Source organism: Herbidospora sp. RD11066 (assembly GCF_054661255.1).
Map to the genome: position 1 here is coordinate 56,995 of NZ_BAAGDO010000016.1, position 53,602 is coordinate 110,596.

A 53,602-nucleotide genomic window follows, 5' to 3' on the forward strand; every position below is an offset into this window, starting at 1 on the left:
GGCCGGTGGCCTGGGGTGGCTGGCGGTGGTGATGGCGGTCAACACGGTGATCGGCCTCTACTACTACATCGCCTGGACGGCCCGGCTCTTCACCCCCGCCGACACGGTCAGGGCCGCCACGACCAGGCCCGCCTGGATCGCCGTGGCGGTGGCCGGGGTGGTGGCGGTGGCGTTCTCGGTGGCGCCCCAGCTCGTCCTGTCCGCACTGGGGTGAGGGAACGCCCCCACCTTCGCTCACGTTGAGCTAGGGAGGAGGTGGGCTATGCGGAGCAATGGGGCGCGTACCGCCGGGATGCTGGGCGGGTCCGCCGTGCTGATCGTCGTGGTGGCGACCCTGCTCGGGGGGATCACGGGGCTGGTGGCGGGGGTGCCGCTGGCGGTCGTCACCGTCGGGGTGGCCTACTTCTTCTCCGATCGGTTCGCTCTGGCGGCGCTCCGCGCGCGGCCCGTCGGCGAGGTCGAGCACGCCGCGCTCTACGGAATCGTCCGGGAGCTCTGCACCCAGGCCCGGTGGCCGATGCCCCGCCTCTACGTCTCGCCGCTGGCCCAGCCCAACGCCTACGCCACCGGCCGCACGCCCCGCAAATCGGCCGTCATCGTCACCCACGGCCTGCTCGCGCTGCTCGACGAACGGGAGCTGCGCGGCGTGATCGGCCACGAACTGGCCCACGTACACAACCATGACACCCTGCTCGCCTCGGTCGCGGGCGCGCTGGCCACGATGTTCACCACGTCGGGCTATCTCGGCCCGGTCTTCGGGGTGCGGCGCACCGACGACGAGACCCCGGCCACGCTGACCAGGGTCGTCACCGCGGTGCTCCAGCCGATTACGACCCGGCTGGTCAGGCTCGCGCTGCCGCCCGACCGCGAGTTCGCCGCCGACGAGGCATCGGCACGCATGACGGGCGACCCGCTCGCGCTCGCGTCCGCGCTGCGGCGGATCGACGCCAGCAACCGGGCGCGGCCGCTGCCGAGGAACGGGCGGATCGCCAGCGCCAGCCACATGCTGTTCGCCGGGCCGTTCTCGACCCGCCCGACCACCGCCGAGCGGGTCGCCAACCTGGAGCGGCTGCGCTAGCTGCGGCGGTTCGCCGGGTCGGTCTCCCCGGCGTGCAGGGCGAACAGGCCGTCGATGCTGTTCCTGGGCGCGCCCGACCGCTCGGCCTGGCGCTTCTTCGAACTCGCCAGTTCGTGGTGCTGGTCGAGGAGGGTCCGATCCTGCTCGTACGCCATGAACGGCACCGAGTAGCCGCACGAATCGGTGATGCGGTCGCAGCTCACCACGATCACCGACCGGACGGCCGGATGAGAGCCGAAGTTCTTCAGCAACGCCTCGAAGCGGGGGTCGTCCGGGGTCACGACCTGGCCGGTGCCGTACAGGCGGACGATGTTCGGCGGCCCGGAGAAGGCCGCGAACATGATGGTGATGCGGCCGTTGTCGCGCAGGTGGGAGATGGTCTCCACGCCGCTGCCGTCGAGATCGAGGTAGGCGACGGTGGTCTCGTCGAGGACGGCGAAACTGTCGGAGTAGCCCTTCGGGGACACGTTGACATGGCCGCCACTCTCGGGGGCGGTCGCGACGAAGTAGACCGGCTGGGAGGTCACGAACGCCCGCAGCCGGTCGGTGATCACGTCATATTGTTTGCCCATATTCGGACGATAACCCTGGTCATTCGCCCGGCAGCCACCATATCCACAGGTTGGACTTCAAAGTCCACGTGTCGATTTTCCTGATCTCGCCGGTACGGATGTCGATGCTCCGCAGCCCCCCGCCGATGACGGTGGCTTCGGAGGTGTTCCGATACGTCCACAGAAGCAGCCGTTCGGACGTCTCCCAGGCCAGCCTGTTCGCCCGCTCGCCCTTCGGCAGCGTCACCCTGACCGGCGGCCCCACCGAGTCGGTCGACAGGTCGTAGACCCGCACCGCCGACTGGCGGCCCTCGATGAACACCGCGATGCCGCGCCCGTCGTCGGCCAGCGCCAGCGGATAGTTGTCGTCGACGACCTGCGGCACCTCCTGGCTGTTCAACTCGCCGTCGGCGTCGATGGACGTGAACAGCGTCGTGTTCTGGTCGGACACACTGGTGACCATGACCGCGGACCCGTCGCCGCTGAACCCCTGGAGAGCGGTGCCGATCGGCAGCGTGTAGTAGCGCCCCGACGCCACTTCGACGATCTTCGTGAGCAGCTTGCCGTCCGCGTCGATGTAGTCGATCGCCAGGTGCTTCCCGTCGTTCGACAGCAGCGTGTCGACGTCGTTGACCGTGATCCCCTTCGGCAGCTTCGCCGCCGCGCCCTTCAGCGGAGCGACCTTCCCGGTGGTGAGGTCACGGATGACCAGCTTCTTGGTCTTCGCGGTGAAATAGGCGAGCTTCCTGCCGTCACCGCTCAACGCCGGCTGCAGCGCGCTCTCGGTGTCGACGCCCCCCGACGCCGTCACCCGGTGCACCTGCGCGTCGGCGAGCGGCGTGGTGGTGCCATCGCGCCGAGTGATCATCCACTGCCCGCACGGCACCGTGTAATCCTGCTTCGGGCACGACTTCAGCCAGACGTACCGGGCCGGCGCGGAGGCGGCTCCCGTCCGCGCCTCCGCGACCGTCGCCGGCGACATGACCGCGAGCGCCGTTATGGCGGCGGCCACGAATGCGCGAGTCTTCATCTGATTCCTTTCGTCACCGGAGTAGATGCCGGAACCGGTGGGAAAGTTGGCAGCGTTTCGCTATCCGGTATGTGATGGAATCTGGCGAATGGAACGCGCACGCCAGTTATTGGGCGACCTCCTGATCCTCCTCACGCTGGCGGTCATCGCGGGCGGCGTCTTCCTCGGGAGCCATTACGCGATCACGGATGATCTGAAGGTGTATTCCGGCTCGTACGAGCCCCTTCGGGGCGTCATGATGCCCGAGGTCTACGAGCCGGCCCTGACGACCAGCTTCGAGGTGCGCGGCGGCCTGCTGACGCGGCAGCTCCACTCGACGTGGAGCACGACACTGCTGGTGGGGCTGGTCATCTGGGCGGCGATCGGGCGATACGCGTACGCGTTACCCGCGTTCGCGCTGGCTTGTGTCGCCGCGTTCGCCGGGATGCAACTCGGTGAGGGCAACCCGCCTGTGCCGGTGTGGTTCGCGGTGCACGTGGTCGCCACTGTCGCGATGGCGGCGATCCTCGGTTATTCGTCGTGGCGTGAGGCCAGGGAGAGACCCATCTCCTTCGGGTACGTCGCGGCCGGGGTCGGCGTGCTGGTGGCGTTGGGCCTGATCTGACAGCGTTTCAGTAAGGCTGGCGTACCGGAAAAGTCGTATCAACGTAGCGTTTGATGTGTCTTTTTGTCATTCTGACAAAAAGCTACGGTTGCCCCATGGACGACGACTCCTGGGACGCGCCGACCGTGCCGCTGGCGGTCGACCTGGTCATCCTGACCCTGCGAGACGCCCGTCTTCACGTGCTGCTCATCGAGCGCGGCGTCGAGCCGTTCCGTGGCGCCCTCGCTCTACCCGGCGGGTTTCTCAGCCATCTGGAGGAGGATCTGCTCGCTGCCGCCCACCGCGAACTGTCGGAGGAGGCGGGCCTGGCCGACGTCCCCCATCTCGAAACACTCGGCGTCTACGGCGAACCCGGTCGTGATCCACGCGGACGGGTCGTCTCCGTCGCCTACCTCGCGATCTCACCGAGGCTGCCCGACCCGGTCGCCGGGACCGACGCCGCCGGAGCCTCCTGGACTCCGGTCGACGACGTCCTGTCGTCCCGGCTGGAACTGGCCTTCGACCACCGTCGGATCGTCACCGACGGGGTCGAGCGCGCCCGGGGCAAGCTCGAACACTCGGCCCTCGCGACCGCCTTCTGCGGCGAGACCTTCACGATCTCGGAACTACAGGAGGTGTACGAGGCGGTCTGGGGAGTCCGGCTCGATCCGCGCAATTTCTACCGCAAGGTCAAGCACGCCAAGGGGTTCATCGTCCCGGCAGGCCCCATGCGCCGGACGGAGACCGGCCGCCCGGCCCGACTTTTCCGGGCGGGCCCGGTCCAGATGCTCAATCCCCCCATGGTCCGTTCAACGGCGTAGCCACGCCCAAGGAGGAACGCACGAATGACAGACCGTTCCATCGTGATCCTCACGGCGCTCGAAATCGAATACGCGGCCGTACGCAAGCACATCGTCGCCCCCTCGCCCCAGCGCCACCGCGCGGGCACCCGGTTCGATGTCGGGCGCCTTCCCGGCGGCGTGGGACAGGTGGCCCTGGGTCTGGTCGGCGCGGGCAACCACCCGGCGGCCGTACTCGCCGAACGGGCGATCGCCACATACGAACCGGCCGCGCTGCTCTTCGTGGGCGTTGCCGGAGCCCTCTGGCCCGGCACCGCGCTCGGGACCGTCGTCGTGGCCAGTCATGTGTACGCCTACCACGGCGGCACCAGCCAGGACGACGGTTTCAAGGCCCGCCCCCGGGCGTGGGAGATCGACCACGGGCTGAGCCAGCTCGCCCACCACGTGGTCCGCAGCGGTACGTGGGACTCGGAGGTCTACTTCAAGCCCATCGCGGCGGGTGAGGTCGTACAGGACTCCTCGATCTCAGAGCACGCGAAGTGGGTGAAGCAGACCTACAACGATGCGATGGCGATCGAAATGGAGGCGGCCGGCGTCGCCCAGGCCGCCCATTTCAACGGCGGGCTCCCTATGGCCGTGATCCGCGGCCTCAGCGACCATGCCGACGGCACGAAAGTCACCACCGACCGCAAGGGGTGGCAGGCCAAGGCGGTCGCGAACGCGGCGGCGGTCGGCCTGGCCCTGGCCGACGCGATCACCGCCGAGCCGGGCGAAACCCGACGTTCCGGCACTCCCGAGCCCAACGGGCAGAACATCGCCAGGGACAACGCGAGGGTCGGCATCCAGGCGGGCGCCATCTACGGCGGCGTCCACCAGGGGGACCTCCGCTCCTCCGAGCCGGCAGGAGACCTGACGGCCCTCCGCGTCGCGCTGGTCCGGGCACGGCGGTCGGACCGCCTCGACGAGGCGACCTACGCGGCGGCCCAGACGGAGCTCGGGCTGGCTCAGCGGGAGCGGAGCCCGCTGGCGCTCAAGAGACTGCGCGGTCTGGTGATGGACGTGCCGGAGCTGGTGAGCCTGGTCGAGGCGCTCATACGAGGTGACTCGTGAGCAATTACGCGGAGGACTCCGCCATAGTCGGCATCCAGGCGGGGACGGTCCACATAGATAAGTATTACGAACTTCCTCCTAATCCGACGCTTGAGGACAGGTTCGAGCTCGGGCTCAACTACCTCCGAGGCGGCTCGGCGGAGAACGCGAGGGCGGTGATCTGCGCAGCGGTCCTCGACGGGTACGTGACGAGTCGTTCCTGCTTCTACCTGCTACTCGTCCTGCTGAGCGGCCGGACCCTCCAGCAGGTGCCGGAGGAGGAACTCGAGATTCTGCACCGAGCGCGGAAGGACCTGACCGGGCACCCGGAAGACCAGTGGACGCAGGGGATCAAGGCGATCGGCACCGTGGTCACCTCTCTCCAGAAAAAGGGGTTCGACGCTCAGGCCGAGGCGGATCTCGGCGCGCTACCCCCCGAGCAACGAGACGAGATCCTGCGTAATCTCGAAATCTTCCTCAGCGGCCCCACGCTGGAAGCGTTCTGGACGCGCTCTTTCGAGGCGGCCGAGAAAGACCGCTTCGGAGGAAACCGAAAGGAACGGACCTGGAAGTTCTTCCACCCGATGCCCGCCGGACCAAGGGCGAGACCCGTCCGCCCGATGATGATCACGGCTGGCGACAGGCTTGGCCTGACCGCGGCGAGCGGCTTCACCGCACTCGGGCTCGGCTATCTGGTCATCGTCTCGTGGCAGCACACCTGGTCGTCGACGCTGTTCGCCGTCGCCCTGCTTACGGGCGGAGCACATGTCTGTGCCCGTCTCGCGCCGGTGTGGAATTTCCGGGTGATCCGCCTGCGACTCAAAGACGAGGAGTGGTCGAGCCCGGCACAGGACGAGGCCGATGACCGTCGCAGGGGCTTCGCCGGCGAGATCGACCGGCAGTTCAAGCACTATTTCGGCCGGTACGTGCCAGAAAACACCGATCGGGACGCATGGCTGGCCGCCACTAAGGGAATCCGGCAGCACCTCCGTGACGAGGTCGTGGAGGTCTACCGGGAAGAGAGAATCGAAGCGAAGAAGGTCGCCTGGCTGACCAGGCACCTCGTTCACGACGTCAAGACGAACTGGGAGAAGGGCACCCACCGGGCCTATCGGACCGAACTTCACGTCCCGGCGAGAATGAAGGTCACCTGCGTCCTAGCCGTGACGGTGATGAGTGTCGGTGTGGCCTTGGTCGGATGGAACGCCCTTCATCTGCGGCCGGTCAGCGTCATCGCACTGACCGCTCTCCTCGCACTGGTCGCCCGCTTCGCCGTCCCCGCCTGGCTGCGCATCACCTGCGAGCGACTCAGGCACGCAGCGGACGAGGCGGAACACGCAGAGAAGAAGGCCCGCCGCACGGACGCCCTGGAACGCTGGCGGGCCAAACTCATCGATCGCCCCAACGACGTGGACATGGCCGCCTGGCTCGACTGCGACCGCAAGATCCTGATGGCCGACGCGATGCGCCACTACAAACTGGCCGCCTCCGACATCGTCGCCCTGGCTTTCATCGAAGGACACGCCGAAGACTACGATCGCGCCAGCTTCAGAAAGGGCCCATGGCGCTACTCACGGTACGAGGTGCTCGTCTTCCTGCTGACCAACGATGGCGTGCGCCAGATGAAGGCCGAACTCGACTTCCCGAAGGCGACGTTCCACAACCGCAGCCGCATCAACTTCCGCTACGACGCGGTCGCGTCCGTCAGCGCGACCGCGGCCGACGACGGGGACAAGGAGTTCGAACTCACCCTGATGACCGGCCGCACCATCAAGGTCGCCGTAACCGGGCAGAGCCCGCAGACGGGAGACGGCGCCCCCTCGATGTCCCAGATCACCCTCGACACGGCCGGCCTCGGCAACACGCTTCACGTCCTCGAAGGCATCGCCGCCGAGGGCAAGCAGTGGATCCAGAACGAACGCAGAAGAGGGAAGATCAAACTCGACGACTTGACGAACATCTTCGAGTAGAGGTCAGATCAGCGGCTCGCCGCCGTCGACACGGAGCGTCACGCCGGTGAGGAACGGGCTGGTCATCGCGAAGATGACGGCTTTGGCGATGTCCTCGGGGATGCCGATCCGTCGTGCGGGGTTGCGGGCGCGGAGGTCGGCGAAGTAGGCCTCTTTGCCCTCTTCGCCGAGGGAGTCCCAGATACCGGTGTCGATCACTCCGGGGGAGATGGTGTTGACCCGGATGGGGCCCAGTTCGAGGGCCAGCGACCGGGTGAGGAAGTCGACGGCGCCGTTGGTGATGGCGACGCCCAGGTAGCCGATGGCGGGCTTGAACGCGGCCACGCCGGAGAACAGGACGAAGGACCCGCCTTCGGCGATGTGCGGGGCGAAGTGCTTGGCCACCATGACGGGGCCGATGACCTTGGTGTCGAACGAACGCCGGAGCGCTTTTCTGTCGAGCTCGGCGAGCTGGCCTCTCGCTCTCGATGATGCGGTCGAGACGACGTGGTCGACCTGACCTAGCCGCTCCGCCAGCGCGGCAATGCTGTCGTCGTCGGTGATGTCGACGTGCTCGGGTGTGATGCCCTCGTCGTCGTAGGCGGTGCGGAGGGCTTCCTGGTCACGTCCGGCGACAACGACGCGGGCGCCGTGGGCGCGCGCGGCCAGCACGATCGCACGGGCGATCCCGCTACCGCGCCCGATCACCACTACGGTCTGGCCCTCAAGCGACGACGGCATCGTGGCACCACTCCCTGCTCGTTCTGTATTTCGACGCTAACGAGCGGAGGGATGGCCGGGATGGTGCCGGTGACACCTTTGACCGTTCCTCGGGGAAAAGGCTCAGGGCACATGACCGCCTGGAGATCGGCGCTCGTGTGCCCTGAATGTGCCGTGCCCGGCGGGGTCAGCGGTAGTTCTTGAACTGCAGTGCGATGTCCAGGTCCTTGCCCTTGAGCAAGGTGATCACATCCTGCAGGTCGTCCTTCTTCTTGGAGCTCACCCGCAGCTCCTCACCCTGAATCTGCGCCTTGACGCCCTTGGGCCCCTCATCGCGGATCATCTTGGAGATCTTCTTCGCGTTCTCCTGGTCGATCCCCTCCTTGAGGGTGATGACCAGCCGGTATTCCTTACCGGACAGCTTCGGCTCACCCGCGTCGAGGACCTTCAGAGACAGCCCGCGCTTGACCATCTTCTCGCGGAACACGTCGAGGACCGCGTTGGCCCGCTCCTCGCTGTTCGCCTTGATCTCGATGTCCTTCTGGCCGGACCAGGAGATTTCCGCGCCCGTGCCCTTGAAGTCGAAGCGGTGCCCGACCTCTTTGACCGTCTGGTTCAGCGCGTTGTCGACCTCCTGCCGGTCGATCTCAGAGACAACGTCGAAACTGCTATCGGCCATCGGTGTCCGTGTCCTCTCTACGTTCCTACCGACCTTAGCCGCCTCATGACCACTCGCGGCGCCACCTCGATGCCGAGGTCCCGTTCATGTGCTACGAGGGCGGCGAGTTCCGGCCCCCAGGAAGCGGCGGGGAGGATGGCAAAGCCACGCCTGGCGTACCAGGGGGCGTTCCACGGGACGTCTCTGAAGGTGGTCAGGGTGACGTCGCCCAGGGCGCAGACCGCTTCCAGCAGTGCGGTGCCCAGGCCTTTTCCCTCGTGTACGGGATGCACGGCCAGCTGGTCGAGATGCGTTCCGCCGTCGACGACGCCGACCAGGGCGAAACCGGCAGGGGGGTGGCCCGTGACGTACACCCTGCTCGGGTCCTGTACTTCCTCGATCATGGTGGTGCCCGGAGGGAAGACGATGCCCAGAGGGGCGAACTTGGCGTCGGCGCGGCGTTCGAGGGCGGCGAGTTCCGTCAGTTCGGCGGGGTCGGGATGTCGGATCACGGGGTTCATCCTGCGACACGGACGTCTGGGACAAACCGATGTCACGTCTGCGGTCGGAGTCCGCTATTCTCTTACCTGTCGCCGCCGAGAGGCAGCTGACAAGGCAGATTGCCCGAGTGGCCAAAGGGAGCGGACTGTAAATCCGTCGGCTAAGCCTACCCAGGTTCGAACCCTGGATCTGCCACACAAAGCTCTGAGGCCCTTTCGGGGGCCTCTTTGCGTTTCTGGGCACGCAACGCGAGAGGGAAGTACGACCAGTGGCTGAGAAGACCGAGGTCGATTGGGTCTCCCGGTTCGCCGACGACGTCATCGAGGCGGCCGAGCGGCTCGCCCCGGGCAAGACGATCGTCTGCGCCTCGGGGCTGAGCCCGTCGGGGCCGATTCACCTGGGCAACCTGCGTGAGGTGCTCACTCCTCACCTGGTGGCCGACGAGATCCGGCGGCGCGGGCTCGACTGCGTCCACATCCTCTCGGTCGACGACTTCGACCGGTTCCGCAAGGTGCCGGCCGGGGTCGACCCCTCGTGGAGCGAGCACATCGGGAAGCCGCTGACCTCGGTGCCCGCTCCGCCCGGGAGCCCGCATCCCAACTGGGCCGAGCACTTCAAGGCTCCGCTGCTGGACGCGCTCGCCGAGCTCGGCGTCGAGGTCCACATGATCAGCCAGACCGAGAAGTACACCTCGGGGGCCTACCGCGAGCAGATCCTGCTGGCGATGCGCGAGCGCGGGCGGATCAACGCCATCCTCGGCCAATACCGGACCAAGGCCGCGGAGGTTCCGGAAGACGACGAGGGTTCCGGGGCGGCCACGGAAGACGACGGCCTGAGCGTGTCGGGCTACTCGCCCTACAAGCCCTACTGCTCGGTCTGCCTGCGCGACACCACCACGGTGACCGCTTACGACGACGAGACCACCATGCTCACGTACACCTGTGCCTGTGGGCACGGCGAGACGGTGCGCCTGGCCGAACACGACTTCGGCAAGCTGGTGTGGAAGGTCGACTGGCCGATGCGCTGGGCCTACGAGGGCGTGATCTTCGAGCCTTCCGGGGTCGACCACTCCTCGCCCGGGTCGTCGTTCGTCGTCGGCGGCCAGATTGTGCGCGAGGTATTCCAGGGGACGCAGCCGATCGGTCCGATGTACGCCTTCGTCGGCATCAGCGGCATGGCCAAGATGAGCAGTTCGAAGGGCAGCGTCCCGACCCCGTCGGACGCGCTGGAGATCATGGAGGCGCCGCTGCTGCGCTGGCTGTACGCCCGGCGCCGTCCCAACCAGTCTTTCAAGATCGCTTTCGACCAGGAGATCCTCCGCCTGTACGACGAGTGGGACTCCCTCCAGCGCAAGGTCGCCGCCGGGACGGCCGAGCCGCTGGAGGCGGTCGCCAGCGACCGCGCGGTCAGCACCGCGGCCGGTCCGCTGCGGGCCACCGAGCGGCCCCTCGCCTACCGGATGCTCGCGTCGGTCGCCGACATCACGACCGGCCACGACGAGCAGATGCTCCGCATCCTCACCGACCTCGACCCCGGCAACCCGGTGACCTCCCTCGACGAGGTCCGGCCCCGCCTCGACCGGGCCGCCCACTGGACCGCCACCCAGGTGCCCGCCGACCAGCGGACCCAGGTCCGCGACGAGCCCGACACCGAGCTGCTCGAGACGCTCGACGACGCGCAGCGCGAGTCCCTGCGGCTGCTGCTGGCGGGGCTGGACGATGCGTGGTCGCTGGAGGGGCTGACGACGCTGGTCTACAGCGTGCCGAAGGTGATGGCGGGGCTCGACGCCGATGCCAAGCCGACTCCCGAGGTGAAGGTCGCGCAGCGGCAGTTCTTCGTGCTCGTGTACACGCTGCTGGTCGGGCGCGACGCCGGGCCTCGGCTGCCGACGTTGCTGCTGGCTCTGGGGGCCGATCGCATCCGCAAGCTGCTCGGCGGCTGATCAGCTCGGTGCCTTCAGGCCGGCCAGGAGTGTTTCCAGCAACCCCTCGATCGCGGCCTCCCGGCTGACCTCGCGGGAGGCGCGCACCGACGCGATCGCCATCAGCGCCACCCGTACCTCCCGCACGGACACCCCCGCCCTGAGCGCCCCCGCCACTCTGGCGCGTTCGACCAGCGCCTCCAGCATCAGCGCCTGCGCGCGCCGGTCCTCCCCGAACGGCGCGGGGGCGGTGAACAGCGCCTGCACCAGGCCCACCGACCTGATCTGGTGGGCCGCGAAATGGCGGATCACCGTGCTGAGCGCCGTCCACGGGTCGGGTTCCGCGCAGGCGGCGCGCATGTCGGCGCGGCAGGCGGCCACGTGGTCGGCGAGGGCGGCGCCGACCAGGTCGGCGCGCGCCGGGAAGTGCCGGTAGACCGTCGCGACGCCCAGCCCGGCCAGCCGGGCGATCTCCCGGGTCGGTACGTCCAGACCTTCGCGGGCGAAGGCGTCGCGGGCCACGGTGACGATGGTCTGCCGGTTCGCGTGGGCGTCGACTCTGGCTTTCCGAGGCACTCCGGCGGGCCTCCCTCTCACTTCGTCCGGTTCCGGAACAGGTGCTCCGGAAACCTGTTTACCTCAGCGTCGGAGGTCAACATGCTGGCAGTGCAGTTCCATCGGTTCGGTTCCCCGGACGTTCTGGAGATCGGTGAGGCACCCGATCCTCATCCCGGGCCGGGGCAGGTCCGCATCAAGGTGAAGGCCGCGGGGGTATCGCCGGTCGATCTGGCGCTGCGCGCCGGGACCTCCCCGGCGGGGGCGCATCTCGCACTGCCGCACATCCCGGGGGTCGACGCCGCCGGGATCGTGGACGAGATCGGGGTCGGCGCCACCGTCGGCATCGGTGACGAGGTCTTCGGGGTCGTGCCGCTGGCCGGGCTCGGCGGGGCCACTGCCGAATACGCGGTTCTCGACTTCTGGGCCCGCAAGCCGGGCGGGATGCCCTGGACGGAAGCGGGCGGAGCGGGCACCGGGGTGGAGACCGCCACTCGCGCGCTCGATGTCCTCGACGTGCGCGAGGGCATGACCCTTCTCGTCGACGGCGCGGCTGGTGGGGTCGGCGGCATCGTCGTCCAGCTCGCCGCCGCTCGGGGTGTCCGGGTGCTGGGGGCGGCTCGTCCGGAGAGCCATCCGTTCCTGGAATCGCTCGGGGTCCGGGCCGTGACCCTTCAAAGAGTGGACGGAACCGTCGACCGCGCCCTCGACGTCGCAGGAGCGGGGTCGCTGGACCGGCTCATCGAGCTCACCGGGGGAGCGGAGAACGTCGTCACCCTGGCCGACTTCGAGGGGCCGTCCAAAGGAGTGAGGATCTCCATGGGACGGCTCGCGGGCGAGCCGGACGGTCGGCACGGGCTCGCAGTGGCGGCGGCGCTCGTGGAGAAAGGGCTTTTCCGGGTTCCGGTACGCGAGGTCGTCCCGGCCCGGGACGCGGCGGCGGCCCATGAGCTCGCCGCGCGGTCTCCCCGGCAGGGGAAGGTGATTGTCGACCTCGTACACTTGTCATAGTGTCCGGTGTACTAGCACGGTCGGGAGTCGCATGTCTCCGAGCGTCGAACGGTCCGATCCGCCGTATGTCCAGGTCGTCAACCACATCCGGGGGCGGATCCGGTCGGGGGAGCTGAAAGAGGGCGAGACCATCCCCTCGGCCCGGCAGATCGCCAAAGACTGGGGCATCGCCCTGGCCACGGCGACCAAGGTCCTGGCCTCGCTGCGGTCGGAGGGCCTGGTCGAGGCGCTGCCCGGCCGGGGCACGATCGTGTCGACGGTGCGCAGGCACACCTCGCCGCGCGACCGGTTCCAGGCCATCCGCCTGGCCGACGAGACGGCGCGGATCATGGCGGCCGAGACGGCGGCGGCCCCGGAGCAGGTGGCCGACGCCCTCGGGCTGGCGCCGGGTGCGACGGTCATCCGGCGGCACCGGGTCACCATGAAGGCCGGGCGGCCGGTGTCGGCGTCCACCTCGTGGTTCGACGGCGCGCTGGCCGCGACGGCGCCGGAACTGCTGGTCGCCGAGAGGATCACGGCCGGCACCCTCGCGTACGTCGAGCGCCGCACCGGCCGGACCGCCGTGTCGGGACGCGACCAGCAGTGCGCGGACACGGCGGACGACCATGACGCCGAAGACCTGGGCGTTCCGCTCGGCACGACGGTGCTGCGCGGGCGGAACTGGGTCTACGACCAGGAAGGCGCCGTGCTGGAGTACGGCGAATACGTGACCGTGGCGGGCCGCTGGTCCACTTATGAGTACGGGCTCGAAAGGCAAGGAAACTCGTGAAGCTCATCCACTCCGGGAAAGTCCGGGACGTCTACGAAGACCGCGGCGACATCATCCTGGTCGCGTCCGACCGGGTCTCCGTCTACGACGTCATTCTGCCGACGCCGATCCCCGACAAGGGCAAGGTGCTCACCCAGCTGTCGTTGTGGTGGTTCGACCAGCTCAAGGACATCGTGCCGAACCATGTCATCTCGGCCACCGACGTCCCGGCCGAGTTCGAGGGCCGGGCGGTCCGCTGCCGGGCCCTGAAAATGGTCCAGGTCGAGTGCATCGCGCGCGGCTACCTGGCCGGGCTCGGGCTCAAGGAGTACGAGCGCGACCAGGCCGTCTCCGGAATCGCCCTTCCGGCGGGCCTTCTCGAAGGCTCTCAGCTGCCCGAGCCGATCTTCACGCCCACGACCAAGGCGCCGCTCGGCCAGCACGACGAGTTCATCACCTACGACGACGTCGTGACCCAGGAGGGGCGCGAGATCGCCGAGAACCTCCGTGACATCACGCTGCAGGTCTACAAGCGCGGCGCCGAGATCGCCCGCGAGCGCGGCGTGGTCATCGCCGACACCAAGCTCGAGTTCGGCTGGGACGCCGACGGCGTGCTCACCCTCGGCGACGAGGTGCTGACCTCCGACTCCTCCCGGTTCTGGCCCCTCGACGAGTGGGAGCCGGGCCGTCCGCAGTTCGCCTTCGACAAGCAGTTCGTGCGCGACTGGGCCGCCGGAACCGGCTGGGACAAGAAGGCCCCCGCCCCCGAGGTGCCGCAGGAGGTCGTCGACGTCACCCGGGCGCGCTACGTCGAGGCCTACGAGAAGATCACCGGCAGGAGCTTCTAACCGCTTTCGACCAGCTGGGCCGGCACCGGCACTTCGAGGAACTCCAGCAGCGTCGCCACCTCGCGGTCGAGTTCGACCCCGACGGCAGCGATGGCGGGGTTGCCGAAACCGGCGAACTGGCGGCTCGGCTGGTCGATGGCGAAGCGGGCGTAGCCGTCGGCGTGCTGGTAGATGGTCGTCCGCAGCGGCGCGTATTCCATCACGGCCGGGTCGTGGTGGAACATGCGCTGCGCGATGGTGTGGTTGCCCATCAGATATTGGACGCTCCGCCAGTGGTCGCCGGAGAGGGCGAAGATCGCCGAGTTGTCGAGCGTCCAGTAACGGATGAAGTCGTGCGGGGCGTTGCGGTCGGCGGCCCCGAGCACGGTCGACCAGTCGGCCTCCTCCTCGATGAGCTTCTCGAATCCTCCCCGGTCGAATTCCGGGACGGCCTCCTCGTAGCGGCGCCGGAACTCGTCGTAGGACAGACCGGTGTCGACGGTCAGCCGATGCGCCTCGTAGACGACGTCGGCCACGTGTTCTTCCAGGACGGTCATGGTCATCCCCCTTTCCTGTGTCAACGCCCCGCCGAGTCCGGTGAGTCCCATCGGTCAGTTTCGGAGAAGCGGGATCATTCCCGGCGCGGATAGCGTGAGCTGCAGGAAGTCACCGAGACAAAGGACCTGAGATGGCCATCAAGACCGTTCTTCACCCCGTCACCGACCTCGCCGCCGCCAAGGCCGTCTACTCCGCCCTGCTGGGCATGGAGCCGACGACCGACTCGCCCTACTACGTCGGTTACGAGGCCGACGGCCAGCAGATCGGCCTGGTCCCCAACAGCGACATGACCTCGCCGCTCGCCAACTGGCACGTCGACGACATCGAGGCCAAGATCGCCGAAGTCGTCGCCGCCGGGGCCACCCTCAAGTCGGGCCCCAAGAAGGTCGGCGGCACCCGGCTCGTCGCCACCGTCGTCGACCCCGACGGCAACGTGCTCGGCCTGATCCAGGACTGAAAAACGTCGGTGGGGCCGCGTACCCTCGTAGCGGCCGAGAGTCTGGGAGACACCATGAGCGACCACGCCGCCGACAGCCACGACCTGATCAGGGTCCACGGCGCGCGCGTCAACAACCTGAAAGACGTCAGCGTCGAGCTGCCGAAGCGCCGGCTCACGGTGTTCACCGGCGTCTCCGGCTCGGGCAAGAGCTCTCTGGTCTTCGGTACGGTCGCCGCGGAGTCACAGCGGCTGATCAACGAGACCTACAGCGCCTTCGTGCAGGGGTTCATGCCCTCGCTGGCGCGGCCGGAGGTCGACGTCCTCGAAGGTCTGACCACGGCGATCATCGTCGACCAGCAGCGCATGGGCGCCGACCCCCGCTCGACCGTGGGCACGGCGACCGACGCCAACGCGATGCTGCGCATCCTGTTCAGCCGCCTCGGGCAGCCCCACATCGGGTCGCCCAACGCGTTCTCCTTCAACGTCCCCTCGGTCACGTCGGCCGGGTCGATCACCGTCGCCAAGGGCACCGGCAAGACCGAGAAGCGCACGTTCAACCTGCTGGGCGGCATGTGCCCGCGTTGTGAGGGGCGCGGTTCGGTCTCCGACATCGACCTGAGAGAGATCTTCGACGAGACCAAGTCGATCTCCGAGGGCGCGATCACCGTGCCCGGCTACAAGGTCGACAACATCTGGACGGTCAAGATCTTCGCCGAGTCGGGGTTCCTCGACCCCGACAAGCCGATCAACAAGTACACCAAGAAGGAGCTGCACGACTTCCTCTACAAGGAGCCGACCAAGGTCAAGGTCGAGGGCATCAACCTCACCTACGAGGGGCTGATCCCCAAGATCCAGAAGTCGATGCTCTCGAAGGACAAGGAGGCGATGCAGCCGCACATCCGCGCCTTCGTCGAGCGGGCGGTGACCTTCACCTCCTGCCCCGACTGCGGCGGCACCCGCCTCGCCGAGCAGGCCCGCTCGTCGAGGATCAAGGGCGTCAACATCGCCGACGCCTGCCAGATGGAGATCCGCGACCTGGTCACCTGGGTCAGAAGTCTCGACGAACCGTCGGTCGCGCCCCTGCTGGAGAAGCTGTCCCACACGCTCGACTCGTTCACCGAGATCGGCCTCGGCTACCTGTCGCTCGACCGCCCTTCGGGCACCCTGTCGGGCGGCGAGGCGCAGCGCGTCAAGATGGTCCGCCACCTCGGCTCGGCCCTGACCGACACCACCTATGTCTTCGACGAGCCGACCACGGGCCTGCACCCCCACGACATCCAGCGCATGAACGACCTGCTGCTCCGCCTGCGCGACAAGGGCAACACGGTCCTCGTCGTCGAGCACAAGCCGGAGACCATCGTCATCGCCGACCACGTCGTCGACCTCGGCCCGGGTGCCGGCTCCGCGGGCGGCACGGTCTGCTTCGAGGGCACCGTCGAGGGCCTGCGCTCCAGCGGCACGATCACCGGCCGCCACTTCGACGACCGGGCCTCCCTCAAGGATTCCGTACGTGTGCCGAAGGGCAAACTGGAGATCCGCGGCGCCGAGGCCCACAACCTCAAGAAGGTCGACGTCGACATCCCGCTCGGGGTGCTCGTCGTGGTGACCGGGGTGGCCGGGTCGGGCAAGAGCTCGCTCGTCCACGGGTCGATCCCCCGTGGGGCGGGCGTGGTGTCGATCGACCAGGGGGCGATCAAGGGCTCGCGGCGCAGCAACCCCGCGACCTACACCGGCCTGCTCGAACCCATCCGCAAGATCTTCGCCAAGGTCAACGGGGTCAAGCCCGCCCTGTTCTCGGCCAACTCCGAGGGCGCCTGCCCGGCGTGTAACGGCGCCGGGGTCATCTACACCGACCTGGGGATGATGGCCGGGGTCGCGACCACATGCGACGAGTGCGAGGGCAAGCGGTTCGACGCGTCGGTCCTCGACTACAAGTTCGGCGGCAAGGACATCAGCGAGGTCCTCGCGATGTCGGTCGCCGAGGCCGAGGAGTTCTTCCGCGAGGGCGAAGGCAAGATCCCCGCCGCCCACGCGATCGTCGAGCGCCTGCTCGACGTGGGCCTCGGCTACCTGGGCATTGGCCAGACCCTCACCAGCCTGTCGGGCGGCGAGCGCCAGCGCCTGAAGCTGGCCACCCACATGGCCGAGAAGGGCGGCACCTACGTCCTCGACGAGCCCACGGCCGGCCTCCACCTGGCCGACGTGGAACAGCTGCTGGGCCTCCTCGACCGCCTGGTCGACTCGGGCAAGTCGGTCATCGTGGTGGAGCACCACCAGGCCGTGATGGCCCACGCCGACTGGATCATCGACCTGGGCCCCGGGGCCGGCCACGACGGCGGTCGCATTGTTTTCGAGGGGACTCCGGCGGAACTGGTGGCCAAGCGCTCGACGCTGACGGGGGAGCACCTGGCGGCTTACGTGGGGGCGTGAACCGTCCCTGGCGTGAGCTGATCTTGAGCGCTGGGTGGTGGTCATCGCTTGGGCTTGGGGGCGGGTGATCGTCCGCACCGTATGTCTGGCGGGGGCGTGAGCACCCCTAGAGCGTGTCCGTTGGATCACGCGTGGATCCATAACAGCGTGCTGACCAGGGTGATGCCGGCCTGGTAGTTGCGGGCGAGCTTGTCGTAGCGGGTGGCGATGCCGCGCCATCGCTTGAGTCGGTTGAAGCAGCGTTCGACGACGTTGCCGGTACCGGCGGCAGTTGATCGCGCGGTCGAGCAGCGGGTGGTCACAGAAGTGGTTTCACGACACGTCGGCCGACCAAGTGCTGAGGGATCGGCCTTGATGGCGGAGCATTCGGCGATTTCGGAGGGGGTGAAACGTCTCCATCGCGGGGTGCTCTTGACGTGGCGTAGGCGACGCCGTGGTGGGGGCGTGCGTGACTCGGGCGAACCACATCGATGCGGCAATCCCCGGGACCGTAGCGACCCAGGTGCCCTGGGAGCGTCTCGTGCTCATGGAGGCCCCGATCCCCGGTACCGAGGCTACGAGGAAAGCCTGTTCACCGGGGGCGCCTCCGGGCGTGGGTGTCGCGTGGGTCCGGGCTTCCGGTCGGCGGTTCATCTGGGGTTGCCAAATCGGGGGATTTGTCGGTGAGGCTATGGTGATCAGTTTATCGTGGCGCTGAAGTCGCTCTTTGTTGGTGGACGATCTTCTTCGCTGAAGATTCGATTTACTCGCCCGCCAAGTGTGACTACTTGGCTTTTTGTGAGTTCGCCAACCGGTGGGTCAAATCGGGCGTCCTTCCTTATATGGCACTGTGGAGAAAAGGTCTGGTCGTTAGTGTCGCCGTCGCGGCCGGGATCGCCTCGGTGGCGTCCCCCGCCGGGGCCGCGCCCAAGAAGCGTCCCGCGCTGGCCGGTGATGTCAACGGTGATGGCAGGGCCGATGTCATCGCGGGTGCGCCCCTGCTCAAGGCCGGTGGCAAGTCCGATGCCGGTGCCGTGGTCGTCTGGTTCGGGGGCACGAAGGTGTCGGCCAAGGCGCGGATCGCCACTTCGCCGAAGCCGATCGCGAAAGAGAATCTCGGGCAGGTGCTGGCGACCGCGGATTTCGATCGGGACGGTTATGCCGACGTCCTCGCGTCGGCTCGCAAGAAAATCGTCGTGTTGCGTGGTTCGGCCGCTGGCCTGCGGTTCTGGAAGTCGTTCGCCTGGCCGGTCACCAACGCTCCGATGCGGGCCGCCGACTTCAACGGTGACGGCTACGGTGACGCGGTCGTGCAGGGGAACAAGGAAATCGTCGTCTTCAAGGGTGGCGCCAAGGGATTGGTGAAGTCGGTCACGCTGAAGAACGGTGCGGCGAAATTCGGTGCCGTGCTCGCGGTCGGCGACGTGACCGGTGACAAGCGGCCCGATCTCGTGGCGACGAATTTCCGGCCCGCCTATCCGGAGCCCACCGGCCCGCAGCGGGTCACCGTCATCCCGGGGAACGCGAAGGGCCTGTCCATGTCGCGGGCGTGGTCGTTCGAGTCGGCCCGCAGGGACATCGTCGATGTCGTCGCGGGTGATTTCACGGGTGACGGGAAGGCCGATCTGGCGCTGGCCACTGGTGAGGGTGGAGTGCTCGTCCAGAAGAGTTCGGGGTCGGGGTTCGGGGCGCCGCAGGTTCTCTCTTTCGACTACTACCCCGCCGATCTCGCGGCGGGCGACGTGACCGGTGATGGACGCGCCGACCTGGCCGTGCACGTGTCGGCCGACAACCACGACTGGGCCGAGCTCTATTCGGGCACCTCGACCGGGGTGACCAAGAAAGCGTCCAGGAAGTACGACCGGGAGAACTACGAAACGCAGTTCGGCCGCTCGATGTGGATCGCCAACGTGGTCGGAGACACGAAAGCCGATTTCATCGCCGGCATGCCCGGTGTTTATGGGATAGGTGAAATCCATGTGCTCCCGAAGGGGAGCTACTCCGGTCTCCAAAGGCTGAAGTTGGGCTCGCGAGCCAGCGATGGGGTGGGTTTCAGCCTCCCCTAGTGACCCTAACCAAATGACTCCGGCGCGAATTTTCCCGGAGGCGCGGGGCCGCCTGGCCATGGCCGCGACCGCGCCTTCCGCGGGCACCGGTCTGAGCGCACCGCTGCCGTCTGGTCCGTCGATGCGGTCGTTGGCCAGGTCACCACTGCTCCGCGTACTTCCTGAGGCGGTTTCGGAGGTGTTTGGCGTCGCGTGGTGGCAGGACGGCCAAGGCCGCGAAGAGGATCTCGTCGACCTGGCTCATGTCAGGGCAGCAGGCGAGGTAACCGCAGCCGAAAGCGGGGTCGAACAGTCGCCGGTAGGGGTCGTGGATGATGTTCTGCCAGGCCTGACAGGCGTCGGAGACGGCCTCGGGCCAGAAGCGGTCGTGTTCCAGGCGGCCCAGGGCGACGCGGCCGCGGTAGGTGATGCCCGGCATGTCGGGAAGCGGCTCGTCGTAGGCGCGGGGGCGCGGTGGGTGCCTACGCGGCATGGGCCTTTCTGAAGATCGTCATATCGGAATTCTGTCAGCGCCCGTCCCTAAGATCCAGATATGCGAGACGGGCTCATCTGGTGGTCGACCGAGAAAGCGACGTTCGGCCTGGTCGTGCGGGGTGGGGTGGTCGTCGAGGCGGCGCCCTACGCGCGTCGATGGGCCCAAGGGCGGAAGGCCGAGGAGATCTTCGTGAAAGCGGGTCAGAACGCGAGTGTCTCCGTCCGGTGGATCCCGGAGCAATGACGGCATCATGGTGCGATTGCGGGCTCTAGGGCAGCTCGCACCATCCGTCGGAGATGTCCCGGTCGAGCTGGGGACGTTCCGTCAGCGGGCCGCCCACCTGGGCGACGTGGAGGCCGCGCGCGCACTTCGCGGCCGCCGCGGAGGCCGCCGAGCGGGTCGGCTCGCGGTTCTGGGGCGGAACGGGCCCGGGGGCGCTCAGCCGAAGATGAGTCGCTGGCGTCGTCGGTGACCGGGGCCCAGTAGGGCCAGCATCAGTGTGACGACCGGGCCGCCGATCCTCCGGATGTGGGTCATCTCCTCGGGGGTGGCGTACTGGCCGACCCAGCACAGGTCGAAGCGGATGTCGCCGCCCTTGCGGATCTGGTTCTCGGCCTCGGCCCAGTCCTTCTCGGTGACGTACTGGAGGATGACGGGGAAGATCCGGCGCTCCTCCGTCTCGATGTGCTCGTCCAGGAGCTCGGAGAGGCGCTGGAGCGCCAGGTGGAGGGGTTGGGCGCCGGCGCCGGTCGCGAAGGCCCTGGCGGCCGTGTCGGCCTCGTCCAGCAGCGGGTCGAGGAGCGAGTGGTCCTCGCTCAGGTCGGCCAGGTCGGCGGCGGCGCCTGCCGAGCGCTCGATGAGCGGCCAGACGATCTCGTCTTCACGCGTGTGGTGCTGGTGGATGGTGTGGGTGATCTGGCCCACGAAGCGGGCGATCGCCTGCGCGCGGGTCGGGGTGGTGGCCGCGAGGTGCTCGGTGAGGGCGACGAGTCGGTGCAGGTCGCCGCGCATGGCCCGGTGGATGATCCGGATGCCGGTCAGGTCTGGGGTCGTCATGCCTCAGAGGATGCGGCGCCGTGCTTGGTGTGGAACTGGGGCCGACTTGGTGGGGCACATGAGGCGAAATTGACGGTGCGGGACGCTAGTTTGTCGAGCTATGAGGAGTCGATGGGTGGGGCCCGACGGCTACGCGATCGTGCCCGGGTTGTTCGGGGAGCGTCAAGTGCTCCGCGTCGAACGGCATGGCCGCCACCTCGCCGACTGCTTCTCGGTCGAGGAGGTCGCCCGGTTCGTCGACCTGGCCGACCTCTGCGAAGTCGTGTCACTCAGGTCATAACAAACACCTCCAGGTAACGGTGATTTCCCGACCTGGGCGTTTACCGTCGAGACATGCGCCTGGTCACCCTGCTCGCCTTCTGCGTCGCGCTCGTCGCCTGCGGCTCCGCGACGCCGCCTGACGGCATCCCGAGCCCGACGCCGCCGCCCGCGTCCACGCCTGCGATCCAGAACGTGTACGTGCTCAACTTCTTCGGCGACGAGCAGGGCTCGCCCGCGATGAAGCCGGCCGACCTGGTGATCTCCGAGTTCTCCACGATGAACAAGCTCACCTGGGACAAGTGGGGGCCCGACACGGCCATAGGCCACGGCAAGCTGACCGGCAGCTGGTGCCTGCCCGACTGCCTCCAGGAACCCTACGACGCCAAGGTCACCCTGGCCTCGCCGACCAGCAAGGGGGGCCGCACCTACTTCACCAGCTACACGATCGAACCCGACGACCTCCAGTCGGCTCAGCAGCAGGGTGCCGACCTGATCGGGACCCTCCAGACGCCCTAGCCGATTGGATTTCGCATCCACTGCGCGGGACGTGTATGGTTTACCTGTCCGCGAACGCGAGAGCGAACGCAGGGCCCGCCCCTATAGCTCAGTCGGCAGAGCGTCTCCATGGTAAGGAGAAGGTCAACGGTTCGATTCCGTTTGGGGGCTCTAAAGCCATCAGGTCCTGTCCGATGAAATCGGGTGGGGCTTTTGGCTTGGCGGGTGAAAATCAAACCCCGCGAAAGTGATTTGGGGATTACTCGTAATTCCCGAAGCCCGTTCCCAGTGGAATACCACGTGTGTGGCAGTCGCGTGGGTCGGGTATCCTTGCGTGGCCGGTCAGTTTCGTCGGCCTCCAGGCGGAGTAGCTCAGTCAGGCAGAGCAAACGGCTCATAATCGTTGTGTCGCCGGTTCAAGTCCGGCCTCCGCTACTACCCTTCCGGGCTCCCTTTCATTAGGGGCCGGTTTGGGTTGTCCGTAGTCCCAGACGTAGAAAGGCACTCCCACGTGGCTGCCACCGACGTTAGGCCGAAGATCACGCTGGCCTGCCAGGAGTGCAAGCACCGCAACTACATCACGCGGAAGAACCGGCGCAACGACCCGGATCGGCTTGAGCTGAAGAAGTACTGCCCCAACTGCAAGACTCACCAGGCTCACCGCGAGACCCGCTAATTCTGTAGTAGTTCAGCGAACACCCGGCGGCCCCCCAGCCGTGGGTGCGGTGCTCGTTCTCACGCGAAACCGGCGACGCCACTTAAGGGCCGCCGGTTGTTCGCGTTTCCCTTGGCGCTTCTTACTCGGTTATCAGGCCGTTCGGTCGTACGGTAGAACTGGTCGTCCAGAATCCTGATCACCCCGCAAGGAGCGCCCGATGGCGTTGAACCGCGACTTCATTGGGCGGGCGTACTCGTCGCCGACGCCCTACGAGGTCAGCCGTCTGAAGATCAAGGAGTTCGCCGCCGCCATCGGCGACGCGAACCCGATCTACCGCGACGCCGAGGCCGCCAAGGCCGCCGGGCATCCTGACGTGGTCGCCCCGCCGACCTTCCCGATCGTCTTCGCCCTCGCCGGTGCCGGTGAGGGGCTCAACGACCCCGAATTCGGGCTCGACTGGGCGATGGTCGTCCACGGTGAGCAGCGGTTCACCTATGACCGGCCCATCTACGCCGGTGACCAGCTGTTGTGCACCTCGACGATCTCCGAGATCCGCTCGGTGGGCCGCAACGAGTTCGTGACCGTCCGCGGCGACGTCACCACGCTCGACGGCGAGCCCGTCTGCACCAGCTTCAACGTCATCGTCGAGCGGGGAGGGGCGAAGTAGCCATGGGCGCCACGATCAAGTGGGACGAGGTCGAGCAGGGCCAGGAGCTGCCCGCGGCCGAATACAACGTGCAGCGCGTCAACCTGGTGATGTACGCCGGGGCGTCCGGCGACTTCAACCCCATCCACTGGAACGAGCGGTTCGCCAAGTCGGTCGGCCTGCCCGACGTGATCGCCCACGGGATGTTCACCATGGCCCAGGGTGGCCGCTACGTCACCGACTGGGCCGGCGACCCGGGCGCCGTCGTCGACTACGGCGTGCGGTTCTCGTCGATGGTCGTCGTGCCCGACGACGACGCCGGTGCCACGATCACCGTCTCGGGCCTCATCGAGGAGAAGCTCCCCGACAAGCGCGTCGTGGTCGTGCTGACCGCCAAGTCGGGCGACTCGCGGGTGCTGTCCAAGGCCAGGGCGGTTGTTCAGCTCGTCTGATCCCGGGTAGCGCTCCTTAAGTGAGCCAACCACCGCGTAACGTCGTCGAGATCGCCCAGCGCCGCGTCGCGGCCCGTGCCGACAGGGACTTCGAGGCGGCCGACCGGCTGCGCCAGGAGCTCGTCCGCGCGGGCTGGGACGTCTACGACACGCCCGGCGGCGGCTTCGAGCTGACCGAACGCCCCCACTACGAGGTGTGGCCGTCGGTCCGGTCGATCCCGGTGTCCTCGATCGTCGAGGGCCGTCCGCCCGGCGATCCCGACCCGAAGTCGACCGTGCCCTATCCGGGGTCGATCACCGAGACCGCGCTGAACGACGCCGGCACTCCGTCGATGGCCGCCTCGCAGGCCCTGTGGGACGGCGCGATCGCGACCTCCCGGGTCGACCGCCAGATCGACATCCCCAAACTGACCGCCTCGGTCGCGCTGCTGGTCGACGGGTGGCCCGACGACCTGCGGGCCTGCGTCGCGGCGCTGCTCGCGCACAGCGACGCCGGGGTCATCGCGCTCGACCTGGGCAACGTCGACGGCGCCGGAGACGTCCTGCACGAACTGGCCGAGGCCAACCCCGACCGGGTCAGGGCCTGGCACGTCGCCGAGAAACCCCACTGGGCCGGGGGCACCGCCGAGTGGGGCCCGGCGCGCACCAAACTTCTTCAGCTCGACACGGCCGACGTCCACGTGGTCATGGAGACGTCCACGATCCTCGAAGGCGACGCGATCCGGCCGCTGCTGCGGGCGCTGGAGATTCCCGACGTGGTCGGCGCCGGGTGGAAGGGCGTGGAACCCGAGCCCGGCGGCACCGAGTGGCGCGACGCGGGCGGCGGCGAGGTTCCGGCGCTGCTCGGTTATCTGTTCGCGGTCAACCGGGCCAAGGCGCTGGGGGTCGGCGGGTTCCCGGAGCACGCGCGCTTCTACCGCAACGCCGATCTCGAGTTCTCGCTGATGCTGCCGGGGCGTCTGGTCGTACCGGAGAAGGATCTTCCGGTCCGACAGGCCCGGCACCGGGGGTATTTCGACACCGACGCCCGCTACCGCGACGAGGAGTCGAAGCGGACCTACGACAGAGTCCTCGATCTGCTGCGCCGTTAGGCTGGCGGGCATGGAAGAGGGGGTGCGGCTGGCGCCGTACACGACGTTGCGGGTGGGCGGGAACGCGCGGGCCTTCGTGACCGCCGAGACCGATGAGCGGCTCGTCGAGCTGGTCTCGGACGCCGACCGGCGAGGTGAGCCCGTGCTGATCCTGGGCGGGGGGAGCAATCTCGTGCTCTCCGACGCCGGGTTCGACGGTCTCGTGGTGAAGGTCGGCACGCGCGGGGTCGCGATCTTCGGCGGCCTGGTGACGGCGGCGGCGGGGGAGGACTGGGATCCGCTCGTCGAGCGCTGCGTGGCCGAAGGGCTGTCGGGGATCGAGTGCCTGTCGGGCATCCCCGGGCTGGTCGGCTCGACCCCGATCCAGAACGTGGGCGCCTACGGGCAGGACGTCTCGCAGACCATCGTGGCCGTGCGGGTCTACGACCGGCTGATGGGGGAGACGCTCGACCTGCCCGCCGAGCAGTGCGGGTTCGCCTATCGCGACAGCGCCTTCAAGCACTCCCTCGACCGGTTCGTGGTGCTGTCGGTGACCTACAGCCTGAAGACCGACGGTCTCTCGCAGCCCGTGGCGTACGCAGAACTGGCCAAGAACCTCGGTGTCGCGCCCGGCGAGCGGGTGCCGCTGGCGCAGGCCCGCGCGAAGGTGCTCGAACTGCGCAGGGGCAAGGGCATGGTCCTCGATCCGGACGATCCCGACACGATCAGCGCCGGGTCGTTCTTCACCAACCCGATCCTGGGCAAGGCGCAGGCCGACGCCCTGGAGGAGCTGGCCCCCGGCTACCCGCGCTGGCCCGCCGACGACGGCGCCGTGAAGGTCCCGGCCGCCTGGCTGATCGAGCAGGCCGGGTTCCACAAGGGCTATGCGCGCGGCGCGGTCCGGCTGTCCACCAAACACACCCTCGCCCTCACCAACCCCACAGGTCGGGCGTCCGCCGACGAGCTTCTGCAGCTTGCCCGGGAAGTCCGAGATGGGGTCAAAGCGAAGTTCGGGGTGACCCTGGTGAATGAACCCGTGATGATAGGCGTTAGTCTGTGAGACAGCCCGAAGGGGAGTAGTCCACAACGCCGCTGGTCGACACACTGACGCATCTGCGTCCGGCCGCGGAGGCCTGTATGGCGGACGAGACCTTCGGCCCGACAGTGTTTTATCGCTGCCGGGCCGAAGTGATGCTCCCCGGCGGAACTCGGCCCGGTCGCGCTGATGCGAAAGGCGACCCCGAGTGGATGCGTTCTGGATCTCCCTCGCCGTGATCTTCGTGGCGGAGCTGGGAGACAAAAGCCAGCTCATGGCGATGACCTTCGCCACCAGGTTCCGGCCTCTTCCGGTCCTGGCCGGCATCACGATCGCGACGACCGTCGTCCACCTTTTCTCCGTCGCCATCGGCGGCCTCGTCGGCGACCACCTGCCGACCACCGCGATCTCCATCGTGGCCGGCATCGCGTTCCTGGGCTTCGCCGCCTGGACGCTGCGCGGCGACTCCCTCACCGACGAGGAGGCCGAGAAGGCCAAGCGGGCGACCAAGTCGGTGCTGCTGGCCGTGACGGTGGCGTTCTTCCTGAGCGAGCTCGGCGACAAGACGATGCTCGCCACGATCACCCTGGCCACCCAATATGGCTGGCTCGGCACCTGGATCGGCTCGACGGTCGGCATGGTGGCCGCCGACGCGCTGGCCATCGTCGTCGGCGGGCTGCTGGGCAAGCACCTGCCGGAGAAGTGGATCAAGTACGGCGCCGCCGCCGCGTTCGCCGTCTTCGGTGTGCTCCTGCTGCTGGAGCCGCTGATCAGTTCGTGAACAGCGACAGGCGGTGGGCCGCCGCGGCGGCCTCGCCCCTGGTCGAGACGCTCAGCTTGGCCAGGATGTTCGAGACGTGGACGCTGGCGGTCTTCGCGGAGATCGTCAGCGTCTGGGCGATGTCGCGGTTCGACCGGCCCTCGGTCAGCAGCCGCAGCACCTCGACCTCGCGCGGGGTCAGCAGCGCGGTCGTCTCGGCCGGGGCGTCGGTCAGCGCGATGCCCGAGCGGCGGGCCAGCACCTCGACCTGGTCGATCATGGGGACGGCCCGCAGGCCGGTCGCGATGGCGTGGGCCTCGCGGAGCCGGACGGCGACGGCGTCCCTCTCCAGCCCGTGGGCGGCCATGATCAGGTTGCGGGCCCGCTGGTAGGGCCGCTTCACCATGGCCCAGCAGGTCGCGGCGGCGTCGAACTCCCCGTGGCACTCCCGCTCGTAGGCCTGGCCGACGGGGCCCTTGGCGTGCATCGCGGCCCGGAACTCGTCGGCCTTGGCCCGCAGGGCGGTGGCCCGGTTCGGGCTGACCGGCAGGGCGGCGTCGCTCACCCGGTAGGTCATCGCGAGCAGGCGCCAGCCGAGCATCGGCTTGCGGGACAGCGGCCAGCTGTTGAGCGCCTCCTCGGCCCTGGTCAGCGCGGCTTCCGGGTCGCCGGTGAGCAGGTGCCACTGGAGGGCGACGCGGGCGTTGAGGGTGCGTTCCTGGGTGTACTCGGCGGTGCGGCCGGACAGCGCGCCCACCTCGGTCAGGTCGGTGAGGGCCTGCTCCCGCTCGCCGCGGGCCATCTCGATCTGCACGCGCACGCGGAGCAGGTGCCACCGGTTGAGCGGGGACGGGTCGAGCATCAGCGATCTGTTGATCACGTCGAGCGCTTCGTCCCAGCGGCCGAGCGATTCGAGGGCCTCACATCGGTTGTTGGCGATGAAGACGCCGTGGCTGCGGTAGCGGCCGTATTCGCGGGCCAGTTTCTCGGCCTCGACGGCCAGGTCGACGGCCTCCTCGGAACGGCCGAGGTTCTCGAGCGCGTCGACGTTGTTGGCCAGCGCCCGCAGCACCACCCGGCCGCTCTTCAGGCGGGTGCCGATCGCCTGGGCTCGGGAGTTGACGGCCAGCGCCGCCTCCAGGTCGTCGTTGATCGAGTGACCCAGCGACAGGTTGATCAGGAGGTCGGCCTCCTGGCACTCGTCGCCCATCTCGCGGGCGATGCGCAGCGCCTCGGTGGTGAGCGCGGTGCCCTCGACGATCTGGTCGGCCTTGATCAGCAGGGTGCCGAGGCGGGTCAGCACCAGGGTCCGGGTCTCGCTGGGAGTGGGTACCAGCCGTTCGGCCCGTCTGAGGTGTTCGATGGCGCCGGTGCGGCCGCGTTCCATCTTGCAGCTCGCCATCCGGACCAGCAGTGCGGCGACCCGCTCGGGCGCGGTGTCGTCGTCGAGTTCGGCCAGCGCGGCCTTCACGTATTTGAGCGCCCGGTCGACGTCGCCGGCCGCGTAGGCGCCCTCGGAGGCGCGTTCGAGCACGGTGGTGTGGTCGGCGCCGATGCGCTGCGCGGCATCGGGCACCTTGTCCCAGAGCGTCAGCACCCGTTCGAGCAACTGCACTTTCTCCGTGTACGCGAACGCCTTCGTCGCCTTCTCGGAGGCCTCCCAGGCCGAGACGAGCGCCCACAGGTCGTCTCTGGCCGAATGCCAGTGGTGGGCGATCTCGATCGCCGCCCGGCCGGGCGGCACGAGAGCGCGGTCGCGGTCGATCTCCTGCGCGAACCGGGCGTGCAGCCGGGCGTGCTCACCGGGCAGCAGTTCGTCGTGGACGGCCTCGCGGATCAGCGCGTGCCGGAAGGTGTAGCCGCCGTCGGCCACCTGGAGCACGTTGCGCGCCACGGCGGGCCTGATCGCGTCTTCGACGTCGGACTCCGACAGGCCGCTGACGGCGCAGAGCAGGGGATGGCCGACCCGGTTGCCGCCGGCCGCCGCGATGCGCAGCAGCCGCTGGGTCTCCTCGGGCAGGCGCTCGACCTGGGCGATGATCAGGTCGTGCAGCGACTCGGGCAGGTTGCCGTCGTGGCCGCAGTCGAGCAGCGCCTCCACGAACAGCGGGATCCCGGCGCTGCGGTCGAAGATGGCCGACACCCGGCCGTAGGCGGGGATCGTGCCGAGGATCCCGGCCATCTGCCGGGCCACCTCGTCTTCGGTGAAGCGGGGCACCTCGACCTTGGTGATGCCGTCGACCCTGGTCAGCTCGGCGAGCACCGGGCGGAGCGGGTGGGTGCGGTGCAGTTCGTCCGACCGGTAGGTCAGCACCATGAGCATCGGCATCGCCGACACGTTGCGGCTCAGAAATGCAATAAGGTCGCGGCTCGACCGGTCGGCCCAGTGGACGTCCTCGATGACCAGGACCATCGGGCGCCGCTCGGCCAGCCGTTCGAGCAGCGTGAGGATCTGCTCGAACAGGCGGGCCCTGGCCGTGTCGGTCTCGACGTCGCCGCTCGGCTCGCCGAACTCCGGCAGCAGCCGGGCCAGGTCTCTGGCCGCGCCCTCGGGCAGCAGCGCCGCGACGTCCGCGGCCCCCATGTCGCGGACGAGCTGGCGCAGCACCGCCGTGAAGGGCGCGTAGGCCAGACCCTCGGTGGACAGCTCGACACAGCCGCCGGCGAAGACCCTGCGCCCCCTGGGCGGCGGCCTGCTCGGCGAACCGGGTGACCAGCCGGGTCTTGCCGACCCCCGCCTCGCCGCCCACGAGGACGGCGGCGGCGGCCTGTTTTCGGGCCTGGTCGAAGATCTCCCCGAGCTGCTCCAGCTCGGTCTCCCGTCCGACGAAGACGGGGCTAGCGGCCCGACCCATCATGTCGTCCAGCATGTCACGCCTACTCGATGAGATTCGCGCCTATTTATGGGGGTTGAGATGCCGGGCCGGGAGGGAGGTTCCGGCCCGGCATCTTGTCGCGCGTCACAGCGCCCGGAACTTGCCGAGGCTGGCCCGGAGGCGGTGATGCCCCCCGCGCTCGCGCGCCTTTTCCGCCTCCCTGACGCGGCGGTAGCTGGTCGCCTCGTCCTGGAGCTCGGCGACCCGGTTGAGGATGATCTGGTAGTGCAGTTCGGGACTCATCTGAGTTCTCCTTCTTTCCCCGTGTTTCTTTCTTTGTGTCTCTAGGTTCCGGCTAAGACCCCCTCTCAGGCATCGGGCGGATGCCCTATCTCGTAGGGCATGCGCGGGTATCCGTACCTAAGACCCGCTTAGGCGGGTTGTGAGATGTGCCAAAAACGGGGGCGCAGTGTCGTGAGCACCCGGTTTGGCGGTATTCCCCAAGGTCGGCGATGCTGGGGAGGTGTCAACTGTGACTGCCTCGACGAATGCCTCGCTGCGGGCCTTCCTGCACGGTCTGCCCGGTGTCGACCGGGTCGGAGCCGATGCCAGGGCCGCGATGCTGGGCACCCGATCGATCAAGACGTCCGCCAAACGCCAGGCCATCGACATGGCCATCTCCATGGTCGACCTCACGACCCTGGAGGGCGCCGACACCCGGGGCAAGGTCCGGGCGATGTGCGCGAAGGCCGTCCACCCCGATCCGACCGACTCCTCGGTGCCGTCCGTCGCGGCGGTCTGTGTCTACCCCGACCTGGTGGCCGAGGCGCGCGACGTCGTGGGCTCGTCGGGGGTGAAGGTGGCCTCCGTCGCCACCGCGTTCCCCAGCGGGCGCTCGACCCTTGAGGTGAAGGTGTCCGACACGGCGTTCGCCGTCGCGGCCGGGGCCGACGAGATCGACATGGTCATCGACCGTGGCGCGTTCCTGTCCGGTGACTACCTGAAGGTCTTCGAGGAGATCCAGGCGATCAAGGCCGCCTGCGGTGAGGCCCACCTCAAGGTGATCCTGGAGACCGGCGAGCTGGCCACCTACGACAACGTGCGCCGGGCCTCGTGGCTGGCGATGCTGGCCGGGGGAGACTTCATCAAGACGTCCACCGGCAAGGTCCAGCCCGCCGCCACGCTGCCGGTGACGCTGGTCATGCTGGAGGCGGTGCGCGACTTCCTGGCCGTCGAGGGCCGCAAGGTGGGTGTGAAGCCGGCCGGCGGGATCAAGACGACCAAAGACGCGATCAAGATGCTCGTGCTGGTCAACGAGACCGCGGGGCCCGACTGGCTCGACCCCGACTGGTTCCGGCTCGGCGCGTCGTCGGTGCTGAACGACCTGCTGATGCAGCGCCAGAAGCTCACCACCGGCCGTTACGCCGGCCCCGACTACTTCACCCTGGACTGAGATGATCTTCGAGTACGCACCGGCGCCCGAGTCGCGCGATGTCGTCGACATCAAACCGTCGTACGGGCTGTTCATCAACGGCGAGTTCGTCGACGGGTCGGGGACCCCCTTCAAGACCATCAACCCCGCCTCCGAGGAGACCCTGGCCGAGGTCGCCTCCGCGACCGAGGCCGACGTCGACCGGGCCGTGCAGGCGGCCAGGAAGGCGTTCGGCGTCTGGTCGTCGCTGCCCGGCTCCGAGCGGGCCAAATATCTGTTCCGGATCGCCCGGATCATCCAGGAACGCGCCCGTGAGCTGGCCGTCCTCGAATCGCTCGACAACGGCAAGCCGATCCGCGAGTCGCGCGACGTCGACCTCCCCCTGGTCGCCGCGCACTTCTTCTACTACGCGGGCTGGGCCGACAAGCTCGAATACGCCGGTTACGGCACCACGCCGCTCGGCGTCGCCGGGCAGGTCATCCCGTGGAACTTCCCGCTGCTCATGCTGGCCTGGAAGATCGCGCCCGCGCTGGCCTGCGGCAACACCGTCGTGCTGAAGCCGGCCGAGACCACGCCGCTGACCGCGCTGCTGTTCGCGGAGATCTGCCAGCAGGCCGACCTGCCGCCGGGCGTGGTCAACATCGTGACCGGCGCGGGGGAGACCGGCGCCGCAGTCGTCGGCCACCCCGACGTCGACAAGGTCGCCTTCACCGGGTCGACCGAGGTCGGGCGCCTGATCGCGCGCTCGGTCGCCGGATCGTCCAAGAAGGTGACGCTCGAACTCGGCGGCAAGGCCGCCAACATCGTCTTCGACGACGCCGCCATCGACCAGGCGGTCGAGGGCATCGTGACCGGCATCTTCTTCAACCAGGGGCACGTCTGCTGCGCCGGGTCGCGGCTGCTGGTCCAGGAGTCGGTGGCCGAGGAACTGCTGTCCTCGCTGAAGCGGCGGCTGTCGACGCTGCGGCTCGGTGATCCGCTCGACAAGAACACCGACATCGGGGCGATCAACTCGGCCGCCCAGCTGGCCAAGATCCAGGAGCTGTCCTCCTCCGGTGAGAGCGAGGGGGCCGAGCGGTGGTCGCCCGCGTGCGCGCTGCCGGACAAGGGGTTCTGGTTCCCGCCGACCGTCTTCACCGGGGTCTCGCAGTCGCACCGGATCGCCCGCGAGGAGATCTTCGGGCCGGTGCTCTCCGTGCTGACCTTCCGGACTCCGGCCGAGGCCGTCGAGAAGGCGAACAACACGCCCTACGGGCTGTCGGCCGGTGTCTGGACGGAGAAGGCGTCGCGGATGCTGTGGATGGCGTCCAGGCTGCGGGCCGGGGTCGTCTGGTCGAACACGTTCAACAAGTTCGACCCCACCTCGCCGTTCGGCGGGTTCAAGGAGTCGGGGTACGGGCGTGAGGGCGGTCGCCACGGGCTCGAGGCGTACCTGAAGGAGATCTCGTGAGCGAGCGGCTGTCGGTACGGAAGACGTACAAGCTGTACATCGGCGGTGCGTTCCCTCGGTCGGAGAGCGGGAGGTCGTACGCCGTGACCGGCGCCAAGGGCGAGTTTCTGGCCAACGCGTCCAAGGCGTCCCGCAAGGACCTCCGGGACGCCGTGGCCTCCGCCAGGAAGGCCTTCCCGGGGTGGTCGTCGGCGACCGCCTACAACCGGGGGCAGATCATCTACCGGATCGCCGAGATGCTGGAGGGACGCCGGGCGCAGTTCGTGTCCGAGGTCGCCGAGGCCGACGGCGTGTCCGGGAAGAAGGCCGGAGAGCTCGTCGACGCCGCCGTCGACCGGCTGGTCTGGTACGCCGGGTGGTCCGACAAGATCACTTCTCTGCGGGGGTCGTCCAACCCCGTCGCCGGGCCCTACTTCAACCTGTCGACGCCCGAGCCGACCGGGGTGGTCGGGATCGTGGCGCCGCCGATGGGGCCGCTGTTCGGGCTCGTGTCGGTGATCGCGCCGGTGATCGTGACGGGGAACACGTGCGTGGTGCTCGCCTCCGAGCGGGCGCCGCTGCCCTCCATCACCCTGGCTGAAGTGCTCGCCACCTCCGACCTGCCGGGCGGGGTGGTGAACATCCTGACCGGGTCGGCCGCCGAGATGGCGCCGTGGATGGCGGGGCACATGGACGTCAACGGGCTCGACCTCACCGGGGCCGACGCCGAGCTGGCGCAGAAGTGCGAGGAACTGGCGGCGGAGAACCTGAAGCGGGTGCTGCGGCCCAACGGGAAGACCGACTGGGCGGCGAACCCGGGAACCGGGCGGATGACGGCGTTCCTGGAGACCAAGACGGTCTGGCACCCGATCGGGATCTAGGAGACGACCGCACAACGCTGCCACGGCCTGGCGCGCTCCAGATAGCCCGCCAGGCTGAGCAGCATGCCCTCGCCATCCGGTGGGGCGATCAGCTGGATGCCGATCGGCAGGCCAGAGCTGTGGCGGCCGAACGGCAGGGTCATCGCTGGCCAGCCCGCCATGTTCCACGCCCCCGTCAGCGGCGCGTACGTGATGTTCTTGTAGGCGTTCCCGGCCATCCCCTTCGACGCCCACCCCTCGGGCGAGGGCGGCAGGTGGGCGATGGTCGGGGTGATGAGCACGTCGGCCTCGCCGAACCACAGGTCGGCGCCGTTGGCGCGCCAGTCGTCGCGGCCGCGTGAGCCGTCGCGGTGGGTCTTCTGGAGGAAGCGGCCCACGCGGGCCATCGAGCGGGTGCGGCCCTCGAGTTTGCGCTGGTCGAGGTCGTGGGAGTCGGCGGCGGCGCAGGAGAACCAGGCCGCGATGGTCGACCAGCCCAGCGACATGGGGAAGCGCCGGCCGTGGTCGACGACCGTGTGACCGGCCTCGCGCAGGGTCGCCCCGGCCGCGCGGGCGGCCTCCTGGAATTCGGCGTCGACCGAGAATCCCGGGGGGAGCGGGTTGGGGGCGACGGCGATGCGGAGGTCTTCGGCCTCGGGGAGGATCGGGGTGCCCGTCATCACGGTCAGGGCCAGGACGCAGTCGTTGACGCTGGTCGTCAGCGGGCCGTTCTCGGCCATCGCGAACCAGTCGTGCGGTGGGGGTTCGAGCAGGCCGTGGCCGGGTTTGAGGGCGACGACCCCGCAGCACGCCCCCGGGATGCGTAAGGATCCCAGGCCGTCGTTTCCCAGGGCCAGCGGGACCATTCCGGCGGCCACGGCGGCGGCGCCGCCTCCGGAGGATCCGCCGGCGGTCCGGCCGGGGTCCCAGGGGTTGCGGGTGTCGGCGAAGCCGTACAGGCAGAGTTCGGGGACCTTCGTCTGGCCGACCACTATCGCGCCCGCCGCGCGCAGGCGGGCGACCACGGCGTGGTCGTCCACAGCCGGTGGGCCGATGTCGGCGAGGGAGCCGTTCGTGGTGTTCTGCCCGGCCACGGCCACGTTGTCCTTGATGGCCACCGGCACTCCGGCCAGGGGGAGGTCGGGGCGGTATCCGAGGGACTTCGCCTCGGCCATCGCGGTGTCGGCGAGCACGGTGCGGAAGGCGCCTACACCGCTGTCACGTGCGGCGATGGCTTCCAGGTGGTCGGCCACGACCTGCTCGGCGGAGGCCTCGCCGGTGCGCACGGCATCGGCTATCTCCACGGCGGTACGTCCGGCCCACGACATTTCTCGAGTCTGGACCGGACACACCTGCCATTTGAAGTCCCGTAACCAAGACGATGCCTAGTCGGACCTTTTCGGCGCCCGTCCCGCCTGAGCCAGCGCCATTCTCAGCGCGAATTCGATCTGCGCGTTGACACTGCGAAGGTCGTCGGCCGCCCACTTGGCGATCGCCTCGTGGACGGCCGGATCGAGCCGCAGCAGGAGCTTCTTCGGCTCCTTCTTGGCGGGACGTTCGTCAGGCATACAGACTGCCGGCGTTGACCACCGGCTGGACGGCCCGGTCGCCACACAGGACGACCAGGAGGTTGGAGACCATCGTGGCGCGGCGCTCCTCGTCGAGTTCGACGACGTGCTCCTCGCTCAGCCGGTCGAGGGCGAGCTGGACCATGCCGACCGCGCCCTCGACGATCTGCCGCCGGGCGGCGACGACCTGGGAGGCCTGCTGGCGGACCAGCATCGCCTGGGCGATCTCGGGGGCGTAGGCCAGGTGGGTGATGCGGGCCTCCAGCAGCTCGATGCCGGCCAGGTCGGTGCGCTCGCGGAGCTCGATGGTGAGCTCCTCGGCGACCGTGGCGCCGTCGCGGAGGCTGGTGCGCTCCTCGACGTGCGAGTCGTACGGGTGGGTGGTCGCCAGGTGCCGCACGGCGGCCTCCGACTGGATGGCGATGAAGTTCTCGTAGTCGTCGACCGAGAACGACGCCTTGGCGGTGTCGACGACCCGGTAGACGACGACGGCGGCGATCTCGACCGGGCTGCCGTCGGCGTCGTTGACCTTGAGCTTGGCGGTCTCGAAGTTCCGCACCCGGAGGCTGATGCGGTGCCGCTCGCTGAACGGGACCGTCCAGGCGAAACCGGCCGTCTTGATGGTGCCGACGTAACGCCCGAAGAACTGGACGACCTTGGCCTCGTTGGGGTTCACGATCGCGAAGCCGGATGCGGCCAGACCCACGATCACCACCGCCACGACCAGACTCACGATGAAGAACGCCTCGTCCCGGGTCAGGCCGAACAGCACCAGCGCGGCCGTCACGACGATCAGCGCGACCAGGATGACGAACCCGTTCATCCTGAAGGCCTCACGTTCCATGCGCATGCTCCTGACTATCGAAGTGATATCACTAAGATAGCTCGTCGGTATCGTCCAACGTCAAGAGTTCGGCCACGACGACTCTGTAGTGATATTTCCCGGTCGCCCCTTTGATCATGGTCAGGTACTCGTCGTCGCTGATGCGGTAGACGCTGCGGCTCACCGGGGTCATCGGATGCTGCGGGGTGTGCCGCACCGCGAGCTCGTACGCGATGGATCTGGCCTCTGGCCTTTCGCCTTTGACCTGGTAGATGTCCGAGATGCGCCACTCCTTGTTGCGGGGGCCGCCGACGTTCTCCTCGATGAGGACTCTCCACTGGCTCATGACCGGCGATCATGCCAAAACGCGCCCTCCCCGTAGGGAGGGCGCGTCTATTGGGCTACCGGGTCTACTCGCCCAGCAGGTTCTTCAGGGTCTGCGGGTCGACCTGCTTGACCTGCCCGGCGGGCGGGGTCTGCACGGTGACCGGCTTGTTGTAGTCCTTGACCGTCAGGTTCAGGTTGAACGGCGTCCCGCCCTCCGGGTTGCGGAACTGCTGCCGCCTGACCATGCCCGTGGAGTCGACCCAGGTGTCCACCCGCAGGGTCTTGGGCCAGTTGGACGGCGACGGCGACGGGGTGGGCAGACCGGCGGCCTGCGCCGCCTCCTGCGTGTCGAGGGTGGAGCTGTAGTGGGTGACGGTCTGGCCGCCGACCTGCTCCTCGCCCTCGTTCTCGACGTCCTTGTACGCGCTCGAAACCTGTTTGATCGTCGCCGGGTCCTGGAGGCGGCCGCTGGTGACGAGATCGGAGATCATCTTGCCGCGCTCGCCGGGCAGGTTCTTCAGCGGAACCTGCCACCACGTGTTGCCCTGGTTCGGGATCAGGCCGTCGCCGTTCACGAAGGCGGTGTCACCGCTGACGATGATCTGCGGCTGCGCGGAGTTGGCCTTCCCGTTGAGTGTGAGGGTGTTGACCTTGGCGGTCAGTACGCTGGGCTTGTTCTGGCGGGCCCAGGTGCCGCGTGCGTCGATCTTGCCGTTGGCGCTGAGGTGCATCGTGCCCGACGACGTGTTGGCCTCGGCGCTCTTGGTCAGCGCCTCCTGCAGGGCCGTGGCCGGTTCGGCCGTCGCCGAGGGGCTTTCCGAGGGGCTTTCCGAGCCCGAAGGGCTCATAGACGGCTCGGGACTCACCGCGGGTGCGGATGAGGGGACGTCCGGCACTGGTGTTGCCCATGCCGCCGTCGTCCCGACCCAGGCGGCGGCCGAGACCACTGCCGAGGCCGTGCCGAGAGCGGCGAGCCGAAGACGAGCGTGTCGCATGTGTCCCCCTGCGTATGCGATTTGTGCTGTCCCCAGCACCGTAAGTGGACAAATGGGATGAAAAGTAGGGGAATGTCCATTTGGGGAATAACGCGGATGATCGCTTGACCGAGAAGCGCCGGATCTTGACTGATCGTCTAGCGACGACGGGGGTTGGTCCGGGAAGTGGGCGGTGCGGCCAGCGGATCCTCCGGCCAGGGATGCTTCGGATAACGCCCCCGCAGCTCGGCCCGGACCTGCCGATAGCCTTCCCGCCAGAACGACGCCAGATCCCCCGTCACCGCGACGGGTCTTCCGGCGGGTGACAGCAGGTGGATGGTGACCGGAACCCCCGCCACGGCCGGGGTCGCCGTCCACCCGAACAACTCCTGGACCCGCGCCGCCAGCACCGGCCGGTCACCGCTGTAGTCGAGGCGGACCTGCGCGCCGGTGGGGATCTCCAGTCGTTCCGGTACGACCTCGTCGAGACGTACCGACCAGGGAACGAGCCTTTTGAGCGTGGCCGACACATCGACGGCGGCCAGATCGGCGCGGCGCCTCACCTTGGTGAGATCGAGCGCCTCGACCAGCGCGGTCCCGACCTCGGGCCACGGATCGCCTTTCGCCCGGCGCGCGAACTCCATCCGCTCCCTGAGCGCCTGGGCGGCCGGAGTCCACGTGAGCAGCCCCAGCCCTTCCTGCCGGAGCCCTTCCTTGACGGCCTCGGAGACATCGGCATTTTTCAGTGCTCTGGACGACAACTCGATCGCCCCCAGCCTGCGCGTGCGCCGGGCCACGACATCGCCGTCACGCCAGGCGATCTCGTCTTCCTCGATCACGGGCCCCGACATGAGCGCGGTGTCCTCATCGATGACGGCCGCCTGCCGGATCCGCGCGGCGGCCCTCCCGGTCGCCCGATCGGCCACCGCCACCGCCAGCCACTCGGCCTCACCGAGCCGCGACCCCTGCTGGACCTCGGCCCCCGTCCCCGAGGCCATCACGAACCCGGACCCGGGCCGCCGGCGAGCGACCCGCTCGGGATAGGCGAGCGCCACCACGATCCCGGCGGCCTGGTCGTCGCCGATGGCCTTTTCACCTGCGGGGATGTCCCGCATCAGCCGGTCGGCCTCCCGTCGCACCTCTGGTGTGCGGTTGGCCCGCCAGGCGGTGACGAGGTCGTCGGAGGCGTCTCTGGGGAGTTGTCCCGACAGGAGGGCGACGAGTTCGGCGGCCTTCCGCGCCCCGGTCAGCGGTGCGGCATCGAGCAACGCCCTGGCCAGCCGAGGATGCACTCCGATGTCGGCGATCCGTCGCCCGTGCGGAGTCACCTTGCCGTTGTCGAGGGCGTTCAGGAGGGTGAGGGTCTCTCTCGCCACCTTGAGGGCTCCGGCGGGAGGCTGGTCGAGCAAGGCCAGTTGGTCGGAGCCCCAGCAGGCCGCCTGGAGGGCGAAGGAGGTCAGGTCGGCCAGGGCGATCTCCGGCTGGGGATGGTCGGCCCGGCGTTCGGCCTCCGGCCAGCAGCGGTAGACGACTCCCGGGCCCTCGCGACCGGCCCGGCCCGCCCGCTGGGTGGCCGCCGCCTTCGACGTGGGGACGGTCACCAGGGAACCCAGGCCGCGGGCGTGGTCCATGCGGGGTTCCCGCGCCAGACCCGAGTCGACCACGATCCGCACCCCCGGCACGGTCAGGCTCGACTCGGCGACCGAGGTGGCCAGGATGACGCGGCGCTCCTGGCCGGGGGAGAGCACCGCGTCCTGGACCTGGGACGACGATCCGCCGTGCACCTGGAGAACGTGCAGGTCACCGAGCTGGCGGCCGACCGCGCCGAGTTCGGCCACGCCGGGCAGGAAGCAGAGCACGTCGCCGGTCCGCTCGCTGTAGGCCCGGCGGACCGTCGCGGCCACGTGGGAGAGGAAGGCCGCGTCGACCCGGGGCCAGATCACGGCCGGTTTGGGTGGCGGCGCCCACACGACGTCGAGGGGGTGCACCGCGCCCGGGGCCTCCACCACGGGCCCGCCGACGAGCGCGGCCCATCGGGGGGCGTCGGCGGTCGCCGACATGGCCAGAATGCGCAGGTCGGGGCGGAGAGCGGCGCGTACGTCAAGAAGGAAGGCCAGGGTCGTGTCGGCGTCGAGGTGGCGTTCGTGGCACTCGTCGACGATGACCACATCGACCCCGTCGAGCTCGGGATCGCGCTGGAGCCGGTGCAGCAGGACGCCGGTCGTCACGACCTCGATCTGCGTATTGCGGGAGACCTGGCGTTCGCCGCGGATGGTGTAGCCGACCCGTTCGCCGACCTTCTCGCCCAGAGACCAGGCCATCCGCCGCGCGGCGGCCCGGACGGCGATCCGCCGGGGCTCGGCCACCACGACCCTGCGTGGGGCCAGCGCGAGCGGGACGATCGTGGTCTTGCCGCTGCCGGGAGGCGAGGTCAGCACGGCCGCGCCGGCGTCGTCGAGGGCGGCCAGCAGTCGCGGCAGGGCGTCGGTGACCGGGAGCACGCCCGTCAGCTTAGGCCGCTTGGGACAGACCGAGGAGAAGCTCGGCGTTGGAGCCGGTGTCCTTCAGCCGGGACAGGAACGGCTCGTAACTCTCGTGGGTGTGCAGCGCCTTGCGCAGCCGCCAGACCAGCGGCAGCTCGGCGGCGTCGAAGAGGAGCTCCTCACGGCGGGTGCCCGACCCGGTGACGTCGACGGCGGGGAAGACCCGCTTCTCGGACAGGGCGCGGCTGAGCCGCAGCTCCATGTTGCCGGTGCTCTTGAACTCTTCGAAGAGGTTGTCGTCCATCTTCGACCCGGTCTCGACCAGGGCCGTCGCGATGATCGTCAGCGAACCGCCTTCGCGCAGCTTCCGCGCCGCGCCCAGCACCCGCTTCGGCGGGTGGATGGCCCGCACGTCGATCCCGCCGCTGAGCGTCTTCCCGCCGCCGGGCAGGGTCATGTTGTACGCCCTCCCGACCCGGGTGATCGAATCGATGAGCAGCACGACGTCATGCCCGAGTTCGACGAGCCGCTTGGCCCGCTCGACCGCGAGCTCGACGACGGTGATGTGGTCGGTCGGCGGCCGGTCGAACGTCGAGGCGATGACCTCTCCGTTCACCGACTCCCGCATGTCGGTGACCTCTTCGGGCCGCTCGTCGACCAGCACGACCATGAGGTGGACGTCGGGATGGTTGGCGCTGACCGCATTGGCGATGGCCTTGAGAATGAGCGTCTTGCCGGCCTTGGGCGGCGCCACGATGAGCCCCCGCTGCCCCTTGCCGATGGGGGTCAGCAGGTCGATGACCCGCGTGGACAGCACCGACTTGTTCGTCTCCAGCCGGAGCCGCTCTTCGGGGTGGACGGGGGTGAGCTCCGCGAAATGCGGCCGCTCGGCGGGCGGCCCGGCGTCGATGGAGACGAGCTTGCCGTTCTGGGCCGTGCCGTGGACGACGTCGCCCGTCCGGAGCCCTTTGAGCAGCTCAGGCGGTACGACGACATCGTTGGAAGATTTGAGGTAGCCGTCGACCCGGAGGTGACGACCGTCGAGGATGCCGCCCACATTTCGGGTACGGCGAACGAGGGGGGTTGCCATGATGGGCTCCTTGGGAGCACGGGAAGGCAGGCCACGAAGGCCCTGTGGGACGCCTTCGGCGAATCAGAAGTGAGGTTTTCGGGAACGTGTGCCGCTCAGCGGCCAGAAACACGCAATCCCGATAGCACCGTAACACGGAGAGCCGCGAAGGTGTTCCCCCGACTTTCCGCCGACCGCCGACGACGCCACTACGAACCGGCGGCGGGCCGGTGCACCTTCCCCGAACTGATCAGCCGCTTCGCCACTTCCTCCGGCTTCAGGTCGATCTCCGCCAGCCGGTCGATCGGGATCTCCTCGATGATGTACTCGCCCCGCCCCGGATCGGCGAACTCGGGGCCTGTCCTGAGCGCGGGATCCCATGCGTCGATCCGAGCCAGGTAGAAGTATTCGCCCCGGGGATCGAGGTAGAAGATCGACTCGATGACCGCACTCCCGCCGAGCTCCTCCCGGACCTCCCGCAACAGCGCGTCTTCCGGGCTCGCGTCACCGGGTTCGATGCCGCCGCCGGGGAAGACCCAGTAGGGCGCCTGCCCCGGCCGCACCCGCTTGATCGTCAGCAGGTGCCCGCCGGGGGTGAGGAGGATGGCGCGCACCCGCCCCGGCTCGGCGCCGTGCTCGATCCGCACCTGCTCATAGGCCTCCGCCGCGCCTGGCTCCAGATTGCGGCGGTCTCTGAGCTCCTGCCAGCTCTCACGTTGAGGGTTCATGAGACCAATATCCTGGTTCAGTACACGTACAGGACAGAAAATCGCTAACTTCCGCTTATGCGAATCGGGGTCTACGTCGACGGATTCAATCTCTACTACGGGGGACGGGCGAACTGCGGGCGAGGCGCGCCAGGGTGGCGCTGGCTCGATATCCGCGCCCTCGCCCAGTCGCTGGTCAACGCGCGTGTTTCCTGGCGTGGAGCACATATCGAACGGGTCGTGTACTGCACGGCTCGCGTCGATGGCGCCATCAGTGCCTCGGCCCACGCAGATCAGGATGTCTATCTGAAGGCGCTGCTCGCTCACGGAAGCGTGGATCACATCGAATACGGCTACTACGTGGCCCGCGTGAGAAGCGCGCCGCTGGCGGTCAAAGACGCGAAAGGCCGCCCCCAGCTCGTTCGGCCGCAGTGGCCGGTGCTGATCCAGGACAAGAACGGCGCTCCTGTGCTCGACGCGGTGTTCATGATGTCCGTCGTCAATCGCGAGGAGAAGGGCTCTGACGTCAACGTCGCCTCGCATCTCATCACCGACGTCCTCACCGGGGTCGTCGATGGTGTGGTGGTCATCTCCAACGACAGCGATCTGCGCCTCCCCCTGAGGCAGACTCGGCAGAACGTGCCGGTCGGGCTGATCAACCCGTCGCCCGGTCCGTTGGCGGCGAGCTTGAGAGACCAGGCCGCGGTGGGTGTCGGTGGGCACTGGTGGCGGCAGTTGACCGACAACGAGTTCTACGCCCACCAGTTGCCCGACCCGGTCGCTCGCTACAACCGACCCGCGGAATGGTGAGCGGGCACGCGGAAATCGCCACGGAGCGCAAACGATCAGCTACAATGGAGATGTAGACCACCCGGCTCCTTGTGGGCCGGGTTTTTCCTTTTATCTGGACTGCAGCGCGTCCAATGCCACCGCCATCGCGATGACCAACCGCCGGTCCAACCTCGGGTCGTTGATCTCGATGGCGTATCTGTCGCGCAGGCCCCACTTGCGGTCGACCGAGAAGGCGATCGAGGCGCCCACGCTGAAGTCGAAGTGGTAGGGCAGCCACTCCAGGGAGTCGGAGAAGCGGCGTAACAGGGCCACCGACAGCTTGCGTTCGGTCCCCGTGTACGTCGGCAGCCCGGGCTGCTGCACGTGCCACGTCGAGCGCAGCAGCGACTTCCCGAAGTCCTTGCGGAACATGCCGATCGAGGTGCCCGAGGCGTCGACCACGTCGTAGCCGCTCGCGAGGTCGATGACCTTGCGGGCCTTGAAGGAGGCCAGAGCCTCCGCGCGGGACTCGTCGGTGTAGAAGGTCACCTGCTCTTTCAGAGTCAGGCGTTTCTGTTCGGCGAACGCGACCACCGTGCCCTCGGAGCCGTCGGGGGACTCCGTGCTCACCACGTAACGGTTGACCATCGGGGTGATCTTCTGGCGAAGGATCAGCTTCGAGTGGGTCTGGAGGGCCGTCGCGTCCACAAGAACCTCCGTTTTCAGGGCCTTTCCCACCCTATTACCCAAGATCCCCTGTCAGATAGCGCTGGACGGACGGGCCTACGGAGATCACCAGTTCGTCGACGGTCATGGCCGTCATGGGTTCGAGGGCGAGGATGTAGCGGGCGAAGGCCATGCCCATGAGCTGGGCCGCGGCGAGGATCGCGCGGCGCTCGGGATGGTCGCCCGGCAGGTGTTTCGCGATGGGGGCGGCCAGTTCGCCGGTCATGAAGTCGCGCATGATCTGGGCCGCCGCCGGCGTGGTGGCTATGGAGCCGACGATGGCGCGGATTCTGGGGCCGGTCTCCGGGCTCTCCCAGAGGTCGAGGTAGCGGCGCGTGAGTCGTACACCCAGAGAAGACGGGTCGCCCGAGAGGGCCGAGCCGAGTTCCTCGACGGGCATGGCGCCGCGCAGGGCGGCGTCGAAGAGGCCGTCTTTGGAGCCGAAGAAGTGCATGACCAGGGCCGGGTCGACGTCGGCGGTGCGGGCGACGGCGCGGATGGTCGTGGCGGCGTAGCCCGACTCGACGAAGGAGGCGATGGCGGCCTCCAGGATCGCGTCTCTGGTCTGGGGTGAGCCGGGCCGGCGTCCTGACTTGCTGCTTTCCATGTGGACTATTCAACCACGTTGAATTCATCTATGTTGAACTCAACAGCGTTGAAGTCATCAATGGGAGAAATCATGAAGAGGCTGATCCCGGCCGTGGTGCTGGCCACGCTCATCGGGATGTTCGTCGTCGGCTCGTTCGTGGGGGCGCTGCACTCGCCCGAGCCCCACGACGTGCCCGTCGCGGTCGTCGGGCCGCCGCAGGCCGTCGGGCCGATGGCCGAGAAGCTCCAGGGCAAGTTCGAGCTCACGGCCTACGCCGACGAGGCCGCCGCCCGCGAGGCGCTGGCGAACCGGGAGGTCGACGCGGTCGTGCTGCCGCAGGCGCAGAAGCTGGTGGTCGCCAGTGCGGCGAGCCGGTCGGCGTCGACGATCATCACCTCGGTGTTCACGGCCGCCGCGCCCCTCACCGTCGAGGACGCGCATCCGCTGCCGCCCGGCGACCAGGGCGGGATCGCCGGGATGTTCTTCGTGATCGGGCTGGTCATCCCGGGCATCGCCATCGGGGTGGCGGCGGCCAGGGAGAAGCCGCTCGTGGGGCTCGGCGGCGTCGCGCTCGCCGGGGTCACCGTCGGGCTGGCCAACGCCTGGCTCGGGGACGTCGTGTTCGGGGCGCTGCCCGGGGCCTTCCTCGCGCTGGCGGGGGTGTCGGCGGCGATCGTGATCACGCTCGGGCTGGTCGTCTCGGGGCTGGTGCGGATCATCGGAACGGCCGGGGCCGGGCTGGCCGGTCTGCTCTTCGTGCTGGTCGGGGTGCCGGCCAGTGGCGGGCCGCTCGGGGCGCGGTTCATCCCCGAGTGGTACGCGGCGATCGGGAACGTTCTTCCGGTGGGCCAGGGATCGGCCGCCATCAGGAACGTCGTCTTCTTCGACGGGGCCGCGCTCGGGCTCCCCCTGCTGGTGCTGGCGGGGTGGGCCGCGGTTGGCTTGACCCTGACCCTCTCAGCGATGTCTCAGGTCAAACGTGCATCATTCTTGGGGTGAGGATGATTCGCCGGTTGAAATGGCCGGCCATGGCGGGGCTGGCCGTGTTGGCGTACCTCACGCTGCGGGACTCCCTGCCATCACCGTCCGAAGTGTGGAATGTGATCACCGCGGCCGACACCAACTGGCTGCTGGTGGCCGCGGGGTTCCAGTTGCTGGCCATGGTCGTGTTCGCGCGGTTCTTCCGCCGGTTGCTGGCGCTGGGCGGGGTCAAGGTCTCCCGGCCGCGGATCCTGGCGGTCACCTTCGCCAGGAACGCCGTGGCGGGGTCGCTGCCGGCCGGGCCGGTGGTGTCGGTGGCGTACACGACCCAGGTGTTCGCGAAGCTGGGCGCCGGGAAGCGGCTGATCGCGGCGGTGCTGGTGCTGGCGGCGGCCTACTCCGGGGGCACGTTCGGGGTGCTGGCGCTGGTGGCGCTGGTCTTCTCGCCGGAGACCCGGACGGTCACGCTGATCGCGCTCGGCGGGGTGATCGTGCTCGGGGTGCTGGTCTTCAAGGCCGGGCACCTGATCGACCGGATGCCCAAGGTGGCCAAGCAGTTGCGGGCCACCTTCGCCACGGTCGGCGGCACCCGGCGCGACCATCTGCGGCTGGCCAACCTGGCGCTGCTCAACTGGGTGCTCGACGTCGTCAGCCTCGGCGCGGTCTGCGTCGCGATCGAGGTGACGGCCAACCCGCACACCGTCCTGCTGGGGTTCGTGGCGGCCAAGACGGCCGCCGCGTTCGCCGTCGTGCCGGGCGGGCTGGGGGTGGCCGAGGTCGGGATGGCGGCGACGTACCTGGCGGCCGGGATGTCGGGCGGGGAGGCGGCGGCGGTCGTGCTGCTCTACCGGCTGGTGTCCTACTGGATGAACCTCGTCATCGGGTGGATCGCCTGGATCCTCCTGCACGACTCGATCAGGAAGGCGACCATCGGGGCGCTGGTCAAGTTCGGCGCCGCTTTGAGCCCGTTCGCCTATCCGCCCTCCGACCGGCACGTCGCCCCCTAGGCGCGCAGCCCGTCGAGCAGCCTGGCCACCGTGCGGTGGCGCAGGTCGGGGGTCCATCCGGCGGCCAGGGCGCCGTGGCAGGCGGCGGTCAGCAGCGCGGTGACCTCGTCGGGCCGCACGTCCGGCCGCACGGTCCCGGCCGCAACGGCCCGCGCGAGCAGCGCCTCCACGGCGGCGCCCAGACCCGCGACCTGGCGGTCGACCCCCACGTCGGTGCCGCCGGCGGCGAGCAGGTGGACGACGGTGCGCGCGCCCGCCGCGTATTCGACGACCTGGGCGAAGAACGTGAACAGCGCCTGTCCGTCGCCTTCGGTGGTGAGCCTGGTGGCCCAGGCGGCCAGCCGCTCCTGGAGGTCCTTCATCAGCGCGGTGAGCAGGTCGGCCTTGGTGGGGAAATGCCGGAAGACGGTGCCGACCGCGACCCCCGCCGTACGGGCGACCTCCTCGGTCGACGCGGACGTGCCGTGGGTGTCGAACACCTCGGCGGCGGCGGCCAGGATGCGGGCCCGGTTGCGCAGGGCGTCGGCGCGAGGGGACAACAGCGCTCCGTTGACAAGATGAGTGGTGACTCATAATTTAGGCCACAGAAAGTGAGTCGCTACTCATTTTAGGAGCCGCGCATGCTGCTGACCGGACCGCGCGAGGCGTTCGAACGATTCCGCGACCATCTGCTGACCCCGTCCGCCGCGGGTCTCGAACACTTCCTCGCCGACGACGGGGTGGTCGAGAGCCCGTTCGCCCCGCCGGGCACGCCCCGGCGCATCGAGGGACGGGAGGCGTTCGTGGCCAGGGCCGCGCCGCAGCGGGAGGCGGTGCGGGCGCGCATCACGTTCACCGACGTGCGTGACGTGGTCGTGCACGAGACGGCCGACCCGCAGGTGGCCTTCATCGAATACGAGGTCGAGGGGGTGCGCGCGGCCGACGGGCTGCGGGCGGCGGCGCCGTTCGCGGTGGTGGTGCGGGTCAGGGACGGGCGGGTGGTCCTGTGGCGGGAGTACCAGAACCCGATGGCGATGGCACTGCTCGTCACCTAAGGGTTTTCTCAGGGTTCGTGGTGGAACGGGGTGATTTGACGGTTCGTTGAACCGAGTAACCGATCCACACGATGGAGGAACTCCTGATGCACCGATCCCGTCACCACAAGATCATCGCCGGGGTCTGCGGCGGTATCGCCGAGCGCTTCAACATGCCGCCGACGCTCGTCCGGCTGCTGTTCGTCCTCTCCTGCATCCTCCCCGGTCCGCAGGTGATCGCGTACCTGATCATGTGGGTGCTCTTTCCCAAGGCACCCGCGCAGAAGTACGCGCACCACTGACCTATCCTCTGTTTTCATGGACGCACGGCCGCTGACCCTGATCCACGATGAGCTGGTCGACTACGAGAAGGCCATGGCCACCATGGAGGAACTCGTCGTCGAGCGCCAGGAGGATCGCCGACCCGACACCCTGTGGCTGCTCAGCCACCCGAAGGTGTTCACGGTCGGCCGGCGGACGCTGACGGAACACCTGCCCGACCCCTCCCACGGCATCCCCGTGGTGACGACGACCAGGGGCGGGCAGCTCACCTACCACGGCCCCGGGCAGCTGGTCGGCTATCTGATCGTCAAGCTGCGCGTCGGCGAGGGGGTCGTCGACTACATCCGCGAGGTCGAACTCCGGCTGGTCGAGGCCCTCGCCGCGGTGGGTGTCGAGGCCGAGCGGCGCGACACGCCGCCCGGCTCCGAGCTGCTCACCGGGGTCTGGACCCGCGCGAACGCGCGCAAGATCGTCTCGATCGGGATGCGCGCGTCCAAGGGCGTGACCAGCCACGGCTTCGCCATCAACGTCGACGGCGACCTCACCCCGTGGGACCTGGCGGTGCCCTGCGGGATGCCCGACGTCGACATGACGTCGGTCTCGCGTGAGGTTCACTCCGGTGACATGGCGACGGTGGCCGCCGCCGTGGCGGCGACCTTCGAAGCTATTTGACCTCTTCGTCCACGGTCCGGCGCGGGCCGGTGAACCAGTGGCGGGCCGACAGCGCCCACCACAGGCCGACGCCGATGACCATCACACCGACGACGATCGGCGCGTAGTTCACGGCGGTCCAGGCGAAGTCGGCGGAGAACGGCACCGCGGCGGGCGACAGCGGCATGATGAAGTAGATCGACACGATCACGATCTCGATGATCGCGATCCAGCCCATCACCTTGTACTTCGAGCCCAGCGTCCACGGGCCGGGCTGGAACCGGTCACCCATGCGCAGCCGCAGGTAGATCGGGATGGCGAAGGCGATGTAGAGGCCGATTACCGCTACCGAGACGACGGCGTAGAACGCCACCGGGGTGGTCGATCCGGCCGGCGCGTAGAGGGCGGGCAGGGTCAGGATCAGGGCCGCGATGCAGCCCAGGATGATCGCGTTCACCGGTGTCCGGTTCTTGTCCACCTTGGACCAGAGCCGCCACCCGGGGACGGCACCGTCCCGGGAGAACGCGTAGGTCATCCGCGACATCGAGGTCACGCAGCTCATGCCGCAGAAGAACTGGCCGATCGTGGAGATCGCGAAGATCGCGTTGGCCAGGTTCCCCGACAGTGAAGTGTCGAAGATGGCCCCGACGAAGCCGCCCGCGTCGTTGATCGCGGTCACGTCGGTGGCCGCGAACAGGAAGGCCAACAGGAGCACCCAGCCGCCGATGGCCGAGTAGAAGATCGACTGCCACAGCCCGCGCGCCGCCGACATTGAGGCGCCCTGCGTCTCCTCCGACACGTGGGCACAGGCGTCGAAGCCCGTGATCGTGTACTGGGTGAGCAGGAAGCCCAGCGGCAGCACGAAGAACCAGAAGGTGCTGTCGCTGAAGCCCGACCGGTTGATCGTCTCGGTGAAGACGAACGACATCGACTGGTGCGAGTCCGGGCCGAAGATCAGGATCAGCACGACCGCGGCGGCGCCGAACACGTGCCACCACACCGAGACGTTCTGGAGCAGCGCGATCAGCCGGTGGCTGAAGATGTTGATCAGTGCGTGCAGCGCCAGGACGACCGCGAACAGGATGAACGTCATCGTCAACGAGATCTCAAGGCCGAAGAACCGGTTGAGTGTGATGTTCAGGAACGTCGCGCAGCCGTAGTCGACCGACGCGGTCACCGCCACCAGGCCGATGAGGTTGAACCACCCGGTGAACCAGCCGTGGATCGGCTTGCCCATCTTGGCGGCCCACCAGTAGATGCCGCCCGCCGTCGGATAGGCCGACACCAGCTCCGACATGCACAGGCCGATGATCAGGATGAAGACCGAGATCAGCGGCCAGCCCCAGGAGATGGCGATGGGCCCGCCGTTGTTCCAGGCCTGTCCGAACGTGGTGAAACAGCCGGCCAGGATCGAGATGATGGAGAAGGAGATCGCGAAGTTGGAGAAGCCGCTCCAGGTTCGGGACAGCTCCTGTTTGTAACCGAGTTCCGCCAGTCGCTTGGCGTCGTCGTCGAGGGATTGAGCCATCGAGGCCTCCTCATGCCGTGCAGTGGGGGGGTTACCGGCCGGCGGCCTCCATGAGAGCTCCGAAGCCGGGGTCCGTGAGGTCGCCCGTCGCCTTGGCGAACTTGGTGGCGGCTTCGGCGTTGTAGTCGAAGTCGCGCTGCTGGGCGACCAGCCCGTGGTGGACGACGAACCAGAGTGTCCAGGTCAGATTGGACATGATCACGTTCAGTCGCACGCGGGCGATCAGTGCCTCGTCGTGGGTGCCGAAATAGGCTCGGGTGAGCCGTTCGACGTCGTCGGGGTCGAAGGAGGCCTCGGCGGCGATGTCGCCCAGTTCGAAACAGGGGTCGTTGTTGCCGGAAAGCTGGTAGTCGACGATTCTGACCCGGCCCTGCGCCTCGATGAAGTTCTCGGGGAGCAGGTCGTTGTGGCAGGGTACGTCCGTTATGTGGCGTTTCGCCAGGGTTTGTTCAATCGCGTGGACGGTCCCGGCCCAGTCGTGGAAGCCGTCGGGGACCGTCAGGTCGTGCTCGCGGCAGAGGGCGACGAAGCCGTCGTACTTGCGGAAGATCGAGAAGTCGTTGGCGAAGCGCGGACCGGCGTGGAGCGCCTTGCAGGCCTTCGCGACCTGCGAGATCCGGGCCCGGACGGCCGGGGCGTCGAGCGTGACGCCGTCGATGTACTCCAGGATCAGCGCGCCCGGCAGTTCGTGCAGCACCCGGGCGCCGACGCCCGTGTCGGCGGCGACCAGCGTGTTGGCGATCTCCTGGTCGAGGGGGAGGCCGAGCCCTGTGGCGGCGATCTTCGGATCGAGCACGCGCAGCAGCCAGCGGTCGCCCTCGTCGGTCTCCACCCGGGCGATGTAGTGGCTCAGTCCGCCCTTGATCCGGGTATGAGTGATCGGGCGGCCGGCCCAGGACGCGACCAGACCCAGCGCGGCCGCGACAGGATCTGGCATGCCTGACTCCTTTTGGTCTACGTTTAGACCATTGATCGCATTTTGGGCGTCAGTTGTTACAGGACGGTACCGATGGTGCAACTTCCCGCAGACGCCCGAGCGGTCGTCATCGGGGGCGGGGTGGCCGGATGTTCGGTCGCCTACCACCTGGCCCGGCTCGGCTGGCAGGACGTCGTCCTCGTCGAACGGCACGACCTGACCGAGGGCACGACCTGGCACTCCGCCGGTTTCGTCGGGCAGCTGCGCTCGACGGTGACCCAGACCCGCATGATCATGTATTCAGCGGGTCTGTACCCAGAACTCCGCGAGCTCACCGGTCTCGACCCCGGCTGGCACGGCGTCGGCGGCCTCCGGCTCGCGACCACGCCCGAACGCCATGAGGAGCTCGTCCGGCAGGCGGGCGCGGCCGAGACGTACGGCCTCGACCTCGAACTTCTCACCGGTGCCCAGGCGAAAGACCGCCTGCCGCTGCTGGAGACCGGCGACGTGCTGTCGGCGCTCTGGCTGCCCGGCGACGGCTGGCTCGACCCGGCCCGGCTCGCGCGGGCGCTCGCCGAAGGGGCCCGCAAGCTGGGTGTACGGATCTTCACCGGGGTGACCGTGACCGGCCTCTCGGTGGAAGACGGCCGCGTCACCGGAGTGCGGGTGGGCGATCACGTCATCAGGACCGGCACGGTCGTCAACGCGGCCGGGGCGGCGTCCGGGGTGATCGGGCGGATGGCCGGGGTCGACCTGCCCATCGTGCCGATCAAGCATCAATACGTCGTGACCGAATCGACCGGCATTTCGGACGACATGCCGACCGTGCGCGACCCCGACAACATCGTCTACTTCCGCGAGGAGGCGGGCGGGATCCTCGTGGGCGGTTACGTCCGCACCCCGCAGGTCTGGGACGAGCCGAATCCGCTGGTCGAGCCGCGTCATCTCTTCGAACCGGACATGGCGAAGTTCGAGGAGTCGTGGACGTCCGCCGTGCAGCGCCTGCCGCACCTGCGGGAGCGCGGCGAGATCGTGAAGGTCGTGCACGGGCCCGAGGCGTTCACGCCCGACGGGGAGTTCCTGCTGGGGGAGACCTCGGTGCGCGGCCTCTGGGTCGCCGCCGGTTTCTGCGTGCACGGCCTGGCCGCGGCCGGAGGCGTGGGCAAGGTGACGGCCGAGTGGATCGTCGACGGCGCCCCCGAATACGACATGTTCGCCATGGACGTCTCACGCTTCGGGCCGCACGCCCGGTCGCAGGCGTGGGCGCGGGCGAAGGTGCTGGATTCGTACAGTGCCTATTACGACATCGTCTACCCGGGTCAGGAGCGGCAGGCGGCCCGGCCGCTGCGGCGCTCGCCCGCCTATGCCCGGCACGCCGAACTGGGCGCCGAGTTCGGGGAGAAGGCGGGCTGGGAGCGGGTCAACTGGTACGCCGCGCGTCGATGGGACTCGCCGCGACCGAACGGGTGGGCCGGGCGGATCTGGTCGCCCGCCGTCCGTGAGGAATGCCTGGCCACCCGCGACTCCGCCGGGCTGTTCGACCAGACCTCGTTCGCCAAGTTCGACCTGCGCGGGTTCGAGCGGCTCCAGGCCCTGGCCGGGAACGACCTCGACCGCCCGGTCGGCACGGTCGTCTACACCCAGCTCCTCAACGCGCGCGGCGGCATCGAGGCCGACGTCACGATCACCCGCCTCGGCGACGACCGGTTCCGGCTCGTGACGGGAACCGCCTTCGGCGGCCACGACGCGGCCCTGCTCAGAAGGCACGGCGTCGAGGTCACCGACGTCACCTCGGCCTACGCCTGCTACTGCCTGTGGGGCCCCGACTCCCACGACCTCCTCAGCGGCCTGACCGGCGACGACCTGAGCTTCGGCTACATGCAGTCGCGGGAGATCAGCGTGGGATACGTGCCGGTGCGGGCCCAGCGGGTGACCTTCGTCGGAGAGTACGGCTGGGAGCTCTACACCCCGGTCGAGTTCGGCCTCACGTTGTGGGACACCCTGGTCGCGACCGGGGTGCGGCCCGGTGGCTACAAGGCGATCGAGTCGATGCGCCTGGAGAAGGGCTACCGGGTCTGGGGCTCCGACATCACGCCCGAGACGACCCCGTTCGAGGCGGGTCTCGGGTTCGCGGTCCGGAAGTCGATCCCGCGCACCGAATCGGCCGTGAAACTGGCCTGTCTCGTCGTCGACGACCCCGCCGAGGTCTGCCTCGGCGGCGAGCCGGTGCGGGTCGACGGGGTGCCCGCCTCGCGGGTCACCTCGGGCGGCTACGGCCACCGCACCGACACGTCGATCGCCTACGCCTACCTGCCCAAGGGCGTGACCAGGGTCGAGGTCGGCGTGAACGGCGGCTGGGTGGGGGCCGACGTGGTCACCGGACCGGTCTACGATCCGCAGAACGTGCGGGTCAGGTCACGGGGGCAGCTCTGACCGGTTGGGCAGCCCCTGCCAGGTCGAGTGGCTGGCCACCGCGAACGCCGCCACCGCCATGCCCCGCTTGAGCCGGTCGGAGGGGTGCACCCCGTCGAGCAGCGCGCTCAGGTAACCGGCCACGAACGCGCCGCCGACCTCGGTCGCGTCGACGACCGTCACGGGGGCGGCCTGGGTGTCGTACCGGAAACCCTCGACCGTCGAACTGGCGCCCTTCGATCCGCGCGTCACGACGAGTTCGGGCACCCGGGCGAGCGCGGGCTCGACCAGGTCGAGTTCATCTTGGTTGGCGAACAGGAGGTCGGCCGTCGAGGAGAGTTCGAGCAGCCCCTGGCGGGCCTCCTCGACGCTGTCCCACAGCGTCGAGCGGTGGTTGACGTCGACCGAGACGAGCACTCCGGCGTCCTTGGCCAGCTTGACCGCGTGGTGCACCGCGCTCCACGCGTAGCCGCTCAGGGCGGGGGTGATGCCGGTGACGTGCAGGATCCGGGAGTCCTGGATCGCGGCGGCCGGCACGTCGCCGGTCGACAGGCGCGACCCGGCCGAGCCCTCCCGGTAGAAGACGGCGTGCGCCACCCGGCCGATCCGCCGCTGGCGCAGCGCCAGGCCGCTGGCGGCGGTCTCGTCGACCCGCATGTGCGAGACGTCGACCCCCTCGCCGCGTAAGGCGGTCAGGCTCCGCACCCCGACCTCGTCGTCACTGACCCGGCCGAGGAAGGTCGCCGAGTGCCCGAGCCTGGCCACGCCGACGGCCACGGTGAACTCGGGGCCCTCCAGGTCGAGCCGGGCGGACTGGTCGTGCCGGATTCGGTCGGCGGTCACGACGCCCAGCACCTCGCCGAGCGTGAACAGATCGGTCATTCGTACTCTTCTCCGCTACTGATCGGGAAAAGCATGGCAGAACGTTCCAACCGAGGGAACGGCAGCGGCCCCCGCCTCTGGTGAGACGGGGGCCGATGATCGTTGGGAGATTCAGACGGTGACTCAGACGGTGTCGCGCCGGGAGTGGCGGCCACCCGCGACGAGCTGGTCGCCGTCTTCGGCGCGCTCGACCGGCCGGGTCTCGTCGCGGTCGTCGACGCCGTTGTGGTTCTGGTCGACGAGCTTGCGCTCCAGATTCCGCTTCTCGCTCTCCAGCCGGGAGACGCGGTCGCGCTCGGCCAGCCGCTCCTCGCGCATCCGGCGGCGCTTGGTGACGCTGCGGCGCATGCCGCCGCTGACCATGGCCAGGCCGATCAGCACCCCGGCGGCGGTGGCCGCGCCGAGCAGGAACATCTCGAAGGACGTCAGCGTGAAGTTCCAGTCGAGCACGGAGATGGGCGTGGTCGCGGTCGCCGTCGTCTCCTGGACGGACATCTCGATCAAGACCGCACCCGCGAGCACGATCAGGAGAAGGCCCAATAGAACCATGTGTTCTCACCTCGAAGGCAGATGTGGCGTGGCCCCCCGTCTGCCCGTGAATCAGGGGTTCATGTGTGCCAGGGCCCGTTCCTCCAGAGCGACCGCCGCCTCCGCCAGCCCCGAGAGCTCCGGCAGCAGCGTGGCCCGGTCGATCTCGCCGGGTTCGATCGTGTACGCCGCCTGCACCACCTCCGCCAGGTCGGCGGGCGACCCGCCCCACGCCTGGGCCGTCATGAACACCTCGACGAGTTCCCCGAACCGGTTCAGCGCGGGGGAGGCCAGGGCCCGCCGGGCGAGCAGGCTCCAAGCCTCACCTGCCTCGCGGTAGACCGACGCCGCCTCGGGACGGCCGACCTCGTCGAGGAAATCGGCGTAGATCGGGCGGGTGGCGCCGGGGGAGCCGTATTCGATCTC

59 protein-coding genes, 3 tRNA genes and 2 pseudogenes (2 of these 64 running past the window's edge) are annotated in these 53,602 nt (G+C 68.7%); 35 read left to right on the plus strand and 29 right to left on the minus strand.

Annotated features, from left to right (window positions below; translation table 11 throughout):
• A protein-coding gene (locus ACYQ78_RS37790) for an NADH-quinone oxidoreductase subunit N (protein WP_459805803.1) crosses the window boundary here: on the plus strand, positions 1-214 show its final stretch. The gene continues 1,205 nt to the left of window position 1, outside the view; only the last 214 of its 1,419 coding nucleotides appear in the window; its start codon lies beyond the left edge, outside the window; the stop codon is at positions 212-214.
• Between the two features lie 48 nt (positions 215-262).
• On the plus strand, positions 263-1,078 hold the full coding sequence (locus ACYQ78_RS37795; protein WP_459805804.1) for a M48 family metalloprotease: 816 nt from the start codon (positions 263-265) through the stop codon (positions 1,076-1,078).
• Here ACYQ78_RS37795 and ACYQ78_RS37800 read toward each other — a convergent pair.
• Both ACYQ78_RS37800 and ACYQ78_RS37805 read right to left on the minus strand, forming a co-directional pair.
• Positions 1,075-1,650 (minus strand): pyridoxamine 5'-phosphate oxidase family protein, encoded by a 576-nt coding sequence (locus ACYQ78_RS37800; RefSeq protein ID WP_459805805.1) that lies wholly within the window; start codon positions 1,648-1,650, stop codon positions 1,075-1,077. The two genes, ACYQ78_RS37795 and ACYQ78_RS37800, sit on opposite strands and share 4 nt — an antisense overlap.
• Before the next feature lie 19 nt (positions 1,651-1,669).
• A complete protein-coding gene (locus ACYQ78_RS37805) occupies positions 1,670-2,659 on the minus strand; it encodes a WD40 repeat domain-containing protein (RefSeq protein WP_459805806.1) in 990 nt (329 codons plus the stop codon).
• Positions 2,660-2,747: 88 nt separating this feature from the next.
• Here ACYQ78_RS37805 and ACYQ78_RS37810 point away from each other — a divergent pair, with 88 nt between their 5' ends.
• From ACYQ78_RS37810 to ACYQ78_RS37825, 4 genes are all read left to right on the plus strand, one after another.
• Positions 2,748-3,263, plus strand: coding sequence for a hypothetical protein (locus ACYQ78_RS37810; protein ID WP_459805807.1), 516 nt, complete (start codon positions 2,748-2,750; stop codon positions 3,261-3,263).
• 95 nt (positions 3,264-3,358) lie between these two features.
• Complete coding sequence (locus ACYQ78_RS37815; RefSeq protein ID WP_459805808.1) at positions 3,359-4,063, plus strand: NUDIX hydrolase; 705 nt, start codon at positions 3,359-3,361, stop codon at positions 4,061-4,063.
• A 24-nt stretch (positions 4,064-4,087) separates the two neighbouring features.
• Positions 4,088-5,152, plus strand: coding sequence for a 5'-methylthioadenosine/S-adenosylhomocysteine nucleosidase family protein (locus tag ACYQ78_RS37820; RefSeq protein ID WP_459805809.1), 1,065 nt, complete (start codon positions 4,088-4,090; stop codon positions 5,150-5,152).
• The gene (locus ACYQ78_RS37825) at positions 5,149-7,101 is read left to right on the plus strand and encodes a hypothetical protein (RefSeq protein ID WP_459805810.1); all 1,953 of its coding nucleotides are present in this window, start codon (positions 5,149-5,151) and stop codon (positions 7,099-7,101) included. The genes ACYQ78_RS37820 and ACYQ78_RS37825 overlap by 4 nt, the downstream gene beginning before the upstream one ends.
• 3 nt (positions 7,102-7,104) lie before the next feature.
• Here ACYQ78_RS37825 and ACYQ78_RS37830 read toward each other — a convergent pair whose 3' ends face one another.
• The 3 genes from ACYQ78_RS37830 to ACYQ78_RS37840 form a co-directional block, all read right to left on the minus strand.
• A complete protein-coding gene (locus ACYQ78_RS37830; RefSeq protein WP_459805811.1) occupies positions 7,105-7,821 on the minus strand; it encodes an SDR family oxidoreductase in 717 nt (238 codons plus the stop codon).
• A 166-nt stretch (positions 7,822-7,987) separates the two neighbouring features.
• Positions 7,988-8,479, minus strand: coding sequence for a YajQ family cyclic di-GMP-binding protein (locus ACYQ78_RS37835; RefSeq protein ID WP_459805812.1), 492 nt, complete (start codon positions 8,477-8,479; stop codon positions 7,988-7,990).
• A gap of 17 nt (positions 8,480-8,496) precedes the next feature.
• Positions 8,497-8,979: a GNAT family N-acetyltransferase gene (locus ACYQ78_RS37840; RefSeq protein WP_459805813.1), complete on the minus strand. Its 483-nt coding sequence runs from the start codon at positions 8,977-8,979 to the stop codon at positions 8,497-8,499.
• Positions 8,980-9,072: 93 nt separating this feature from the next.
• Here ACYQ78_RS37840 and ACYQ78_RS37845 point away from each other — a divergent pair.
• Positions 9,073-9,154 (plus strand) — tRNA-Tyr (locus ACYQ78_RS37845).
• 73 nt (positions 9,155-9,227) lie between these two features.
• Complete coding sequence (gene lysS / locus ACYQ78_RS37850; protein WP_459805814.1) at positions 9,228-10,901, plus strand: lysine--tRNA ligase; 1,674 nt, start codon at positions 9,228-9,230, stop codon at positions 10,899-10,901.
• Here the strand turns inward: lysS and ACYQ78_RS37855 are convergent, their stop codons facing one another.
• Complete coding sequence (locus tag ACYQ78_RS37855; protein WP_459805815.1) at positions 10,902-11,456, minus strand: TetR/AcrR family transcriptional regulator; 555 nt, start codon at positions 11,454-11,456, stop codon at positions 10,902-10,904.
• An 81-nt stretch (positions 11,457-11,537) separates the two neighbouring features.
• Here ACYQ78_RS37855 and ACYQ78_RS37860 point away from each other — a divergent pair, with 81 nt between their 5' ends.
• Genes ACYQ78_RS37860 through ACYQ78_RS37870 form a run of 3 tightly spaced genes read left to right on the plus strand, consistent with a single transcriptional unit; the run spans position 11,538 to position 14,042 of the window.
• Entirely contained in the window at positions 11,538-12,446 is a 909-nt protein-coding gene (locus ACYQ78_RS37860) for an NADP-dependent oxidoreductase (protein WP_459805816.1), read from the plus strand.
• 31 nt (positions 12,447-12,477) lie between these two features.
• Positions 12,478-13,215, plus strand: a complete 738-nt coding sequence (locus tag ACYQ78_RS37865) for a GntR family transcriptional regulator (RefSeq protein WP_459805817.1) — start codon at positions 12,478-12,480, stop codon at positions 13,213-13,215.
• Positions 13,212-14,042, plus strand: coding sequence for a phosphoribosylaminoimidazolesuccinocarboxamide synthase (locus ACYQ78_RS37870; protein ID WP_459805818.1), 831 nt, complete (start codon positions 13,212-13,214; stop codon positions 14,040-14,042). Before ACYQ78_RS37865 ends, ACYQ78_RS37870 begins: the two co-directional genes overlap by 4 nt.
• On the opposite strand, the gene ACYQ78_RS37875 is transcribed toward ACYQ78_RS37870, so the two are convergent.
• Entirely contained in the window at positions 14,039-14,578 is a 540-nt protein-coding gene (locus tag ACYQ78_RS37875) for a hypothetical protein (RefSeq protein ID WP_459805819.1), read from the minus strand. The genes ACYQ78_RS37870 and ACYQ78_RS37875 overlap by 4 nt on opposite strands.
• Positions 14,579-14,709: 131 nt before the next feature.
• Between ACYQ78_RS37875 and ACYQ78_RS37880 the strand changes: the two genes are divergently transcribed.
• Together ACYQ78_RS37880 and ACYQ78_RS37885 are read left to right on the plus strand one after the other, a co-directional pair.
• Positions 14,710-15,036 carry a VOC family protein gene (locus tag ACYQ78_RS37880; protein ID WP_459805820.1) on the plus strand — a complete coding sequence of 109 codons (327 nt, stop codon included), beginning with the start codon at positions 14,710-14,712 and terminating at the stop codon, positions 15,034-15,036.
• A 54-nt stretch (positions 15,037-15,090) separates the two neighbouring features.
• The gene (locus tag ACYQ78_RS37885; protein WP_459805821.1) at positions 15,091-17,448 is read left to right on the plus strand and encodes an ATP-binding cassette domain-containing protein; all 2,358 of its coding nucleotides are present in this window, start codon (positions 15,091-15,093) and stop codon (positions 17,446-17,448) included.
• Between the two features lie 125 nt (positions 17,449-17,573).
• On the opposite strand, the gene ACYQ78_RS37890 is transcribed toward ACYQ78_RS37885, so the two are convergent.
• Positions 17,574-17,750, minus strand: a complete 177-nt coding sequence (locus tag ACYQ78_RS37890; RefSeq protein WP_459805822.1) for a hypothetical protein — start codon at positions 17,748-17,750, stop codon at positions 17,574-17,576.
• 519 nt (positions 17,751-18,269) lie between these two features.
• On the opposite strand from ACYQ78_RS37890, the gene ACYQ78_RS37895 reads away from it, so the two are divergent.
• Entirely contained in the window at positions 18,270-19,493 is a 1,224-nt protein-coding gene (locus tag ACYQ78_RS37895) for an FG-GAP repeat domain-containing protein (protein ID WP_459805823.1), read from the plus strand.
• 139 nt (positions 19,494-19,632) lie between these two features.
• Here ACYQ78_RS37895 and ACYQ78_RS37900 read toward each other — a convergent pair whose 3' ends face one another.
• Positions 19,633-19,965 carry a hypothetical protein gene (locus ACYQ78_RS37900; RefSeq protein ID WP_459805824.1) on the minus strand — a complete coding sequence of 111 codons (333 nt, stop codon included), beginning with the start codon at positions 19,963-19,965 and terminating at the stop codon, positions 19,633-19,635.
• Between the two features lie 60 nt (positions 19,966-20,025).
• Between ACYQ78_RS37900 and ACYQ78_RS37905 the strand changes: the two genes are divergently transcribed.
• Positions 20,026-20,211, plus strand: a complete 186-nt coding sequence (locus ACYQ78_RS37905; protein WP_459805825.1) for a hypothetical protein — start codon at positions 20,026-20,028, stop codon at positions 20,209-20,211.
• Positions 20,212-20,406: 195 nt separating this feature from the next.
• Here the strand turns inward: ACYQ78_RS37905 and ACYQ78_RS37910 are convergent, their stop codons facing one another.
• Positions 20,407-21,024, minus strand: a complete 618-nt coding sequence (locus ACYQ78_RS37910) for a hemerythrin domain-containing protein (RefSeq protein WP_459805826.1) — start codon at positions 21,022-21,024, stop codon at positions 20,407-20,409.
• 100 nt (positions 21,025-21,124) lie between these two features.
• Between ACYQ78_RS37910 and ACYQ78_RS37915 the strand changes: the two genes are divergently transcribed.
• The 10 genes from ACYQ78_RS37915 (at position 21,125) to ACYQ78_RS37960 (ending at position 26,423) form a co-directional block, all read left to right on the plus strand.
• Positions 21,125-21,304 (plus strand): transposase, encoded by a 180-nt coding sequence (locus ACYQ78_RS37915; RefSeq protein WP_459805827.1) that lies wholly within the window; start codon positions 21,125-21,127, stop codon positions 21,302-21,304.
• 53 nt (positions 21,305-21,357) lie between these two features.
• Positions 21,358-21,801 (plus strand): hypothetical protein, encoded by a 444-nt coding sequence (locus ACYQ78_RS37920; protein ID WP_459805828.1) that lies wholly within the window; start codon positions 21,358-21,360, stop codon positions 21,799-21,801.
• Between the two features lie 77 nt (positions 21,802-21,878).
• Positions 21,879-21,951: transfer RNA gene (locus ACYQ78_RS37925), tRNA-Thr, on the plus strand.
• Between the two features lie 190 nt (positions 21,952-22,141).
• Positions 22,142-22,215, plus strand: a tRNA-Met gene (locus ACYQ78_RS37930).
• 76 nt (positions 22,216-22,291) lie between these two features.
• On the plus strand, positions 22,292-22,456 hold the full coding sequence (rpmG, locus tag ACYQ78_RS37935) for a 50S ribosomal protein L33 (protein WP_030921771.1): 165 nt from the start codon (positions 22,292-22,294) through the stop codon (positions 22,454-22,456).
• A 199-nt stretch (positions 22,457-22,655) separates the two neighbouring features.
• A complete protein-coding gene (locus ACYQ78_RS37940; RefSeq protein WP_459805829.1) occupies positions 22,656-23,105 on the plus strand; it encodes a MaoC family dehydratase N-terminal domain-containing protein in 450 nt (149 codons plus the stop codon).
• Positions 23,106-23,107: 2 nt separating this feature from the next.
• Positions 23,108-23,536, plus strand: a complete 429-nt coding sequence (locus ACYQ78_RS37945; protein WP_459805830.1) for a MaoC family dehydratase — start codon at positions 23,108-23,110, stop codon at positions 23,534-23,536.
• A gap of 20 nt (positions 23,537-23,556) precedes the next feature.
• Positions 23,557-24,627: a hypothetical protein gene (locus ACYQ78_RS37950; protein ID WP_459805831.1), complete on the plus strand. Its 1,071-nt coding sequence runs from the start codon at positions 23,557-23,559 to the stop codon at positions 24,625-24,627.
• 10 nt (positions 24,628-24,637) lie between these two features.
• Positions 24,638-25,666: a UDP-N-acetylmuramate dehydrogenase gene (locus ACYQ78_RS37955; protein ID WP_459805832.1), complete on the plus strand. Its 1,029-nt coding sequence runs from the start codon at positions 24,638-24,640 to the stop codon at positions 25,664-25,666.
• 184 nt (positions 25,667-25,850) lie between these two features.
• Positions 25,851-26,423, plus strand: a complete 573-nt coding sequence (locus ACYQ78_RS37960) for a TMEM165/GDT1 family protein (protein ID WP_459805833.1) — start codon at positions 25,851-25,853, stop codon at positions 26,421-26,423.
• Here ACYQ78_RS37960 and ACYQ78_RS37965 read toward each other — a convergent pair.
• The 3 genes and pseudogenes from ACYQ78_RS37965 to ACYQ78_RS37975 form a co-directional block, all read right to left on the minus strand.
• Positions 26,413-29,010: an ATP-binding protein gene (locus ACYQ78_RS37965; RefSeq protein ID WP_459805834.1), complete on the minus strand. Its 2,598-nt coding sequence runs from the start codon at positions 29,008-29,010 to the stop codon at positions 26,413-26,415. The genes ACYQ78_RS37960 and ACYQ78_RS37965 overlap by 11 nt on opposite strands.
• Positions 29,011-29,059: 49 nt before the next feature.
• Positions 29,060-29,272 (minus strand): annotated as a pseudogene (locus ACYQ78_RS37970) (ATP-binding protein); the annotation flags it as partial.
• 90 nt (positions 29,273-29,362) lie between these two features.
• Positions 29,363-29,521 (minus strand): hypothetical protein, encoded by a 159-nt coding sequence (locus ACYQ78_RS37975; RefSeq protein ID WP_459805835.1) that lies wholly within the window; start codon positions 29,519-29,521, stop codon positions 29,363-29,365.
• A 229-nt stretch (positions 29,522-29,750) separates the two neighbouring features.
• Between ACYQ78_RS37975 and deoC the strand changes: the two genes are divergently transcribed.
• From deoC to ACYQ78_RS37990, 3 genes are read left to right on the plus strand one after another with little or no spacing between them, the layout of a single operon-like run.
• Entirely contained in the window at positions 29,751-30,671 is a 921-nt protein-coding gene (gene deoC, locus ACYQ78_RS37980; RefSeq protein ID WP_459805836.1) for a deoxyribose-phosphate aldolase, read from the plus strand.
• Between the two features lies 1 nt (position 30,672).
• On the plus strand, positions 30,673-32,100 hold the full coding sequence (locus ACYQ78_RS37985; protein ID WP_459805837.1) for an aldehyde dehydrogenase family protein: 1,428 nt from the start codon (positions 30,673-30,675) through the stop codon (positions 32,098-32,100).
• Positions 32,097-32,960: an aldehyde dehydrogenase family protein gene (locus ACYQ78_RS37990; protein ID WP_459805838.1), complete on the plus strand. Its 864-nt coding sequence runs from the start codon at positions 32,097-32,099 to the stop codon at positions 32,958-32,960. The genes ACYQ78_RS37985 and ACYQ78_RS37990 overlap by 4 nt, the downstream gene beginning before the upstream one ends.
• Here the strand turns inward: ACYQ78_RS37990 and ACYQ78_RS37995 are convergent.
• The 8 genes and pseudogenes from ACYQ78_RS37995 to ACYQ78_RS38030 all read right to left on the minus strand — a co-directional run bounded on the left by ACYQ78_RS37995 (position 32,957) and on the right by ACYQ78_RS38030 (position 40,911).
• Positions 32,957-34,267, minus strand: coding sequence for an amidase (locus ACYQ78_RS37995; protein ID WP_459805839.1), 1,311 nt, complete (start codon positions 34,265-34,267; stop codon positions 32,957-32,959). The genes ACYQ78_RS37990 and ACYQ78_RS37995 overlap by 4 nt on opposite strands.
• Positions 34,268-34,336: 69 nt before the next feature.
• Positions 34,337-34,507, minus strand: a pseudogene (locus ACYQ78_RS38000) (type II toxin-antitoxin system antitoxin); the annotation flags it as partial.
• A complete protein-coding gene (locus ACYQ78_RS38005) occupies positions 34,500-35,351 on the minus strand; it encodes an SPFH domain-containing protein (protein ID WP_459805840.1) in 852 nt (283 codons plus the stop codon). The pseudogene ACYQ78_RS38000 and the gene ACYQ78_RS38005, both read right to left, overlap by 8 nt.
• A gap of 31 nt (positions 35,352-35,382) precedes the next feature.
• Complete coding sequence (locus ACYQ78_RS38010) at positions 35,383-35,676, minus strand: hypothetical protein (RefSeq protein WP_459805841.1); 294 nt, start codon at positions 35,674-35,676, stop codon at positions 35,383-35,385.
• A gap of 64 nt (positions 35,677-35,740) precedes the next feature.
• A complete protein-coding gene (locus ACYQ78_RS38015) occupies positions 35,741-36,505 on the minus strand; it encodes a hypothetical protein (RefSeq protein WP_459805842.1) in 765 nt (254 codons plus the stop codon).
• A 284-nt stretch (positions 36,506-36,789) separates the two neighbouring features.
• The gene (hrpB, locus tag ACYQ78_RS38020) at positions 36,790-39,132 is read right to left on the minus strand and encodes an ATP-dependent helicase HrpB (protein ID WP_459805843.1); all 2,343 of its coding nucleotides are present in this window, start codon (positions 39,130-39,132) and stop codon (positions 36,790-36,792) included.
• A 10-nt stretch (positions 39,133-39,142) separates the two neighbouring features.
• Positions 39,143-40,204 carry a transcription termination factor Rho gene (gene rho / locus ACYQ78_RS38025; RefSeq protein WP_459805844.1) on the minus strand — a complete coding sequence of 354 codons (1,062 nt, stop codon included), beginning with the start codon at positions 40,202-40,204 and terminating at the stop codon, positions 39,143-39,145.
• A gap of 188 nt (positions 40,205-40,392) precedes the next feature.
• Entirely contained in the window at positions 40,393-40,911 is a 519-nt protein-coding gene (locus ACYQ78_RS38030) for an NUDIX hydrolase (protein WP_459805845.1), read from the minus strand.
• Positions 40,912-40,968: 57 nt separating this feature from the next.
• Here ACYQ78_RS38030 and ACYQ78_RS38035 point away from each other — a divergent pair, with 57 nt between their 5' ends.
• Positions 40,969-41,700, plus strand: coding sequence for an NYN domain-containing protein (locus tag ACYQ78_RS38035; RefSeq protein ID WP_459805846.1), 732 nt, complete (start codon positions 40,969-40,971; stop codon positions 41,698-41,700).
• Between the two features lie 90 nt (positions 41,701-41,790).
• Here ACYQ78_RS38035 and ACYQ78_RS38040 read toward each other — a convergent pair whose 3' ends face one another.
• The gene (locus ACYQ78_RS38040; RefSeq protein ID WP_459805847.1) at positions 41,791-42,369 is read right to left on the minus strand and encodes an LURP-one-related/scramblase family protein; all 579 of its coding nucleotides are present in this window, start codon (positions 42,367-42,369) and stop codon (positions 41,791-41,793) included.
• A 34-nt stretch (positions 42,370-42,403) separates the two neighbouring features.
• The gene (locus ACYQ78_RS38045) at positions 42,404-42,994 is read right to left on the minus strand and encodes a TetR/AcrR family transcriptional regulator (protein ID WP_459805848.1); all 591 of its coding nucleotides are present in this window, start codon (positions 42,992-42,994) and stop codon (positions 42,404-42,406) included.
• A 72-nt stretch (positions 42,995-43,066) separates the two neighbouring features.
• On the opposite strand from ACYQ78_RS38045, the gene ACYQ78_RS38050 reads away from it, so the two are divergent.
• Both ACYQ78_RS38050 and ACYQ78_RS38055 read left to right on the plus strand, forming a co-directional pair.
• Entirely contained in the window at positions 43,067-43,975 is a 909-nt protein-coding gene (locus ACYQ78_RS38050; RefSeq protein WP_459805849.1) for a hypothetical protein, read from the plus strand.
• 2 nt (positions 43,976-43,977) lie between these two features.
• On the plus strand, positions 43,978-44,964 hold the full coding sequence (locus ACYQ78_RS38055) for a lysylphosphatidylglycerol synthase transmembrane domain-containing protein (protein ID WP_459805879.1): 987 nt from the start codon (positions 43,978-43,980) through the stop codon (positions 44,962-44,964).
• On the opposite strand, the gene ACYQ78_RS38060 is transcribed toward ACYQ78_RS38055, so the two are convergent.
• Positions 44,961-45,503, minus strand: a complete 543-nt coding sequence (locus ACYQ78_RS38060) for a TetR/AcrR family transcriptional regulator (protein ID WP_459805850.1) — start codon at positions 45,501-45,503, stop codon at positions 44,961-44,963. The two genes, ACYQ78_RS38055 and ACYQ78_RS38060, sit on opposite strands and share 4 nt — an antisense overlap.
• 81 nt (positions 45,504-45,584) lie before the next feature.
• Here ACYQ78_RS38060 and ACYQ78_RS38065 point away from each other — a divergent pair, with 81 nt between their 5' ends.
• The 3 genes from ACYQ78_RS38065 to lipB all read left to right on the plus strand — a co-directional run bounded on the left by ACYQ78_RS38065 (position 45,585) and on the right by lipB (position 46,931).
• Positions 45,585-45,998 carry a nuclear transport factor 2 family protein gene (locus tag ACYQ78_RS38065; protein ID WP_459805851.1) on the plus strand — a complete coding sequence of 138 codons (414 nt, stop codon included), beginning with the start codon at positions 45,585-45,587 and terminating at the stop codon, positions 45,996-45,998.
• 86 nt (positions 45,999-46,084) lie between these two features.
• A complete protein-coding gene (locus tag ACYQ78_RS38070; protein ID WP_459805852.1) occupies positions 46,085-46,279 on the plus strand; it encodes a PspC domain-containing protein in 195 nt (64 codons plus the stop codon).
• Between the two features lie 16 nt (positions 46,280-46,295).
• Positions 46,296-46,931, plus strand: coding sequence for a lipoyl(octanoyl) transferase LipB (lipB, locus tag ACYQ78_RS38075; RefSeq protein WP_459805853.1), 636 nt, complete (start codon positions 46,296-46,298; stop codon positions 46,929-46,931).
• Here lipB and ACYQ78_RS38080 read toward each other — a convergent pair.
• On the minus strand, positions 46,924-48,438 hold the full coding sequence (locus ACYQ78_RS38080) for an amino acid permease (RefSeq protein ID WP_459805854.1): 1,515 nt from the start codon (positions 48,436-48,438) through the stop codon (positions 46,924-46,926). The genes lipB and ACYQ78_RS38080 overlap by 8 nt on opposite strands.
• A 31-nt stretch (positions 48,439-48,469) precedes the next feature.
• Positions 48,470-49,375, minus strand: coding sequence for a phosphotransferase (locus ACYQ78_RS38085; RefSeq protein WP_459805855.1), 906 nt, complete (start codon positions 49,373-49,375; stop codon positions 48,470-48,472).
• Positions 49,376-49,450: 75 nt separating this feature from the next.
• Between ACYQ78_RS38085 and ACYQ78_RS38090 the strand changes: the two genes are divergently transcribed.
• The gene (locus tag ACYQ78_RS38090; protein ID WP_459805856.1) at positions 49,451-51,787 is read left to right on the plus strand and encodes a GcvT family protein; all 2,337 of its coding nucleotides are present in this window, start codon (positions 49,451-49,453) and stop codon (positions 51,785-51,787) included.
• On the opposite strand, the gene ACYQ78_RS38095 is transcribed toward ACYQ78_RS38090, so the two are convergent.
• The 3 genes from ACYQ78_RS38095 to ACYQ78_RS38105 all read right to left on the minus strand — a co-directional run.
• The gene (locus ACYQ78_RS38095) at positions 51,770-52,648 is read right to left on the minus strand and encodes a sugar kinase (protein WP_459805857.1); all 879 of its coding nucleotides are present in this window, start codon (positions 52,646-52,648) and stop codon (positions 51,770-51,772) included. The genes ACYQ78_RS38090 and ACYQ78_RS38095 overlap by 18 nt on opposite strands.
• 123 nt (positions 52,649-52,771) lie before the next feature.
• A complete protein-coding gene (locus tag ACYQ78_RS38100; protein ID WP_459805858.1) occupies positions 52,772-53,197 on the minus strand; it encodes a hypothetical protein in 426 nt (141 codons plus the stop codon).
• Positions 53,198-53,248: 51 nt separating this feature from the next.
• Positions 53,249-53,602, minus strand: the 3' end of a protein-coding gene (locus ACYQ78_RS38105; protein WP_459805859.1) for a BtrH N-terminal domain-containing protein. Its footprint extends 864 nt past the window's final position; 354 of the gene's 1,218 nt are visible here — the last part of the coding sequence; the start codon falls outside the window, past its right edge — the gene reads right to left on this strand; the stop codon is at positions 53,249-53,251.

What these genes read in the sequence shown, in the direction of transcription:
- ACYQ78_RS37900 (WP_459805824.1), bottom strand. Translation starts at nt 19,965, where the DNA reads ATGCCGCGTAGGCACCCACCGCGCCCCCGCGCCTACGACGAGCCGCTT.
- ACYQ78_RS37955 (WP_459805832.1), top strand. Translation starts at nt 24,638, where the DNA reads ATGGAAGAGGGGGTGCGGCTGGCGCCGTACACGACGTTGCGGGTGGGC.
- ACYQ78_RS38005 (WP_459805840.1), bottom strand. Translation starts at nt 35,351, where the DNA reads ATGGAACGTGAGGCCTTCAGGATGAACGGGTTCGTCATCCTGGTCGCG.
- rho (WP_459805844.1), bottom strand. Translation starts at nt 40,204, where the DNA reads ATGGCAACCCCCCTCGTTCGCCGTACCCGAAATGTGGGCGGCATCCTC.
- ACYQ78_RS37985 (WP_459805837.1), top strand. Translation starts at nt 30,673, where the DNA reads ATGATCTTCGAGTACGCACCGGCGCCCGAGTCGCGCGATGTCGTCGAC.
- ACYQ78_RS37865 (WP_459805817.1), top strand. Translation starts at nt 12,478, where the DNA reads ATGTCTCCGAGCGTCGAACGGTCCGATCCGCCGTATGTCCAGGTCGTC.
- ACYQ78_RS37910 (WP_459805826.1), bottom strand. Translation starts at nt 21,024, where the DNA reads ATGACGACCCCAGACCTGACCGGCATCCGGATCATCCACCGGGCCATG.
- ACYQ78_RS37860 (WP_459805816.1), top strand. Translation starts at nt 11,538, where the DNA reads ATGCTGGCAGTGCAGTTCCATCGGTTCGGTTCCCCGGACGTTCTGGAG.
- ACYQ78_RS37800 (WP_459805805.1), bottom strand. Translation starts at nt 1,650, where the DNA reads ATGGGCAAACAATATGACGTGATCACCGACCGGCTGCGGGCGTTCGTG.
- ACYQ78_RS38045 (WP_459805848.1), bottom strand. Translation starts at nt 42,994, where the DNA reads ATGGAAAGCAGCAAGTCAGGACGCCGGCCCGGCTCACCCCAGACCAGA.
- ACYQ78_RS37975 (WP_459805835.1), bottom strand. Translation starts at nt 29,521, where the DNA reads ATGAGTCCCGAACTGCACTACCAGATCATCCTCAACCGGGTCGCCGAG.
- ACYQ78_RS38070 (WP_459805852.1), top strand. Translation starts at nt 46,085, where the DNA reads ATGCACCGATCCCGTCACCACAAGATCATCGCCGGGGTCTGCGGCGGT.
- ACYQ78_RS37905 (WP_459805825.1), top strand. Translation starts at nt 20,026, where the DNA reads ATGCGAGACGGGCTCATCTGGTGGTCGACCGAGAAAGCGACGTTCGGC.
- ACYQ78_RS37840 (WP_459805813.1), bottom strand. Translation starts at nt 8,979, where the DNA reads ATGAACCCCGTGATCCGACATCCCGACCCCGCCGAACTGACGGAACTC.
- ACYQ78_RS37920 (WP_459805828.1), top strand. Translation starts at nt 21,358, where the DNA reads ATGCGCCTGGTCACCCTGCTCGCCTTCTGCGTCGCGCTCGTCGCCTGC.
- ACYQ78_RS38035 (WP_459805846.1), top strand. Translation starts at nt 40,969, where the DNA reads ATGCGAATCGGGGTCTACGTCGACGGATTCAATCTCTACTACGGGGGA.
- ACYQ78_RS37880 (WP_459805820.1), top strand. Translation starts at nt 14,710, where the DNA reads ATGGCCATCAAGACCGTTCTTCACCCCGTCACCGACCTCGCCGCCGCC.
- ACYQ78_RS38080 (WP_459805854.1), bottom strand. Translation starts at nt 48,438, where the DNA reads ATGGCTCAATCCCTCGACGACGACGCCAAGCGACTGGCGGAACTCGGT.
- ACYQ78_RS37895 (WP_459805823.1), top strand. Translation starts at nt 18,270, where the DNA reads ATGGCACTGTGGAGAAAAGGTCTGGTCGTTAGTGTCGCCGTCGCGGCC.
- ACYQ78_RS37915 (WP_459805827.1), top strand. Translation starts at nt 21,125, where the DNA reads ATGAGGAGTCGATGGGTGGGGCCCGACGGCTACGCGATCGTGCCCGGG.
- ACYQ78_RS38030 (WP_459805845.1), bottom strand. Translation starts at nt 40,911, where the DNA reads ATGAACCCTCAACGTGAGAGCTGGCAGGAGCTCAGAGACCGCCGCAAT.
- ACYQ78_RS38050 (WP_459805849.1), top strand. Translation starts at nt 43,067, where the DNA reads ATGAAGAGGCTGATCCCGGCCGTGGTGCTGGCCACGCTCATCGGGATG.
- ACYQ78_RS38095 (WP_459805857.1), bottom strand. Translation starts at nt 52,648, where the DNA reads ATGACCGATCTGTTCACGCTCGGCGAGGTGCTGGGCGTCGTGACCGCC.
- ACYQ78_RS38055 (WP_459805879.1), top strand. Translation starts at nt 43,978, where the DNA reads ATGATTCGCCGGTTGAAATGGCCGGCCATGGCGGGGCTGGCCGTGTTG.
- ACYQ78_RS37885 (WP_459805821.1), top strand. Translation starts at nt 15,091, where the DNA reads ATGAGCGACCACGCCGCCGACAGCCACGACCTGATCAGGGTCCACGGC.
- ACYQ78_RS37875 (WP_459805819.1), bottom strand. Translation starts at nt 14,578, where the DNA reads ATGACCGTCCTGGAAGAACACGTGGCCGACGTCGTCTACGAGGCGCAT.
- ACYQ78_RS37815 (WP_459805808.1), top strand. Translation starts at nt 3,359, where the DNA reads ATGGACGACGACTCCTGGGACGCGCCGACCGTGCCGCTGGCGGTCGAC.
- ACYQ78_RS38065 (WP_459805851.1), top strand. Translation starts at nt 45,585, where the DNA reads ATGCTGCTGACCGGACCGCGCGAGGCGTTCGAACGATTCCGCGACCAT.
- ACYQ78_RS37810 (WP_459805807.1), top strand. Translation starts at nt 2,748, where the DNA reads ATGGAACGCGCACGCCAGTTATTGGGCGACCTCCTGATCCTCCTCACG.
- ACYQ78_RS37805 (WP_459805806.1), bottom strand. Translation starts at nt 2,659, where the DNA reads ATGAAGACTCGCGCATTCGTGGCCGCCGCCATAACGGCGCTCGCGGTC.
- ACYQ78_RS37940 (WP_459805829.1), top strand. Translation starts at nt 22,656, where the DNA reads ATGGCGTTGAACCGCGACTTCATTGGGCGGGCGTACTCGTCGCCGACG.
- lipB (WP_459805853.1), top strand. Translation starts at nt 46,296, where the DNA reads ATGGACGCACGGCCGCTGACCCTGATCCACGATGAGCTGGTCGACTAC.
- ACYQ78_RS38085 (WP_459805855.1), bottom strand. Translation starts at nt 49,375, where the DNA reads ATGCCAGATCCTGTCGCGGCCGCGCTGGGTCTGGTCGCGTCCTGGGCC.
- ACYQ78_RS37795 (WP_459805804.1), top strand. Translation starts at nt 263, where the DNA reads ATGCGGAGCAATGGGGCGCGTACCGCCGGGATGCTGGGCGGGTCCGCC.
- ACYQ78_RS37835 (WP_459805812.1), bottom strand. Translation starts at nt 8,479, where the DNA reads ATGGCCGATAGCAGTTTCGACGTTGTCTCTGAGATCGACCGGCAGGAG.
- ACYQ78_RS37820 (WP_459805809.1), top strand. Translation starts at nt 4,088, where the DNA reads ATGACAGACCGTTCCATCGTGATCCTCACGGCGCTCGAAATCGAATAC.
- ACYQ78_RS37830 (WP_459805811.1), bottom strand. Translation starts at nt 7,821, where the DNA reads ATGCCGTCGTCGCTTGAGGGCCAGACCGTAGTGGTGATCGGGCGCGGT.
- ACYQ78_RS38100 (WP_459805858.1), bottom strand. Translation starts at nt 53,197, where the DNA reads ATGGTTCTATTGGGCCTTCTCCTGATCGTGCTCGCGGGTGCGGTCTTG.
- ACYQ78_RS37995 (WP_459805839.1), bottom strand. Translation starts at nt 34,267, where the DNA reads ATGTCGTGGGCCGGACGTACCGCCGTGGAGATAGCCGATGCCGTGCGC.
- ACYQ78_RS38015 (WP_459805842.1), bottom strand. Translation starts at nt 36,505, where the DNA reads ATGAGCCCTTCGGGCTCGGAAAGCCCCTCGGAAAGCCCCTCGGCGACG.
- ACYQ78_RS38010 (WP_459805841.1), bottom strand. Translation starts at nt 35,676, where the DNA reads ATGAGCCAGTGGAGAGTCCTCATCGAGGAGAACGTCGGCGGCCCCCGC.
- ACYQ78_RS37945 (WP_459805830.1), top strand. Translation starts at nt 23,108, where the DNA reads ATGGGCGCCACGATCAAGTGGGACGAGGTCGAGCAGGGCCAGGAGCTG.